Source organism: Flavobacterium sp. F52 (assembly GCF_000278705.1).
Lineage (GTDB): Bacteria > Bacteroidota > Bacteroidia > Flavobacteriales > Flavobacteriaceae > Flavobacterium > Flavobacterium anhuiense.
The window spans coordinates 230,300-287,970 of the sequence record NZ_AKZQ01000025.1; the positions used below are offsets into that span (position 1 = coordinate 230,300).

Genomic DNA, 57,671 nt, shown 5'->3' on the forward strand with positions numbered 1-57,671 from the left:
CTATATTAGAATTATAAATGTGATGCAACATTTTTCTGTTGAATTCTGGTGGCTGAAAAAGCATTTGACGATCAATTTTATAATATCCGTTATCGAAAAAATGAATCGTTTGCTCTTCAAGCGGATAATAACTCGTTTTATCATTCAACCCCAAAGGAACATATTCTGTGATGGTGAAAGTATCATCATTATAATCGATCGTAACAACGTCTTGTGCCGAATAAAAAAGTTTAATCTGTTCGTTTATCAATTCAATATCGACACGCGACAAATACGTTTTTTCACGAAGTTTTTTTGGAACTCCAGCCCAGCATATTACAAACAACTCTTTAAAAACATGATATTTTGGCGACATATCCTTATGCCTGAAATTCATAAAATCGATAACGCCGTCTAAAGTATATTGAATGCTGTTTCGAGAACTATTTTCAATCCCGATTACCGTTTCTGTATTTTGATTGCTTTTTTCGATTTCCTCGTGTTCTTCTAAAGGAATCGAATTACTGCCGCGTCTTATGAAAATACTGTTGGCCAAAATGGTATGGATTCCTTTTTTAAAGTAAGAGATTTTACTTTTGGGTTTTATGGTGACAAGACCAACTACCTTATCTTTTGGAAGATTGGGAAAAGGGACGTTTTCGTATTGAATTTTCGGCGGATTTTCTAAAAAAGCGTTAACTAGATTCTGAATTCGGCTGTCATCAAAGAAATCATCGCCTACAATTTCATTGTCTTGATCTTCTACTCCAACTACGATATAAGAATTATTGTTCGGATTGGAATTGGATAATGCGCAAATGTGCTTTAAAAACTTTCCTTTTCCTTCTCTGGAATGAAGATTCAATTGCCTTTTCTTATCATAAAAACTGCTTTCGTCATTATGAGCGAGGAGATTTTTAATTAAAAGGCGCTTATTAATCATTTTTCTCAGATTATTTAGACTGACTTAGATTTTTAGACTTCTTAGATTTCAATTATAACCAACTTCGAATCTAAGAAGTCTAAGATAGTCGAAAAATTTTAAGCCAATCTCTTTTTAACAATTGTCGAAGACGCCTGAGCCGTACTCATGACAACCAAATCTGCAATATTTACATGATAAGGTCTTGAAACCACAAAATGAATAATATCGGCAATATCTTCAGCCTGTAATGGATCAAATCCTTTATAAACATTGGCTGCTCTTTCAACGTCACCTTTAAAACGGACTTCGCTGAATTCTGTTGCAACCATTCCTGGATGAATGCCTCCAACTCTAATTCCAAACGGATTCAAATCGATTCGCATTCCTGCTGTAATAGCATCAACAGCATGTTTAGAACCGCAGTATACATTTCCGTTCGGATACACTTCTTTTGCCGCTGTTGAACCAATATTAATGATATGACCAGATTGTCTTTCAACCATCTGCGGAATAATTGCTTTAGAAACGTACAAAAGTCCTTTTACATTAATATCAATCATCGCATCCCAATCATCTAAATCTCCATTTTGAATCGGATCTAAACCATGTGCATTTCCCGCATTATTAATTAAAACGTCGATTGTCGAAAAATCGTTTGGCAAAGAGCCTATTTTTTCTAAAACTTCTTCTTTATTTCGAACGTCAAATGCTAAAGAATGCACTTCTGTAAAAGCAGAAAGTTCTTTTTGAAGTTCTTCTAAACGGTCTGTACGCCTTCCGCAAAGCACAACTTTATAATTATTTCTTGCTAAAATCTGAGCAGTTGCTTTTCCAATTCCGCTTGTAGCACCAGTAATTAAAACTGTTTTTTTCATTGTAAACTATTTATTTTTTTGATACACAATAAAGTAACGTATCAATTTTAGGATTCAATTTTCATGTTTAATACAAACCTAACTATCTTAAGATTTGATTAATTCAACACAAAAATACGGCATAAAAGCACTAAATGAATTTCGATCTGCGTTATTAATTTACTAATTTAAAAAAAAGAGACTTATGAAAACAGTAAACCTCAAATTTAGAATTTTCCTCTTGGCTTCATTATCTGCCCTATTTCTAGCAAGCTGCAGCAGTAGTGATGGTAATGATGGCACACAAACTTCAAAAGTTAGTGTACGAATGACAGATGCACCGGGTGATTATGACCAAGTAAACGTTGAAGTTTTAGACGTTAAAATTAAAAGCAATTCTGAAACTGGCGAAGATGGCTGGGTTAGTATAGGAAACATAAAACCTGGAGTATATAATTTACTAGATTTAACTGGCGGTGTAAATGTGCTTTTAGCAGATAATGAAGTGCCTTCAGGCTATCTAGGTCAAATTAGATTAATTCTTGGAGACAAGAACACTGTTGTTAAAGACGGTGTAACCTATCCTTTAAAAACACCAAGTGCGCAACAATCAGGTTTAAAATTAAAAGTTAACCAAACATTGACAGCTGGTGCAACTTATGACTTTTTATTAGATTTTGATGTAGAGCATTCTGTTGTTGTAGAAGCTGGCGGTTCTGGCAACTTCAATTTACATCCTGTAATCAGAGTATCTACAACTGCAACATCAGGAATAATTAAAGGACTAGTAACGCCTTTCTCTTTCCAATCTTTAGTATCTGTTCAAGTGGGAGACACAACTGTTTCAGCATATACAGATGAATCAGGAGCGTTTCAGCTAAATGGTATTCCAGCGGGAACTTATTCTGTAACCATTACGCCAGATGCTAGTTCTCAATTGCCTGCTTTAGTTGTTCCTAATGTGGTGGTGGTAAACGGACAAATCACAAACATGAACACTCTGGTTTTAAAATAAAAAACTCTAAACCATAAAAAAAACAGCTATTCTAAAACGCAGAATAGCTGTTTTTTTTTATGGTTATTCATTTAAGAATTAAAAATGACTTTTAAATCTGTGAATGTCTTTAATCTGTGAAAAAATATTTTAATTCTTATTTTTCCATTCTTCTAAATTCAACACCATATTGAGTGCTGTCCAAGTTTCTCCATCAACTTCCCTTAAATATTTTTTATCGGGATTTAAAGTAAAGCCAACTTTTTCATAACACTTTTGAGCTCCTATATTAAAATCGAAAACATTCAATTCAATGTTTCTTTCTTTCCTGTTTTCAAAAATATATTCTAACAATAAAGTCACCATTTGCTCGCCAATTCCTTTTCCTCTTTGGTTTTTATCCATAATCAAGATTCGTCCTAATTTTGCAAAACCATCGTAAAAATAAATCTCGCAATGTCCAATAGTGTTTCCATTAGAAACATCTGCAACTCTAAAAGCAATTCTATTTTTATCAGAAAGTGTTTTATCTATTTGGCTTTCCGTTAAGGGAAAAGTGAATTCTGGTCCGCCAAATTGCATTAAATCTTTTGCGTTTTTGACAGAATTAATCAATTCAGAATAATCTTTTTTCTCAAATTTTTCTAGGTTTATCATTTTTCAGAATAGTAAATTAAGGCACATCGTCGCCCATGCTTTCTGTCCAAATAGCAAACCAATCTTCTTTGTCCATTTCTAATTCAACCGCTTTTGATAAAGATTGAATTCGAGCAACGTTAACCGTTCCTGCAATAGGAATAACTTTTGCCGGATGTTTTAAAATCCATGCTAATAAAAGTGTATCTGCTCCTAAATGATATTTTTCTAATAAAGTTGAAAACAGTTTTTTCAAACGGCGTGTCTGTTTGGTATCTTCCCTAAAAACAGTTCCAAGCGGATTCCATGACAATGGACGAATTCCGTTAGTCTGCATATAGTCTAAACTGCCGTCAAGCATTGGCTCGTAATGCGTTGCCGAAAATTGCACTTGATTATAGCTAACTTCTGTTTTCTGGCGAATCAATTCTGTTTGCGAACTGGTAAAGTTTGAAAGACCAAAATCGATAATTTTCCCTTCTCCTTTTAACTTCTCAACTGCTTCTGCAATTTCATCAGCCTGCATTAACGGACTTGGTCTGTGGAGCAAGAAAACATCTACATAATCTGTTTTCAAATTCTTCAAAGAAGTTTCTACAGACTTAATGATATAATCTTTAGAATAATCATAATGTTTAATTTTGTTTTCAGGGCGTTTTTCAGCAATCATCTGAATGCCGCACTTGGTAATTAGTTGTAGTTTTTCACGATCAATTTTACTGGCGTGAAAGGCTTTTCCAAAATCGGCTTCGGTCGTATACGAACCGTAAATATCCGCGTGATCAAAAGTCGTAATTTTGTTTTCGATACTTACCTGTATCATGTTTTCCATTTCTTTGGTTGTAAGGTTTTTATCCCAAACTCCCCAATTCATAGTGCCCGAAATTATAGGCGATAAGACTGTTTTGCTCATAATAATTATGCGTTATTTTTGGTAATAATTATGCTTTAATAAAACATAATCATCAAAGTTCTTAAAAATATAAAAATAGATTCACAATTAGTCCTTAAAATTAGGTCATTGGTCGAAGTTTTAACCATTCTTTAACATCTTACTTCTCAAAAAATATTCAATTTGCACTCTCAAAAATTAGGCGTAAAAATCAAGGTTTTAAAAATATTTATATGGAAGAAAATACAACGACTTTAGACATTAGAGCGATAAATGAAAAAATTGAAAGAGAAAGTGCTTTTATAGACCTTCTTACAATGGAAATGAACAAAGTTATTGTGGGTCAGAAACATATGGTCGAGCGTCTATTGATCGGATTACTTGGACAAGGGCATATTTTATTGGAAGGAGTTCCAGGTCTGGCAAAAACTTTAGCCATCAATACGCTTTCTCAAGCGGTTCAGGGTTCTTTCAGCCGTATCCAGTTTACGCCAGATTTACTGCCTGCCGATGTTATCGGAACCATGATTTACAACATTAAAGCAAACGAATTTTCAATTAAAAAAGGACCGATTTTCGCCAATTTCGTACTTGCCGATGAGATTAACCGTGCTCCAGCAAAAGTTCAATCAGCACTTTTGGAGGCAATGCAAGAGAAACAAGTTACAATTGGAGATTCTACATTCAAATTAGATCGTCCTTTCTTGGTATTGGCAACGCAAAACCCAGTTGAGCAAGAAGGTACTTATGCACTTCCTGAAGCGCAAGTTGACCGTTTCATGCTAAAAACTGTTATTGATTACCCAAAAATTGATGAAGAGCGTTTTGTTATCCGTCAAAACTTAAAAGGATCTTTCGAAAAAGTAAATCCTGTAGTTTCTGTAGATCAGATTTTACGTGCGCAAGAAGCTGTTCGTGAAGTTTATATGGATGAAAAAATCGAAAAATATATCTTGGATATCATTTTTGCTACTCGTTATCCAGAAAAATACAAATTAGCCGATTTAAAACCGCTTATCAGTTTTGGGGCTTCTCCTCGTGGAAGTATCAATTTGGCTAATGCTGCTAAATGTTATGCTTTCATCAAACGTCGCGGTTATGTAATTCCAGAAGACGTTCGTGCAGTTGTTCACGATGTGTTACGCCACAGAGTTGGAATCACTTACGAAGCAGAAGCAGAAAACATTACTTCTGTAGACATTATCAACAAAATCGTTAACGAGATTGAAGTACCTTAAAAAGTTGATGGTTGATAGTTTTTTGTTGATGGTTTATGCGCCATCAACCAACAACCCTAAACCATAAACCAAACAAAAAATGGATACAAAAGAGCTTTTAAAAAAAGTACGGAAAATAGAAATCAAAACGAAAAGACTGAGCAATCACATCTTTTCGGGAGAATACCACTCTTCATTTAAAGGACGAGGAATGACGTTTAGCGAGGTGCGTCAATACCAATACGGAGATGATATTCGTAACATCGATTGGAATGTAACCGCACGCTACAACGAAGCTCACGTTAAAGTATTTGAAGAAGAACGCGAATTAACCATGGTTTTAATGGTCGATATTTCGGGTTCTGAGTCATTTGGTTCTAAAAATCAATTTAAGAAAGACATCGTAACCGAAATTGCGGCAACGATGGCTTTTTCGGCTACACAGAATAATGATAAAATTGGTTTAATACTATTTTCTGACACTGTCGAATTATATATTCCTCCCAAAAAAGGACGTTCGCACGTATTGCGTATCATTCGCGAATTGATTGAATTTGAACCCAAAAGCCATAAAACCGATATTGCTCAGGCATTAAAATTCTTATCTGGAACTCAGAAAAAGAAAGCCATCATTTTTATGATTTCTGATTTCATGTCTGATTCTTACGAACATACTTTAAAAATCGCTTCAAAAAAACATGACATTACAGGTGTTCGTGTGTATGACATTCGCGAAGAAAAAATTCCAAATTTAGGAATGGTAAACATGCTAGATGCTGAAACTGGAAAAATTCAATTGGTTGATACAAGTTCTAAGGCTGTTCGCATGAATTACGAGAAGCATTATCAAGAGAAACTAAATTACTTTAAAGACACTTTTCGTAAGTCTGGAGCAGGAATTGTAAATACCAGAGTAGACGAAAATTACGTTACTAAACTATTAGGCTATTTCAAATCACGATAAATATAATTTTAGATTGCAGATTTTAGATTTTAGATTTTTTAAAATTGAGAATTTAAATTCTGATAAATTAATGCCATTAAGCAATCATTTTAGACTAAAATCTGAAATCCAAATCAAATGAAATTTAAACTTTATATATTTTTATTTTTACTTACTTCTACTGTTTTTGCTCAAAAACAGGTAGAAACTAGTATTGATACCACCAAAAATAAGATTGGTGCTGAGTTCAAGCTTACACTTAAAACGGTTGTGACTTCAACAGCAAAAGTTGAATTTCCGAAACTTAAAAATATTGGTCCGTTAGAAGTTATTCAATCGTATCCGATAGATACGGTAAAGAAAGATGCTACTAATTACGAACTCATAAAAAAATATGGTTTAACACAATTTGATTCTGGACATTATACAATTCCAAGCGTTAAGATTTTAATCGATAAAAAACCTTTTTATAGCGACTCTATTAAAGTTGAAGTTGCCAACGTAAAAGTCGACACTTTACAGCAGAAAATGTATGATATCAAAGATATTACTTCGGCTGATGAAGGAACGGGAAATTGGTGGATGTATGTTTTAATTGCTTTAGCTATTATCGGAATTGGAGTTTTCGTTTATTGGTATGTTAAAAAACGCCAGCTGAAAAAAATCGAAGAGGAAGTTTATAAAACGCCTATCGAAAAAGCGACTAGTTTATTAAATAACCTAGAACAGAAAGAACTCGTTCAAAAAGGTGAAATTAAAGAATACTATAGCGAATTGACTGATATCGCCAGAAATTATATTGAAGAAGCCATTCATATTCCAGCAATGGAAAGCACCACTTCTGAATTGATTCAGGCTATCAGAATAGCATCGACTCAAAAGAAAATGACGCTTACACCAGAAACAGTTGAAAATCTGGAACGCGTTTTACGTCAGGCCGATTTGGTAAAATTTGCGAAATCAAAACCGCTTGATTTTGAAATTACTGAAGATAGAAATAAAATTCAAAAAGTAATTTTGACACTTGACAAAGCTATTCCGACAGAAGTTCCTGAGGATATAGAAGATCAATTATTAAACGAAGCGCAAAGACAAAAACAAATTCAGGCACAGCTTAAAAAACAGCGCAATGCAAGAATTGGTTATGCAGTTGGAGCTGTCATACTTTTATTGTTTGCTACAACAACTTTCTTTATTGTTACCAAAGGCTTCAATTATGTAAAAGACAACATAATTGGTCATCCTTCGAAAGAATTATTGGAAGGCGAATGGGTAAAAAGCGCTTACGGAAATCCAGCTGTTGTTATTGAAACTCCAAAAGTTTTAAAAAGAATGGACGCGCAAAAAGTACTTCCAAAAGAAGCGATGGCACTTATCAAGGAAATGCAGCTTTTTGCATACGGAAGTATGATTGACAATTTCTATGTAACTGTTTCTACATCTAAATTTAAACAGCCAACCGATATAGATTTAAGCAAAACCCTTGAAGGAACTCTTAAAATCATTGAAGCTCAAGGCGGACAAAATATTATTGTAAAACAAGAAGATTTTCAGACAAACGAAGGCATTCAGGGAATAAAAGGTTATGGAACAATGACTGTTTTGAATCCGGCAACCAAAACGAGTACAAAAGCATATTATGAATTGTTACTTTTCAAACAGGATCAAGGTTTACAGCAAATCATGATTTTACATGAAGAAGGCGATACTTATGCAAACGAGATTACAACTCGAATCTTAAATTCTGTTGAACTTCAAAGAGCAAACAACTAATGGGCAAGATCACTTTTTTAAATCCAGAATTTCTTTGGTTGTTTCTATTAATTCCTATTGCGATAATATGGTTTTTCTGGAAACGCAATCAGCAGTCGGCTACCTTAAAAATGAGCTCGACGGCAGGTTTCCAAAAGAGCGAATCGTTTTGGACAAAGTTCAAACCTGCTCTTTACGTTTTTAGAATTTTGGCTTTGAGTTCGCTAATTATAGCATTGGCTCGACCAAGAACAGTAGACATCAGCAACCAGACAAAAACCACAAAAGGAATTGATATTGTCATGGCAATTGACGTTTCTGGTTCTATGCTGGCAAAAGATTTAAAGCCAAACCGTATGGAAGCTTTAAAAAGAGTTGCTGCAGATTTCGTTGAAGAAAGACCAAATGATAGAATCGGATTGGTTTTGTATGCTTCTGAAGCATATACCAAAACTCCAGTTACAAGTGACAAGGCAATTGTTCTTGAGGCCATAAAAGGCATTAAATATGATAATGTTTTGCAAGACGGAACAGGAATTGGAATGGGATTGGCAACAGCTGTAAATCGTCTGAAAGACAGTAAAGCAAAAAGCCGCGTTATCATTTTGCTTACCGATGGTGTTAATAATGCTGGTTTTATTGAACCAGAAACAGCATCTGATATTGCAAAACAATACGGAATTAAAGTCTACACAATTGGTCTTGGAACAAACGGAATGGCAGAATCTCCATACGCATACGCTCCAAATGGCGGTTTCTTATTCAAAATGCAGAAAGTTGAAATCGATGAAAAGCTAATGAGAAGCATCGCCAGAAAAACTGATGGAACTTATTTTAGAGCAACAAGCAATGCTAAATTAGCAGAAATATATAACTCAATCAATAAACTGGAAACGACAGAAATTCAGGAATTGAAATTCTACGATTATGACGAAAAATACAGGTTTTTTGTTTTATTTGCAGGCTTTTTATTATTGCTAGAAGTTGGATTAAGAAATACGGTTTACAGAAGCTTTATTTAATATTTTAGTCGCAGTCACAGTTTACAGTTAATAGCTGAAAACTGCGACCGAAAACTGCGGCTGAGAACTAGAATTAAAAAATGGAATTAGACGAAAAAAAATATTTATATCTCTTAATACTAATCCCGATTGTGGTGTGTATTTTTCTTTTCAACATGTATTGGAAAAGAAGAACACAGCGCGAATTTGGTGATTTGGAAATGGTAAAAAGATTGAGTCCTGAAAAATCAGTTTTTAAACCTGTTTTAAAAATCGTAGTGATTCTTCTGGCACTTACTTGCTTGATTATCGGTTTGGTAAATCCGAAAATCGGAACCAAAATGGAAACCGTAAAACGAGAAGGTATTGATATTGTTTTCGCTGTCGACGTTTCTAAAAGTATGCTGGCAGAAGACGTTGTTCCTAGCCGTTTAGAAAAAAGTAAACAGCTGGTTTCTCAAATTATTAATAATTTAGGAAGTGACAGAATCGGAATCGTTGCTTACGCAGGAAGCGCATTCCCTGTTTTGCCAATTACATCAGATTACAGCGTTGCAAAAATGTTTTTACAAAGCATGAGTCCAGGAATGGTTTCATCTCAAGGAACATCTTTGGACGAAGCGATTAAATTGTCTTCGACTTATTTTGATGAAAAAAGCAAAACCAGCAAATTATTAATCCTAATCTCTGACGGTGAAGATCATTCTGAAGGTGCAGCAGCTGCGGCTGAAGAAGCCAATAAATTGGGAATGAAAATTATCACAATTGGTGTAGGGACAGAAAAAGGAGGAACCATTCCGTTAAAAGAAAATGGCGTTGTAAGAGGCTATCAGAAAGATCTAAACGGAGAAACTGTAATAACCAAATTAAATCAAGAAGGTTTAAAAACAATTGCAAAAGCAACAAAAGGCGGTTACGTTTATGGCGGAAGCACAAAAGAGGTTTTAGAATATGTAAAAAATGCTTTAAACAATATTCAAAAAACTGAATTTGAAGCTACACAAATGGCAGAATTTCAATCGCAGTTTCAATGGTTTATCGGATTTGCATTTTTATTGCTTTTCCTAGACATTTTCTTATTAGAAAGAAAAACAAGCTGGATCAAAGAATTGGATTTATTTAATGAAAAGAAATAAAAAAGTCAGCCACTAATTACTCGAATTTACACGAATAACAATTATTTAATTTGTGAAATTCAAAAATAATGATAAAAAAAATTAGTGCCAATTAGCGAAATTCGTGGCGAAAAAAAATAAAACTAGAATGAAAAATTTACTTCTTTATATTTTACTAACGGTTTCTTTTGCAGTTTCTGCTCAAGAAAAAGACAAAACATTGCCTACTGGGAATGAAGAATATAAACAGAATAAATTTACTGATGCTGAGGCAAACTATAGAATTTCGGAATCAAAATTTCCTAAAAAATCAGCAGCGGCCTATAATTTAGGAAATACCATTTACAGACAAAATCAGATTTCGGAAGCTAAATACGCTTACGCGAAAGCAATAAAAAATGCTAAAACAAGACCTGAAAAACACAAGGCATACCATAATCTTGGAAATACTTTCATGAAAGAGAAAGATTATACTCAGGCAGTTGAAGCATACAAACAAGCACTTCGTAATGACCCAACCGATGAAGAAACACGTTACAACTACGCTTACGCTAAACAAAAACTAAAAGAAAATCCTCCGAAAAACGATCAGAACAAGGATAAAAACAAGGACAAAGATAAGAATAAGGATAAAAATAAAGACAAGAACAAAGACAACAACAAAGACAAAGACAAGGATAAAGATAAGAAAGACGACAAAGGCGATCAGGACAAAGACAAAAAAGACGGTAAAAATGATCCTAAGCAAGATGATAAATCTGACAACCAAGGACAGCCAAAACCACAGCCTGGAGGAATATCAAAAGAGCGTGTTCAGAATTTATTAGATGCGGTAAATAATGAAGAAAAGAAAATTCAGGACAAAGTAAATGCTCAGAAAGTAAAAGCAAATCCTAAGAAAACAGAAAAAGACTGGTAGGATTTTGAGTTTAATCGTTTAATTGTTTATTTGTTTAATCAGATATACAGTTAAACGATTAACGGTTAAACAGTTTAACAGCTAAATAAACAACGACTAAAACAAGGAATGAAAAGATATTTAATTCTATTTCTACTCACTTTTCAAGGATTGATGGCTCAGGTGCAATTTGAAGCCAGAGTCAGCAAGAACACACTTGGACTAAACGAAAGACTTCGCATTGATTTCATTATGAATGTTGACGGAGATAATTTCGAACAGCCTTCTTTTGATGGATTTAAAATGGTTGCGGGACCAAGCCAGCAGATTAGCCAGTCTTGGATTAATGGCCGAAGCTCTTTTCAAAAAATATATTCTTATATCATACAGCCTGAGCGAAAAGGATCAATTACAATCAAACAGGCTGCAATAGAATTTAATGGTCAGATTTACAAAACAAATCCAATAAAAGTTACTGTAACCAATGCAGTTGCTCAGGAAAGAGATCCAAATGATAGACCACAAGGATCTGGAAATGAATTGCTCAATCTAGTTGCCGAAATCTCAAAAACAAATCCTTACCTAAACGAACCGATTACAGTCGTTTATAAATTGTATTTTAATAATATTGGCGTTACCGGTTTTAAAGAACTGGCAAAACCGAAATACAATGATTTCTGGAATCAGAACATTGATATCAAACAACTTTCTGTACAACAAGGATCTTATCAAGGGCAGCAAGCTTATTATGTAATCTTGAAAAAAGTGATTTTATATCCGCAGAAATCAGGAAGGCTTACTATCGAGCCTCTTTCTCTAGATATTGGTGTACAATTGCCAACAAATCGCCGTGATATGTTTGGTCAAATGATCATTACAGAAGACAATAAAGTAGTTTCTGCTGGAGCAAAAACAATTAATGTAAGGCCACTTCCTGAAAGCAGCAAACCAGAAGGATTTACTGGTGCTGTTGGAAAATTTAATTTTACTGTTACTCCATCAAAAACAACACTTAAAAATGGCGAAGGTTTAGACTTAATCGTAAGCGCTCAGGGAACTGGAAACATGAAGTTATTTACTCTTCCAAAACCAGTTGTTCCAAACGCATTAGAGATGTACGATCCTGTTCATGATGAGCAAGTAACTACTTCGTTGAATGGAATGTCTGGAAGAATTACAGACAAATACACGATTGTACCTCAATACAGGGGAAAATATGCAATAAAACCAATGCAGTTTTCGTATTTTGATTTGAGTACTGGCACTTATAAAACCATAACTTCAAAAGAAATTATGATTGATGTTTTGGACGGACCAACACCTGCAGAAGCAAATACAGGAGCGACAGCTAAAAATGTTGTGGCCAAAGCAGATGAATTCAAGAACATTAAATCTAAAACAGCATTAATTCCGATTGAGAAAAAAGATTTTTATGACTCAAATCTGTATTTAGGATTATTGTTTGCTCCATTTATCATTATTCCGATTATCATTTTAGCTAGAAAGAAAAAAGAAGCTATGGATAATGATGTTACTGGAAACAGAATTAGAATGAACAATAAGCTTGCTAAGAAATATTTATCACAAGCCAAGAAACATCTTAACAATAAAGAGCCTTTCTATATCGCATTAGAAAAAGCAATGCACAATTTCTTGAAGGCAAAATTGCATATCGAAACTTCAGAAATGAGCAAAGACAATATTAGAGAATTGCTATTGTCTAGAAATGCAAATGCAGAAACGGTTCAGAATTTTATTGCTTTGACTGAAAACTGCGAATTTGCACGTTATGCACCAGCATCGAGCGCTTCGATTCAGCAGGATTATGATAAGGCCGTTATGATTATTTCTGAATTAGAAAAACAGATTGTTTAAACGTAATAAAACAAACCTAACAGGTTTTAAAAACCTGTTAGGTTTAAACAAAATAAGATGAAAAACATACTATATCTCTTTTTATTCATCTCGCAGGTTTTCTTTGCGCAGGGTCACTTTGAATCGGCTAATGCTTTGTACCAAAAAGGGCAATATAAAGAAGCGGCACAGGTTTATGAGAACATTATAAAAGAAGATAAACTGCAATCTGCCGAATTGTATTTCAATTTAGGAAATTGTTATTACAAACTAAATCAGGTTGCGCCTTCGATTTATAATTATGAGAAAGCTTTGGTTCTTAAACCAAACGATCCAGAGACTTTAAACAATCTAAAATTTGCCAAAAAACTGACTATCGATGAAATCAAAGAAGTTCCTAAAGTAGGTTTTGCAAAACTGATCCAGAACTTTACTTCTATTTTTGATTATAATACTTGGGCTAAGATTTCTGTTGCGCTTGGCTTTGTATTTTTATTGAGTTTTATTGGGTATTACTTTTCAAATGCCACACTCGCAAAAAGAATTTATTTTGTTGGAATGTTTATTATTCTCGTTGCATTTGCGTTAAGCATTTTGGCTGGAATGTCTGAAAAAAGTCATTTTGAAAACGATCGTGTTGCTATTGTATTTTCTGAGTTAAGCCAAGTTCGACGCGAACCTCAAAAATCTTCAAATGGTATTATCCTATTGCATGAAGGAGCAAAAGTTTATGTGTTAGAAAGTATTGCAGGCTGGAAAAAAATCGAATTGACAGACGGAACTCAAGGCTGGATAGATTCTTCAACTATTAAAGAAGTAAAATAAAGTTTTAAAATATTTAAATATAAAAATCCCAAATTCCAATTTTAAGTTGGAGTTTGGAATTTTTCTTTTTTCGAATTTTAAATTAATTCACCGCATCGACCAATCGTACAAACTCAGATCTATAGCCATCTTCGTCATTTGATAAACCAGATTTTGCCAATCTTTTAATATCCGAACTTGAACTGCTGGCAATATATTTGGAATCTCTGAGTTTTAATCCGAACCAAGAAACGGCAGTTGTAAATTTGAAATCTGCAGAACTGTTTTCCAAGTCTGTTTTCTTATCTGCAATTATATTTACGATTTCAATGCTTTTGTTGCCATCAGGTTTTTTATATCTAAATTTTACTGTAGCCAATTCATCGTTATGGTTTTCAGCTACTTTTGGCGTTTTAGTATATTTTAAATCTGAAGGGACATAATCACTCTCTACACCAACTGGAACTATTTCATACAAAGCCGTAACCGAATGTCCGCTACCTAATTCGCCCGCATCAATTTTATCATTTTTAAAATCTTCTGCATTCAGTTTTCGGTTTTCATAACCAATCAATCGGTATGCTTGAACATGATTTGGATTAAACTCAATTTGGATTTTTACATCTTTTGCGATAGCAAACATAGAACCTTTAAATTCTTTTCCAAGAAAACGATTCGCTTCCTGAATGTTATCGATATAAGCATAATTTCCATTTCCTTTGTCGGCCAAGATTTCCATTTTACTGTCTTTGTAATTCCCCATCCCAAATCCTAAAACGGTTAAGAAAACTCCAGATTCTCTTTTCTGTTCAATCAATTTCAGCATATCATCATCAGAAGAAGCACCAACATTAAAATCTCCATCAGTGGCTATCACTACTCTATTATTACCTTCTTTAATAAAATTCTGTTGTGCGAGTTTATACGCCAATTCGATTCCTTCTCCTCCTGCCGTGCTTCCACCTGCGTGCAAATCGTCAAAAGCATCCATAATTTCATCTTTATTATCACCAGAAGTTGGCTCTAAAACTACTCCCGCAGATCCTGCATAAACGACAATTGAAACTTTATCGATACTTCGAAGTTCTTTCACCAAAATTTTCATAGATTCTTTCAGCAAAGGCAGTTTATTTGGTTCATCCATCGAACCCGAAACATCCACTAGAAAAACTAAATTAGTTGCTGGTAAATTTGCCATTGGAACATCTTTTCCCTGCAAACCAATCTTTAGCAGTCGACTGTTTTTATTCCACGGACAATCGCTGTATTCTGTATTTATAGAAAACGGATGCTGACCATCTGGCTGCGGATATTTGTATTTAAAAAAGTTGATCATTTCTTCAACACGAACAGCATCTTTTGGAACTTTCTGCCCTTCGTTAATAAATCTGCGGATATTAGTATACGATGCGTTATCAACATCGATAGAAAAAGTAGAAAGTGGTTCTTTCAGCGGAGATTCAAACGGATTTTCTTCTAATGCCGCATAACTTTCTGTATTGGTTTCAGGAATATAATTTTCCTCTTCAATTAAATCGGTCGTAGCTGCAACTGCAGTAGAATCTGCGGTTTCCACAGTCTCATAATCAGCTTTCTTACAGCCGAAAATAGTAAGTACAAGGAATGCCATCATAAAGAAATTAAGATTTCTCATAAAGTAAGTTTTAAAAAATTAATAAAAGGTTATAGGCTTCAAATAAGGACTAGCATTCCGGATTTACTAGAGGCGATTATTTGCAATTTTTCGAGTATCAAAATCGTGCCAAATTTTTTACAAATATTTTTCTTACGTGAAAATAAAATGAGAAACCCTTGTTTTTAAAGGGATTTCGTGTGGAATATTTTTTTGAATGTGAAGATTTTTTTGCCACAGATTAAAGGATTAAAAAGGATTAATCTTTTGGAATCATTTTAATCTGTGGCATTAAATTTTGAACGTCCCGTGGTGAAATTAAAATATATAAATTTTCTCTGGCGTAACGCAATAATCCAATTTAATATCCGATTCAAAAACGTCATCAATTTGGTTTACCGATTCAAAAAAAGAAAGTCCAATTTTTATGGTTTCGGTTTTGCATTCGGCAAGAAATTTATCGTAAAAACCCTTTCCATAACCAATTCGGTTTCCATAAACATCAAAAGCCAAAAGTGGCACAAAAACAACTTCAACTTTTGAAGATGGAACTTCAATTCCGTCAATGGGTTCAGGAATATTGTATTCGTTCTTTTTGATTTTAGTATTATCTGTTAAAAGAAAATGTGTCATTTTTCTGGTTTCAAAATCACTTTTCGAAATCAAGACTTCTTTGTCTTTTCCAGAAAGCAAGTGCAGAATATATTCGGTATTTACTTCTTTATGCTCTTCAATCGGAAGAAAAACATGATAATACGTTTTATTCCAGATCGGCATTTGAATTAATTGATTGGCAATTGCAAGGCTCTTCTCTTCTATTTCATCAAAAGAAAGTGCTTTACGAAGATTTTTATATTCTATGCGAAGTTCTTTTTTACTCGTCGGCATTATCGTCTGGGGTTTTAGATAAATGATAAATGGCATCGCCCTCATAAACAATTGGCGAATGATTGGCATTGATTACATAACCATCATGCGGTGCTTTTACTTTTTGCTCAAACTTCCCAAACGGATCTGTAATAATGGCTAAGATAGTTCCTTTGGTTACAAATTTTCCAACCAAATTAAAATCATGAAGTAGTCCAGAACATTTTGCACGTAACCAAACCGATTGTTTAATATAAATTGAAGGAGTTAATGCGGGCTCCATAATTTGTTTAGAATCCAACATTCCTAAATAGTGAAGCAAACGTTTGGTTCCTAATACGCCTTGGTTTGCAATTTCGTTATTGATGTCTAGTGATTTTCCGCCTTCAAAAAGCAGCATTTTTACATTGGCACTCTCAGAAGTTTTCCTAAAAGAGCCATTTATATTTTTAGAATACAGCGTAAATGGCGCATTAAAAATATCAGCTAGAACCTTCAGTTCAGGATTATTTTCGGTAATTCTAATCTGCGGCGCATTAAAACGGCTTGCTCCGCCCGCATGGAAATCGACCGCATAATCTAAAATCGGTAAAATCTCTTCGACAATATGATAGGCAAATCGGCTGGCAAGCGAACCTTTTTTACTTCCGGGAAAAACACGATTCAAGTCACGCCCGTCTGGAAATTCTCTTGATTTGTTGACAAAACCGTACATATTGATTACCGGAATACAGATTATTGTACCGCAAGCCGGTCTGTTTATTTTTTTACTAATGATCTGACGAACAATTTCGACACCGTTAATTTCGTCACCATGTATTCCTGCAGAAAACAATATTGTTGGGCCTTCATGTTTAGAACGGCGCACAATTACAGGAATATTCAACTTAGTTGTAGTATGAAGCCGAGCAATTTCGACATTTATGGTTCTATGTTCTCCTGGCAAAATCGATTCGCCAAAAATGACCAATGGAGCACTATTTTTCATGTGAATTATAAAATCTAAATATAGAAATTATTCTTTTGATTTTGTAAATTTGAAACTAATTCAATGTTAAGCTTGTTTCAGAAATCGGAATGGTTTTTGAAAAGCTTTTCGAACATCTTCAGAAACAGAATAGAATGCAAAAACCGTCCTTAGATCTTCAAATTTTAACCTTGCCTGATAATCCGGGCGTATATCAATATTATGATAAAGACGGGAAAATCTTGTATGTCGGAAAAGCTAAAAATTTAAAAAAAAGGGTTTCCTCCTATTTCAATAAAATTCACGATACTGCCAAAACGAACGTATTGGTAAAAAAAATCGTGACTATAAAACATATCGTAGTTCCAACGGAAACCGATGCGCTTTTATTAGAAAACAATTTAATTAAAACGCTTCAGCCGAGATACAACGTTTTATTACGAGATGATAAAACGTATCCGTGGATTTGCATCAAAAAAGAACCATTTTCTAGAATATTTTCTACTCGAAGAATGGTTAAAGACGGCTCTGAATATTTTGGCCCATACACTAATTTCAAAACTGTACATACGATTTTAGATTTAATCAAAGAATTGTATCCGCTTAGAACTTGCAACTACGATTTGAGCGAATCGAATATTAATTCTGGAAAATTTAAAGTTTGTTTAGAATATCACATTGGCAATTGCAAAGGCCCTTGCGAAGGTTTGGAACCTTTGGAAGAATACCAAAAACAAGTCAATGCGATTCGAGAAATCCTGAAAGGAAACTTCAAAGAAAGTTTAAAAGATTTCAAGAAACTGATGAACAACTATGCGCAGAACTTGCAGTTTGAAGAAGCGCAGAAAATTAAAGAAAAGATTGAAGTTTTGGAAAATTATCAATCCAGATCTACTATTATAAATCCGAAGATCACCAATATCGATGTTTTCTCGATTGTTTCTGACGAAAGTGCCGCTTATGTCAATTTCCTTCAGATTTCGCATGGTTCTATTATTCGTTCGCACACTTTAGAGATGAAGAAAAAACTCGATGAAAGCGATGAAGAATTACTGGAATTGGCAATTGTAGAACTTCGTGAGCGTTTTCAATTATTATCCAAAGAAATTATTGTTCCTTTTGAATTGGATTTAGGCGAAAATATCAAGACAACTGTTCCACAACTTGGGGATAAAAAACAGATTCTGGATTTGTCGATTCGAAATGCCAAATTCTATCGCATCGAACAATTAAAACAATTGCAGATTGTAGATCCAGATCGTCACGTAAACCGAATTATGGCGCAGATGCAGAAAGATTTGCGTCTTCCGTCTGAACCAAGACATATAGAATGTTTTGATAACTCGAATATTCAGGGAACAAATCCAGTTGCGGCTTGCGTCGTTTTTAAAGACGGAAAACCGAGCAAAAAAGATTATCGCCATTTTAATGTCAAAACCGTTGAAGGGCCAAACGACTTTGCTTCTATGACCGAAATAGTGTATCGCCGCTACAAAAGAGTATTAGAAGAAAACGAACCTTTGCCACAATTGATAATAATTGACGGTGGAAAAGGCCAGCTTTCAGCAGCATTAAAAAGTATTGACGATTTAGGCTTACGCGGAAAAGTAGCCATTATCGGAATCGCAAAACGTCTGGAAGAACTTTTCTATCCTGGCGATTCAATTCCGTTATATTTGGACAAAAAATCAGAAACATTAAAAGTTATTCAGCATTTAAGAAATGAGGCGCATAGATTCGGGATTACATTTCATAGAGACAAAAGAAGCAAATCGGCCCTTAATTCTTCTGTTGAAAGTATTCCAGGAATCGGTGAAAAAACCATGACTACATTAATACAACATTTCAAAAGTGTTAAAAGATTGAAATTAGCTACAGAAAAAGAAATTTCAGCCGTTGTAGGTGTTTCTAAAGCCAAAAAAATTGTCGACTTTTACAAAACCAACTAGAGTTTTTATGCGTTCATTCCAACTGTACATTTCAAAAAATTGGTTCAAAGGAGTTTCCTCGCGCGCATTCTCATTTGTTGTATTGCTGTTATTTTTGTTTTCGCAAGAAGCTTTTTCACAGGAAATTAAAAAAGACAGTGTTAAAAGACCCAAAATTGGCTTGGTTTTAAGCGGCGGCGGAGCCAAAGGTTTTGCTCATATCGGAGTTTTAAAAGTTTTGGAAGAAGCCGGAATCAAAATTGATTATATTGGCGGAACCAGTATGGGTTCTGTAATCGGCGGACTTTATGCTTCTGGTTACAACGCTTCACAGATTGATTCGATTTTTAAAAAAACCAATTTTGACGAATTAATTAACGATTACATTCCACGTTCATCCAAAAACTTTTATGGCAAAAAGAATGACGAATTATATGCCGTTGTTTTGCCATTTAGTAATTTCAGAATCGGCATTCCTGAAGCTCTTTCAAAAGGAATGTACAATTATAATTTATTGAGTAGTCTAACTAGAAACGTACGCCACGTTCGTGATTTCAACAAACTGCCTACTCCCTTTCTATGTATAGGAACTAATATTGAAACAGGCGAAGAAGTTTTATTAAACAAAGGAAATCTTGTTCAGGCTATGATGGCAAGCGCTGCTTTTCCTTCTTTATTTACTCCAGTAGAAATTGACGGAAATCTTCTTGTTGATGGCGGTGTTGTAAACAATTACCCTATACAAGAAGTTCGCAATCTTGGTGCAGATATTATTATTGGTGTCGACGTTCAGGACGATTTGCTGAAAAGAAAAAACCTGAAAAATGCCACGAGAATTTTGGTTCAGATTACCAATCTGCAATCCATCGAAAAAATGAAAAGTAAGGTAAAAGACACCGATGTTTACATCAAACCTGATATTCGCGATTTTGGTGTTATTTCATTTGACCGAGGAGAAGAAATTATCAGAAAAGGAGAAGAAGCGGCTTTTGCGGTTTATGAAAAACTCAAAACATTGACAGACGAAAACAACTTTTATAAAAAACCAAAATTAAAAGTTGCAACAGATACGCTTCATATTCAAGACATAAATACTGATAAATTAGAAAATTATACCAAAGAATATATTCGCGGCAAACTTCGTTTCAAGCCAGGAAGCACTATAACTTACGACGGTCTTAAAGCTGGAATTAACAACTTAAATGCTACACAAAACTTTAGCACAATCTCCTATTGCCTTCAGCCAAATGGCGACAAAGACAATTTGGATTTGGTTTTAAGAGAAAATCCAACTCAGACGTATCTAAAACTTGGACTTCATTATGATGGACTTTACAAAAGTGCTGTTTTATTAAATCTTACTCATAAAAAGACTTTCTTAAAAAATGATGTTACTTCTCTGGATATCATTCTTGGTGATAATTTCAGATATGATTTTAACTATTATGTCGAAAATGGCTTTAACATCAGTTTTGGTTTCCGTTCTAGATTGAATCAATTTAACCGAAATGTAACTACCAGTTTAAGTGGCGTTCTGAAAGAAACACCAAATGTCAATCTCATTAATGTTGACTTTATGGACATAAGCAATCAGGCTTATTTTCAGACTATTTTTGTGCAGAAATTTTTAATGGGCGGTGGTTTAGAATATAAATATCTAAAAATCAATTCGCCTACGCTTGCCAATGAAGATAACATAATTGAGAAAAGCAATTATTTTAGCGCTTTTGCTTATTTAAAATACGATTCGTTAGATGAAAAATATTACCCAAGCTCTGGATTATATTTTTCGACAGATGTGCAGACCTATATGGCATCATCGGATTATACCAAACAATTTAAACCTTTTTCCATTGCAAAAGCCGAGGTTTCAATTGTGAGACCGTTATTCAGAAAAGCAACCATAAAATTCGGAGCCGATGCTGGATTTAATATTGGTAGCGACAGTGTTCCGTTTTTTGATTTTATTTTGGGAGGGTATGGCTACAACAAAATAAATAACTTCAATTATTTCTACGGATATGATTTTCTAAGTATTGCCGGCAATAGTTACATTAAATCTGATATCAATATTGATTATGAAATCTTCAAAAAAAACCATATCAATGTATCAGCTAATTTTGCCAACTTAGGAGATGATATTTTCTCTTCTGTTGATTGGGTTTCTATGCCAAAATATACGGGATACGCAATTGGTTATGGTTTAGAAACCATAATTGGACCAATTGAAGTAAAACAATCTTGGTCTCCAGAAATGTCAAAAAGCTTTACGTGGTTTAGTATCGGTTTTCAATTTTAGTACTATAATCGAGAATACTTCAATAAATTCTGCCTATTTTTTTACATCATAAAATTTAAATCAAAAAAATTAAGTTATTTTATAGTTATAAATAATATAATTTTTATTTTTACTCCGAAAAAATTACGACATTTGTTATAATGAAAACAAATTGGACAGGTTTATTAGAGTATCTTCAATTCCTCATCAAGAGAAATCCTGAGTAATGGCTCTATCGAATTGAAATAATCAGTCAATATCAAAAATTGAACTGGTTGTTTATCTCTGCAATTCAAATTTTCGAATTATCTAATTTTACTAATTATCTAATTGAAAAAGCCATGCCACTATATCATAAACTTGGGGATTTTCCTCAAAAGCGACACACCCAATTCGAAAAGCCAAATGGAGGTTTTTATTACGAACAATTGTTTGGAACCGAAGGTTTTCATGGACATTCGTCGCTATCATATCACGTACACAGACCAACACAGGTTAAAGAAATTTTAAACTCTTATTCGGTTGAACCTAAAATTGCAATCGGAAAAAATATAAAATCACTTCTTTTTAAAGGTTTTGAATTGAAACCTGAGAATGATTTTCTAGACAGCCGAAAAGCTATGTTGGTCAATAAAGACTGCATCATAGGTTTGGCTGCGCCAAAAGAATCACTTCGAAATTATTTCTACAAAAATGCCGACGCTGATGAAATGCTTTTCATCCACAGAGGGAAAGGAAAATTAAGAACCATGTTAGGAAATATTCCGTTTGAATATGGTGATTATTTAATTATTCCACGCGGCATTATTTATCAAATCGAATTCGAAACAGAAGATAACCGATTATTTTACGTAGAATCTTATTCTCCTTTTTATACTCCCAAACGTTATAAAAACCAATCTGGCCAGCATTTAGAACATTCTCCATTTTGCGAGCGTGATTTTATTCTGCCAAGCGAATTGGAAACACATGACGAAAAAGGTGATTTTTTAATTAAAATCAAAAAAGAAGGAATGATTCACGAAGTGGTTTATGCCACACATCCGTTTGACGTTGTAGGCTGGGACGGCTACAATTTCCCATACGGATTTTCAATTCACAATTTCGAGCCTATAACGGGACGTGTTCACCAACCGCCACCAGTACATCAAACTTTTGAAACAGCAGCTTTCGTTGTTTGTTCATTCTGCCCTAGACTTTACGATTATCACCCAAAAGCGATTCCAGCACCATACAATCATAGCAATATAGATTCTGACGAAGTCCTATATTATGTTGATGGTGATTTTATGAGCCGTAATAATATTGAGCAAGGTCATATCACTTTACACCCAAAAGGAATTCCACACGGTCCAGCGCCTGGCGCAATGGAACGCAGTATTGGTCACAAAGAAACTCAAGAATTAGCCGTTATGGTGGATACTTTCCGTCCGTTAATGGTTACTGAAGAAGCTATGGGATTAGATGACGGGAAATATTACAAATCTTGGACGGAGTAACTAATCGAGTTTAACCGCAAAGTTCGCAAAGGATTTTTCGCAAAGTTCACAAAGATTCTAAGTAAGTTTTACCAAACCAAGTTCGCAAAGCTTTGCGTTCTTAGCGATTTTATAAAATCTAAATCAAAAAAATCTTTGCGCTCTTTGCGGTAAAAAAAATCAAACACAACAGTAACACTTCGGTTTTCGATCAATTAAACGATTAACCGATTAAACAAATAAACAAAATGAGCAAAGAAGTAAAATCAGTAGAATACGGATTAGAGAAAATATTTGAAGGAGCGCAAGATTTCCTTCCATTATTAGGAACAGATTATGTAGAGTTTTATGTAGGGAATGCAAAACAAGCGGCACATTATTATAAATCTGCATTTGGATACCAGTCATTGGCTTACGCCGGATTAGAAACTGGAGTAAGAGACAGAGCATCTTATGTTTTAAAACAAGACAAAATCAGAATTGTTTTAACAACGCCATTAACAGCGGATTCTCCAATTAACGAACATTTGAAAAAACATGGTGACGGAGTAAAAGTTGCTGCCCTTTGGGTTGAAGATGCAACAAAATCTTACGAAGAAACTATGAAACGTGGTGCTCGCTCTTTCATGGAACCAACAGTAGAAGAAGATGAATTTGGTCAAGTGGTACGTTCTGGAATTTACACTTACGGAGAAACCGTTCACATTTTCGTTGAAAGAAAAAATTACAACGGAGTTTTCCTTCCTGGTTATAGAGAATGGAAATCTGACTTTAATCCAGAACCAACAGGATTAAAATACATCGACCACATGGTGGGAAATGTAGGTTGGAATGAAATGAATACTTGGGTAAAATTCTACGAAGAAGTTATGGGATTTGTGAATTTCTTATCTTTTGACGACAAACAAATCACCACAGAATATTCTGCATTGATGAGTAAAGTTATGTCAAACGGAAATGGGAGAATTAAATTCCCAATCAACGAACCAGCAGAAGGAAAGAAAAAATCTCAAATTGAAGAGTATTTAGATTTCTACGGTGGACCTGGAATTCAGCACATTGCCATTGCTACAGACGATATCATCAAAACAGTATCACAACTGAGAGCACGCGGCGTTGAGTTTTTATCGGCCCCTCCTCATACTTATTATGAAGCAATCCCAGAAAGATTAGGTGTTCATATGGATATGATGAAAGAAGATTTAAATGAAATCGAAAAATTGGCGATCATGGTTGATGCCGATGAAGATGGTTACTTATTACAGATTTTTACCAAGCCAGTTCAAGACAGACCTACACTTTTCTTCGAAATTATCCAGAGAATGGGTGCAAAAGGATTTGGTGCAGGTAACTTTAAAGCTCTGTTTGAGTCAATTGAGAGAGAACAAGAATTGAGAGGAACTTTGTAAAAACGCATTTTTTTTGCATTTAAACGCGGATTTCTCTAAAAAACGATGCTTTTTTTGCAAATGTTATGTTAAACTTGACTTTGGCTATTTGAAATCTGAACTTTCTATCTATCTTTGCACTCGCAAATCAGGAAGGGGTGGTTTCCTTCCGAATTGATATAAATTTCATAATTTATAGTTTTTTGGTTAGTTAATAGCATAAAAACTCAGTCATCTTTGACTGAGTTTTTTTGTTTTGGTACATTTGGAATAGAATTTGCATTTGTCTACCTTTATAATAAAACGTAAAGAATGTACTATGAAAAAGCTCATCCTCACTATATTATCACTAACAATACTGTCTTTCGCGCCTCAAAAAGAAGACGCTTTCGATACTGGAGAATATTTTAAATTTAGAATACATTATGGAATTGTAAATGCTGGATACGCCACTCTTGAAGTTAAAGATGCCACAATCAATAATAAAAAGGTATACCACTCTGTTGGAAAAGGTTACACAACTGGAATGTCAAAATTTTTCTTCAAAGTAGAAGATTTGTATGAAAGTTATTTTGACAAAGAAACAGGAAAACCATACCGATATGTTAGAAAAATTGATGAAGGGGGTTACACCAAAAATCAAGAAGGTTTTTTCAATCAAAATGAAAATAGAGTTTTAGTAAAAGACTATAAGCGTAAATCTGAAAAAACAATCGTTGTTACAGAAAGCGTTCAAGATATTGTTTCTGCATTTTATTACCTGAGAAACCATCCCAACATTGACAAACTTAAATCAGGCGAATCCATTACAATCGACATGTTTTTTGATGATGAAATCACAAAATTTAAGTTAAAATATATAGGTCGTCAAGATATTACGACTAAATTTGGAACCGTTTCTACAATGGTCTTCAAACCGTCAGTACAGACTGGAAGAGTATTTAAAGAAAAAGAGAGCTTAACACTCTGGATAACAGACGACGTAAACAAAGTTCCGATTAGAATTAAAGCAGATTTGGCCGTAGGATCTCTTAAAGCCGATCTCGATGAATATAAAGGACTGAAAAGTCCACTTAAAGCAAAAAAATAATGAACCCTACAGATCATTCTGAAGCAATTTTAAAAGAAATTGACCTTAAATTTCAAGCCATAAATCAAAAAACTGATGTTCAGTTAGAAGGATTGCTTTGGGCCAAACCAATTACTTATTGGGATTACATTCAAACAGACGCTCTATTAAATTTACAAATACAACGCACCACACTTCCTGACGAAATGGTTTTTATCATGTACCATCAGGTAAATGAATTAATTTTTAAAATGATATTGTGGGAAATTGATCAGATTGCCGAAACGGAAAACATTCAGGTTGATTTTTTCAGCGAAAGATTATCAAGAATTACAAGATACTTTGATATGCTTACCAATTCGTTCAGCATTATGGAAAACGGAATGGAAGTAGATCAATACATGAAATTTAGAAACACGCTCACTCCTGCAAGCGGATTCCAAAGTGCACAATACAGAATGATCGAATTTGCTTCGACAGACGTTATCAATTTGACAGACCGCAGATACAAAGCAAACTTTGATGAAAATACCGATTTGGAAACCAGCTTTGAACACCTTTATTGGCAAGCAGCCGGAAAAGATTATCACACTGGCGAAAAATCATATTTGTTGAATGAATTTGAAAAGAAATACAAAGAACAGTTTTTGAGACAAATGGCTTCTTTCAAAACAAAAAACCTTTGGCAAAAATTCATCCAATTACCAATTGAAGATCAGCAAAATCCAGAACTAATTGCAGCGATGCGCCATTACGACAAAACGGTAAACATTACTTGGGTAATGCAGCATCTTAACACTGCAAGAAAATACATCTTAGAAAGCGGAAAAGGCAATGGAGAAGCTACAGGCGGAAGCGACTGGCAAAAATATATGCACCCAAAATACCAAAGACGCATCTTTTTTCCTAAATTGTGGACCGAAGAAGAATTGTCCAATTGGGGAAATGAAACCGAAGTTTAATTTCACCACAAAAAATTTATAAAGTTTGAAAAAAGCAGTCGTAATTTTAATTGTCTTGTTTTCTATTTTTTCATGTAAAAAAGAAGAAGAAAAAGTAGAAGCAAAAATTACTAAACCAGCAACCAAAAAAATAGAATTCGGTTTTAATTACGCAGACTTTAATGTTGTTAATGACACTATTTCAAAAGGAGATTCTTTTGGCTCAATTATGCAAAGCCAAAACATTGGAGACAAAAAAGTAAATGAAATTGTAGAACAGGTAAAAGATTCTTTCAATGTCAGAAACATTCGTTACGGAAAACCTTTCACTTTACTTCGTTCTAAAAACAAAACCAATAATCTTCAAGTTTTTATTTATCAGCCAGATGCCTTAAGTTATTATGTTGTCGATTTACGAGATAGCATTGCAAAAGCATATAAAAAAACAAAACCAGTTACTTTAAAACGAAAAATGATTGGTGGCGTTTTAAAAAGCTCTCTTTCTGAAACTTTAGGAAATGAAAGTGTTGAAACCGCTTTGGCTAGCAGAATTACAAAAGTATTTTCTTGGTCTATTGACTTCTTCAAACTAAAAAAAGGCGATCGCTACGGATTAATTTTCACAGAGCGATTCATTAACGGAAAAACCTATGATGGCGTTGAAGATCTTGAAGCTGCATTTTTTGAATATAAAGGAAAAATAATTTATGCTTTTCCTTTTGAAAGAGATACTACTTCTGGAAAGATTGAATATTATGACGATGAGGGAAAAACACTTAAAAACTTCTTCCTAAAAACGCCAATTAAATTCAGCCGGATCACTTCAAGATTCACCATGAACAGATACCATCCTGTACAGCATACTTGGAAAGCACATAAAGGAACCGATTATGCAGCTCCAACTGGAACGCCAATTTCAACCACCGCATCAGGAGTTGTAGAAGCTACCGGATATACTGCAGGAAACGGAAACTTTGTAAAAGTAAAACATAATGGAACCTACTCTACTCAATATTTACATATGTCTAAAATCCTAGTTCGTCGCGGACAACGCGTTACGCAAGGACAGACAATTGGTTTAGTTGGAAGTACAGGTTTAGCTTCTGGTCCACACGTTTGCTATCGTTTCTGGAAAAATGGCGTACAAGTAGATGCGCTTCGATTGAATCTTCCAACAGGAGAATCTTTGACTGGGAATGACAGAACTCGCTTTATGACACAGATTGAGCCTCTAAAAAGAGAATTGGACAGTATTGGTAATTTGTAAATAATCTTTTTGAATCGAAAATCATGAAAAATGAACGCCTCAAAACCATGTATCATGAAACTTTTTCTGGTTTAAAATTATTTTACAGAGATACAAATCTTCCTGAAAATTTAATTTTAAATTATAAAGTCGGGCAGATCATCCAAGAAAAAGGTTTTACTGATATGAGTTCGATTGGTGGAGGAATTTCAGGAAATCTGAGATATTTGATTGCCAGTGCGCATGCCAAAGATTTGTCAAAATTTAATCCTGATTCGGCAAAAATTGGACATTATCTTTTAGACTCGATTGCTTATTTCAAAGTGTTGGACATTCAGAAAATCGGTGATAAAACACAAATTTTTCTTCTGAATATTCCAGACAATTCGATTTCACTTTTCAAAAATTCATCTTCAAACTTAGAAGAAGAAATTATCGAAAAAGCTCAAAAACGCTTTCGCGAAAAAATTGATCTTGACTTAATTCCAGAATTACAAACTGAGAACTGGAAAGAAAGAATCAAATTTCCGCTTGGAATGGATGAAAACGGTCAATTATTTTTTGATGATTCTAAAATTAAAACAGAAACTCCAAAAAGAATTGATGTCGATGTAACAAAAAAAGTTATTGAAATCAATAAAAAACCTTGGTGGCGCTTTTGGTAAAAGTATTTCACCAAAGCATTTCTTAAACCTTATTCATGCAAAACTCCTCTCTAATACTTTTATCTCTATTCGCTATTGGGTGTTCCAATCCAAAGGTTTTTGTTTTAAATGAAAAAGAAGAAAGCAGATATTTTGTTCAGAGACTAGTTAGCACATCCTTCGAAAAAGATTTAATTGGAGAATCGCCTTTGGTTGTAATTAACGGAACTTCATTTAAATACAACAAAAAACAAAACACTATCTTATTGCCACTAAAAAAGCTCGATATTATCACTTTAGACTTCTTAAACAAAAACAGCAGTCGTATCATTTACAATGAAAAAGAAAATGATGGCACGATAATCATAACTTCAAATATTCAAAAGTAAACTCATAAAACGTTTTCGTAACTTATTGTTATATAATCGCAAACCGCTCCCCTTTTAAAAGTTATTTCAGTATTTTTGTGTTTCAGAAAACAAACTCAATTATAGATAAAAATGGCTTTAAACACAACAAACCCAACTGGGACTGAAGCGTGGAAAAATCTACAGAACCACTATAACGCAATTCACGAAACCACAATACAAGAATTGTTTCAACAAGATAGTGCACGTGCTGAAAAATTCAACTTGCAATGGAATGATTTTTTAGTAGATTACTCAAAAAATAATATTAGTCAGGAAACGGTTTCTCTTTTATTAGAATTAGCAAACTCAATCGGATTGAAAGATGCAATTGCACAATATTTTGGCGGAGAATTAATCAACCAAACCGAAAACCGTGCAGTTTTACACACAGCATTACGTGCTCCAGAATCGGCCGTTATTAAAGTTGACAGAGAAAATGTAATTCCTGAAGTATTTGAAGTAAAAAATAAAATCAAAAACTTTACACAAGAAGTAATTTCTGGACAAAGAAAAGGATATACTGGAAAAACTTTTACAGATGTTGTAAATATCGGAATTGGTGGTTCTGACCTTGGTCCTGTTATGGCTGTTGAAGCTTTACAGTTTTACAAAAATCACTTAAACACTCATTTCGTTTCGAATGTTGACGGTGACCACGTAAACGAAATCATCAAAAAACTAAATCCAGAAACAACACTTTTTGTAATTGTTTCTAAAACTTTTACTACTCAAGAAACACTTTCAAATTCTGAGACAATTAAAGAATGGTTTTTAAAATCGGCTTCTCAAGAAGATATCGCTAAACATTTCGTAGCAGTTTCTACAAACATTCAAAAAGTAACAGAATTCGGAATTAATCCAAGTAACGTTTTCCCAATGTGGGACTGGGTTGGAGGAAGATTTTCTCTTTGGAGCGCTGTTGGTTTGAGCATTGCATTGGCAGTTGGTTTTGACAATTACAATGACTTACTGAAAGGAGCTAATGAAATGGATGAGCATTTCAAATCAGCAGAATTTGATGAAAACATTCCAGTTATTTTAGCTTTGTTAAGTGTTTGGTACAATAATTTTTATGGTGCCGAAAGCGAAGCTTTGATTCCGTACACGCAATATTTATCAAAATTAGCTCCGTATTTACAGCAAGCTTTTATGGAAAGTAACGGAAAAAGTGTTGGCCGTGACGGAAAACCTGTTAATTACCAAACAGGAACGATTATCTGGGGAGAACCAGGAACAAATTCCCAACACGCTTTCTTCCAATTAATTCACCAAGGAACAAAAAGAATCCCAACAGACTTCATCGGATTCGTAAAACCACTTTACGAAAACGAAGATCATCATAATAAATTAATGTCTAACTTTTTTGCTCAGACCGAAGCTTTAATGAACGGAAAAACAGAAGCACAAGTTCAGGCAGAATTTGACAAGCAAGGATTAGAAGCTGAAAAAGCTTCTTATTTATTGCCTTTTAAAGTTTTCACCGGAAACAAACCAACGAATACTATTTTGATTCAAAAACTTACACCAAAAAGTTTAGGTTCTTTAATTGCATTATATGAACATAAAATTTTTGTTCAAGGAGTTCTTTGGAACATTTTCAGTTTTGACCAATGGGGAGTTGAGTTAGGTAAACAATTGGCAAATTCTATCTTAGACGAGATCAATTCTAAGACCGTTAAGAATCACGATAGTTCAACTTCATTTTTGTTAAATCATTTCTTAAAAAATAAATAGAATACTTTTTTTAATATTCTCTAACTTTTGAAACGTCCTAATTTTTAGTAAAATTAGGACGTTTTTTACATAAAAGACCGACAAAAAGCAGAATTATCCGCCAATTTGCCTATTCACACTTACAGCACTACTAGAATAATTACATTTTTAACAAAAAAGCTACACATAAATTCAAGAAAACAATATTTTTTTTAATGAAAAAAGAAAAATTCATTTTAATACGCAGCACAAAAGACAAAACTGTTTTTTCTTAACATTTCGATAACATTATCTGAGTTATTTGTTATAATTTTGCCAAAAACAATAAACTCAATAACAAAATGAAGAAAATGAAAAATTGGTTACTGACTGGACTATTTTTTATGATAGTTTCGACCGTATTTTCTCAAGGAAAAGTTACTGGTAAAATTACCGACGGAACAGGCGGGTTACCAGGAGCAAATGTAGTGATCAAAGGATCTACTATAGCAACTTCAACAGATTTTGATGGTAAATTTACACTTACATCACCATCAAGTACAGGAGAGATTGTAATCTCTTTTTTAGGTTATGACAACCAAACTGTAAAATTTACAGTAGCAAATGGTGCAACTACAAACTTAGGAACTATCACTTTAGCTTCAAATTCTAACGAATTGAGCGAGATCGTAGTTAAAAGTAGCACAGTAGATATTGCAAAAGACAGAAAAACTCCTGTTGCAGTATCAACAATTAAAGCTTCTGAAATACAGGCAAAATTAGGAAACCAAGAACTTCCTGAAATGTTAAAAAGCACTCCATCTGTTTACGTAACTAAATCTGGTGGTGGATTTGGAGATTCTAGAATCACAATTCGTGGATTTAGCCAAAACAACGTTGCGGTAATGGTTAACGGTATGCCAGTTAACGACATGGAAAATGGTGCTGTTTACTGGAGTAACTGGGCAGGTTTATCTGATGTTACTTCTTTCATTCAAGTACAAAGAGGTTTAGGTTCTTCTAAATTAGCTATTGCTTCTGTTGGAGGTACTATGAACTACGTAACTAAAGCTTCAGATTTAAAACAAGGTGGTACAGTTGGTACTTCTTTTGGTAACGATAATTTCTTCAAATCTAACGTTGCTTACAACACAGGAAAATTAGATAGCGGATTCTCTGCTTCTGTATTATACAGCCACACTCAAGGTGATGGATATGTAGATGGAACTCAATTTAACGGAGATAACTACTATGTGGCTCTTGGTTATACTACAAAAAATAACAAACACGATTTCCAATTTACAGTTACTGGTGCTCCACAATGGCACGATCAAAGATCTACATTCATCACTATAGCACAGTATCAACAATATGGTTCAGTATCTGATCCAAACATTAGATATAACTCTGATTGGGGATACAAAGATGGTCAGGCTTTCAACATGGTAAGAAACTACTACCACAAACCTGTTACTTCATTAAACTATGATTTCCAAATTAATGAAACATCTAAATTATCTGCTGTTGCTTACGCTTCTTTCGGACGTGGAGGAGGATCTAGAGGAACTGGATTTATTAAAGGATTAAATTATGCTAACGCTGCATTTAGAACAGCAGATGGTTTAGTTGATTATGACAAAATCGTAGCTTATAATTCAGGTGAAACGGTAATGATCAATGGAGCTGCTTCTACTCGTACAACAACAGGTACGACTGGTCAATACCAAAATACTTCACTTACTGGAAACAATACTACAAATGGTATTTCTCAAATTTCATCTGTTAACTCTCACAACTGGTATGGAGCAATTGTTAACTTCAACAAAAAATTCACAGAAAATTTAACTTGGGATTTAGGAGTTGATGTAAGAGGATACAAAGGTCTTCACTACCAAAACGTAAACAACCTTCTAGGAGCAGATGCATTCGCTGACAATTTTGATGTGAACAACCCAAATAGAGTTTTATACGGTACATATTCTACATACCCAGCTTGGAATGTATTCAAAAGCACTGACAAAGAAGAAAAAATCAACTTCAACAATGACGGTGACGTAAGATGGTACGGAGGATTTACTCAATTAGAGTATACTTCTGATAAATTTACTGCATTCGTTCAAGGTGCACTTTCTCAACAAGGATTCAAAAGAGTTGACTATTTCAAATATGCAGCTGGAACTCCATTAGCAAGTACAGATTACGAAAACATCTTAGGTGGTAACGTAAAAGGTGGTGTTAACTACAACATCAACGAGCACCATAATGTTTTTGTTAACTCAGGATACTACTCAAAACAACCATTCTTTAATGCAGTTTACCCAAACAACAGTTCAATTGTAGCTGGTAACTTAACAAACGAAAAAATCTTTGCTGTTGAAGCTGGATATGGTTTACGTACAAGTAAATTTACTGCAAATGTTAACTTATACAGAACTTCTTGGAAAGACAGATACCAAAGATCTAATGATGGTGCTGCTGATAATCCAGGTGGTTACTTTGATTTCGCTGGAATTACAGAAATCCACTCAGGTATTGAGATTGATGGTACTGCTAAAGTTCTTGACAAACTTACTATTACAGGTATGCTATCTCTTGGAGATTGGAAATATGAAGGAACAAGTACAAGTAACCGTTACGATTCAGCTAACAATCAAATTGGAACTGGTTCAACATTATTCCTTGACGGTGTAAGAGTTGGTGATGCTGCTCAAACAACTGCTGCTTTAGGAGCAACTTATGAAATCTTACCTCGTTTTACTGTAGATGCAAACTACAACTATGTTGACAAATTGTATGCTGCTATCTCTCCAGGAAACTTTACTAAAGAAGATAACAGAGGTGCATTACAATTACCATCTTACGGTACTGCTGATGCTGGTTTATCATACAAATTGTTAGTAGGTAGAAACAAAAGCAACTCTGTAGGTTTCAGATTAAACGTAAACAACGTTTTTGATTACACTTACATTGCTGAAGCAAAAACAAATATTTTTGCTGCTGATGTTCCTACGGTTCCAACATACAAAGGTATTGCTACTACAAACCAAGTATACTTTGGTTTTGGTAGAACTTGGAACTTCGCACTACGTTACGATTTCTAAAATTTAGAATCTAAATAAATAATGAAAACGGCATTGACTTTTAAGTTTAATGCCGTTTTTTTATAGCCTTTTTTGTTATATTTGTTTTGAACAAAAAACACAGTTTATGTATAATTTTCTACAAAAATTCCACTCTGGCTGGGCATACTTAGCATTACTTCTTTTAGTTGTTGCAGTGGTTAATGCCATCATTGGAGTAACTTCAAAAAAAGAGTTTACAGCTAAAGATCGTAAAATCGCTTTATTTGCTTTAATTGGAACACACACTCAATTATTGATTGGTTTAATCTTATATTTTGTCTCTCCTCTTGGAAAAGACGCTTTCGGACAAATGTCTAATGCAGAATTAAGATTAACTTCATTAGAGCACCCTCTAATTAACATTATTGCTATCATCCTAATTACTATCGGATGGTCTAAACATAAAAAATTAGTTAATAGCGAAGCTAAATTTAAAACCTTTGCTATTTTTTATACATTAGGATTATTGCTTATTTTAAGCAGAATTCCGTGGAACCTTTGGTTCTAAAAAATACCAAATAAAAGCCCTTTATCAGGGCTTTTTTTATCTCGGCATATTATTTGTACAAACTCCCCCCAAGTCTGAAAAAGAATAACCCATGAGAAATAAAAAGAACATTTTATTCGCCACAATCGCTTTAACCTTAATTAGCGGCTTTACGTATGTCATAAGCCAAACCAAACCTACAACAGAACCTAAAATCATTCAAGATACTGTTAAAAATGTAAAACCAGCTATTATTCCGTTGCCGGATTCTGTTTTTACTGACAAAGGTTTAAAACTGAGACCATACAAGAAAAACGCTCATGCCTCCTACTATGCAGATCGTTTTAACGGAAAAAGAACCGCTAATGGAAGTAGATTCAACAACAACAGTTATACTGCAGCTCACAAAAAACTTCCTTTTGGAACAAGAGTTAAAGTAACCAATGAAGCCAATGGCAAATTCGTTATTGTAAAAATTACAGATCGCGGACCTTTTGTAAAAACCCGCGAAATTGATCTGTCTAAAAGAGCTTTTATGGATATTACAAAAAATAAAGGTGCCGGAGCAATGAAGGTTACCATCGAAACCATAATCGAATAAAAAAAATATCCCGCTTAAAGCGGGATATTTTTTTTTAAACTAATTTTCTTAGCGCCATTACAACTCCAGTATGAAGTCCTTCATGATAATTATTAAAATCTAAAGCACCTTGAATATGACGAAGTGTAAATCCCATACTTGTAGTGTATTCATGATAATCAACAAATAAACCGCTTTCAAAATCATTCTTCGTTTTTTCTAATGTTGTTGAAAGCAAAATTCTGATCTCATCAACCTCAGCTTGAGAAACATCTCCTTCTGGTTTGGTTCCTTTTCTGTATTTATTAATGAACTCTTCAGAAACCATTGTTGGAAGACCAGATAATTTATAAACCAAAAGCTGCTGTGAAGAAACGCAATGGCCAATATTCCAAATAATATTATTGGTGAAACCATCTGGAATTTTATTTAATTGCTCCAATGAATGACTATCTAAGATTTTCAAAAGAACTTCTCTTATTGTTTTTTGTACATCAAAAACTGAACTCATAATTTTATTTTTTTTCTAAAATTAGTCATTTTTAAGTTTCAAATGGATTTTCTTTGCATTCTAACAAATCATAAAAAAATGAACAAAATATATTATTTATCGTCTTGTGATACCTGCAGAAAAATCATCAAAAGTTTACCTGAAAACAATTTAGTTTTTCAAGATATTAAACAAGATCCAATTACTGAAGAACAATTGGAAGAAATGCACAAACTTTCTGGAAGCTACGAAGCGTTATTTAGCAGAAAAGCACAGTTATACAAATCAATGGGACTTAAAGACCAAGCTTTAACTGAAGCCGATTTCAAAAAATACATTTTGGAACATTACACTTTCTTAAGCCGCCCCGTTTTTATTATTAATGGCAAAATATACATTGGCAACAGCCAAAAAAATGTAGCCGAAGTGATAAATGCTTTGAGCTAAAAAGCTATTTTCTTTTCTGTTAAACTGAAAACTGCGACTGAACACTAATTTCCAACCAAATAGAGCAAACTTTTATTTATCTTTGCGCCTTTATACTCAATTATATGATACAATCTATGACAGGGTTTGGCAAAGCTTCTTTGCAATTGCCTACAAAAAAAATTACCGTTGAAGTAAAATCCCTAAACAGTAAAGGTTTAGATTTGAATGTAAGAATGCCATCGGTTTACCGCGAATTGGAACTTGGTTTACGAACTCTCATTTCAACCAAACTGGAAAGAGGTAAAATTGATTTTGCAATTTATGTAGAAAGCACTGCTGAGCAGACTTCAACCAAAGTAAATGTACCTGTTGTAAAAAATTATATCGCACAATTAAAAGAAGTAAATCCCGATGCTGACGAAACTGAATTAATGAAAATGGCTGTTCGTATGCCAGATACATTAAAAACAGAACGCGAAGAAATTGATGAAAATGATTGGGAGCAAATTCAGGTAATTATTGACGAAGCACTTCAAAACATCTTAAATTTCAGAAAAGATGAAGGAGAAGCACTTGAAAAAGAATTCAATTTCCGAATTGGAAACATTCGCCAATATATGAATGATACATTGGCACTTGATCCAGAGCGTATACAAGCTATAAAAGATCGTTTGCAAACTGCAATTTCAGAATTGCAAGTTAATGTTGATGAAAATCGTTTTGAGCAGGAATTAATCTATTATTTAGAAAAATTAGATATTACAGAAGAGAAAGTACGTTTAGGAAATCATTTAGATTACTTTTTGGAAACTTTAAATGGTTCTGAAGCCAACGGAAGAAAACTTGGTTTTATCACTCAGGAAATGGGTCGTGAAATCAATACCATGGGTTCTAAATCGAATCATGCTCAAATGCAGAAATTGGTCGTGATGATGAAAGATGAATTAGAGAAAATCAAGGAGCAAGTATTGAATGTTCTGTAAAACCCATAAGCTTAAGCTATAAGCAATAAGCTAAAAACAAAATCAATTAAAGCCTAAGGCCTTCTGCCTAAAGCTTAAAGCATACACAATGAACAAAGGAAAATTAATTGTTTTTTCGGCACCCTCAGGCTCAGGAAAAACAACTATCGTAAAACATTTATTAGGACAAGAAGATTTAAATCTTGAATTTTCGATTTCGGCAGCATCGCGTGCACCACGCGGTGAAGAAGTACACGGAAAGGATTATTATTTCATTTCGCTAGAAGAATTCAAAAAGCACATTAAAGCTGAGGATTTCTTAGAATGGGAAGAAGTTTACCGCGACAACTTCTATGGCACTTTAAAATCGGAGATTGAAAGAATCTGGGCTTTGGGAAAAAATGTCATTTTTGACATTGACGTGGTTGGCGGTCTTCGCATTAAACATAAATTCCCAGAAGAAACTTTAGCTGTTTTTGTTAAACCTCCAAGTGTTGACGAATTAAAACGCCGATTAAAACAACGTTCTACAGAAAGTGAAGACAAAATTAATATGCGTATTGCAAAAGCTTCGGTTGAATTGGCAACTGCTCCTCAATTTGATACCATTATTAAAAACTACGATTTAGATACTGCTAAAGAAGAAGCATATCAATTAGTGAAAGAGTTCGTAAATAAGTAATTTTATTACGCAAAGATTCACAAGGACAAACACGGAGATTCGCAAAAGGTTTTTAAACTTTGCGAATCTTTGTGCTATCTTAGCGACTCTATGCGAAACTATACAAAATGAAAATAGGTCTTTACTTCGGAACATATAACCCTATACATGTTGGTCATTTGATCATTGCTAATCATATGGCTGAGTTTGCCGATTTAGATCAGATCTGGATGGTTGTTACGCCACATAATCCGTTAAAAAAGAAAGCGACTTTATTAGACGATCAGCAACGACTTCAAATGGTTTATCTGGCAACAGAAGATTATCCGAAAATAAAACCATCGGATATTGAATTTAAATTGCCTCAGCCAAGCTATACGGTGATTACACTCGCTCATTTACAAGAGAAATATCCAAATCATGAATTTTCTTTAATTATGGGCGAAGACAATTTGAAAACGCTTCACAAATGGAGAAATTATGAAGTGATTCTTGAAAATCATGATATCTATGTATATCCAAGAATTTCTGATGAACCTGAAAATGTCGAATTAAAATCGCATCCCAAAATTCATGTAATTGATGCCCCAATTGTAGAAATTTCTTCTACTTTTATCAGAAACAGCATTAAAGAAGGTAAAAATATTCAGCCGTTATTACCTCCAAAGGTTTGGGAATATATCGATCATAATAATTTTTATAAGAAGTAAAAAAAGCCTGAACTTATATTCAGGCTTTCATTTTATTCAGCGGTTAGAGTTATTTCACTTCAGTTCCCTCAAACTTTACTCTAGGATCATTTACATTTACCAATTCGTCTAGTTCATAAATATTCTTATAACCGTATCCGTAAAGATTGATATGCGTCGGAATGTTTAGCGCCAACATAACTGGTTTTCTATTGGATAATATTTGTGTTTCTAGAGAAGCGGCAGGTTTAGCCATTTTAGAAGCAAAATCTATCGGATCTCCATTAAAATTATTATTGCAGTAAATCAATATTTTTGTATTGGTATCAGGAATTAACTTTAAAAGATTCTCCTGTGTGAAATCGGTAAAATCTAGATGAATGGCTCCTTTAAGATGCTTTCTGTTAAAACGGAAATCAGAACGTGTGTCTAAGATAACCGTATTCTCGCCTTTTGCCATTTCCAAAAAAACATCTAAACTAACCAAACGTTCAGCACGGTTCTTTTCTAAATCTAGAACAAGATTTTTAAAATCATCATAATCGACCAATGCTTTAGGATAATTCTCTTTGTTTGCCATTTTTTTTGATTTATTTGATACCTGCGAAATAACATTATTGGTTATAAAACAGCATCCGACTAAAGCAATAAGTGTTGTGATTTTCATAGTTTATTCTTTTAAGATGTTTTGATCTGTTTTTATAACTCAATTTATGTTACGCATCAATCATTATATCCGCACTTACTCTTGCTCTAATTTCACTTAGCGATTGATCAACCAAAAGTTTTCCATCTCTAAAAACTTCTTTCAATTCACCCTGTTTTTCTTCTTCCCAAGAAACATTATCAGTTAAGTGATACTTTCCGTCGATTAAATCAATTTTCATCAATCCTTTGGCAGATTTTTTCGTTCCGTCATCTGTAATCGGATCTTTGAAGATTGCTCTTCCCTCTCCGTTTACTTCTCCGTAAGTTGCTTTCATCGCAAATCCGAAAGTATCTCTAGTGTTGTATTGATAAGTGAAAGATCCAATTCCAAGAACAACATTTGTAGAAGCAAATCCTTTTTCTTTCAATCTTTCGCAGATTTGAGTGGCTCTTGCTACGGTAATACTGTCTCCGTAAATCGCTCCGATTTGTGGAACCAATTCTTTGAATCCTTTAGCATTTGTTGTACCGCCAAAAACATCCCAAAGCAATTCGATAACTCCTTTTTTCTCCTGTTCTGTTTTTCCGTTTGGATTTCCGCAGATAATATCAACTGGATCACCGCTATCAGGACGAATTACAACTTTACCTTCTCTTGAAACAATATCTTCTCTCAATCTTGGCAAATAATCGGTTAAAACTTTCCATAAATCCCAAGTATCAGAAACAATAGAAACAATTCCTTTTGGATATACTTCTGTAATTAATCTTTTGAAAGTTTCATACTCGCCTTCTGTCGTTCCCATACACATTACAGAATGCTCTGTCGCAGCTACTGAACCCGCAACCAACTCCTGATCTGAATTGGCATTGTAATATTCTTCCAAGAAATCAATCGCTGGAATAGTATCAGAACCTGTGAAGCTCAACAAGTGTCCAGATGCAGAAGTTAAAGCCGCTTCAATTCCGCCCATTCCTCTCATTGAGAAATCGTGTGCCTGCCAGTCTACAAATTCTGGAACAGATGAAGTTTGGTCTGCATATTTATCTAAAACTTTTCTATACTCTTTTGCAATTGTAGCAGAGTTACAAGGAAGCCAGATCACTGCAGAAAGCAAAGTTTCGAAATAATTGGTCAGCCAGAAAAATTCTGGAATTGTATTATACATCGTAAACATTGGCACTCTCAACGGCACGCTTGCTCCTTCTGGCAAAGCTTTAAAGACCATCGGAATATATCCCAAATCGTGTAAATCTTCGATATGTTTAGTTCCAACTTGATTTTCACCTAAATAATTATTGATTCTACGAGCGTATTTAGCCACAACTTCTTCTTTTGATTTTTTAAAGAAATACTCTTCAAAATCATGAATAATATATTTTTTGATGAAATACTGCAATCCGAAAAATACAACCTCATCCAGTCCTTCAATTCTTGATTTACGAGGCGTCCAGTTAGAGTATACTAATGTTGTTCCGTCTGGGTATTGTCTTCTGTGGTCAACTTTGTAACCATCGGTTAATAATAGTGGGTTCATATATTTTCTATTTATATTTTTTGTGATAATCGTTCTGCTAAATCTTTAATATCATTGGATCGAACTAAATTGTCAATCCATTTTTGCGGCATATTTTCAATTTCGTAATAAATTCCTGCTAATCCGCCCGCAATCGCGCCTGTTGTATCAGTATCTTCGCCTAAATTAACGGCTTTCAAAACAGTTTCTTCATAAGAATCGGAATTTAAAAAACACCAAAAGCTCGCTTCTAAACTATGAAGAACATAACCCGAGGAATGAATTTCGTTTTCTGGATATGCAGCAATATCATTTTTCAAAATCCTTTCAAACAATCCAATTTCAATCGGATTAAATTCTTTGCTTTCTAGAAATTTTGCAACAACATTTTGCATTTCTTTATAAGCTTCGAATTTATCTTTATCTTTTAGAATCTCCAAACAATACACAACATAAATAAAACAGGCAAATACCGATCTGAAATGTGCGTGTGTTATTGATGAAACTTCTTTTACTTTTTTATAAATAACTTCAATATCTTTTTCTTTCTGAAGATAAAAAACTAATGGCAAAATACGCATTAAAGATCCGTTTCCGTTATCGCTTTCAGAAAATCCTCCGCATAATTCTGGCTGATGGCCTTTCACTATATTATGAATCGCATGAGTAGTCGCTATTCCAATATCAAAAACTCGTCCATGGGGTGTCCACAAATCTGCGGAATACCACTTCACAAAATTCTTAGCGATATCATTTAAATCATAATCTGCACACAAACTTTCTGCTAGACAAAAAGCAAGTGAGCTATCATCGCTCCAAGTTCCTATTGGCTGATGATGTGTTCCAAAACCAAACATTTCAGTAACTGGATTTTGTTTTAAATAAGATCTAGACTGAAATTCAACTGGAACTCCAACTGCATCTCCAACTGCCAATCCAAATAGACCTGATTCTATTACGTTTTTCATTTTTACTTATTTCTTCCTTTTTCATTAGGATAAAATGTCCGTACGACGTCACTTTGCCAAAAGATTTTTGTTGCAACATCCAGACAAGTTAATTTACCATAAAAACCTGCTCCAGTATCAATATTCCAGACATTGCAACCTTGCATCGGAATTTCGACATTATAATGAAGTGTTGGCGTGTGACCAATATAAATTTCATTAAAAAGCAGTAATCGTTTTGGGTATGAAAGTGAATCTTTCTGGATTCTTTTGTCCATTGTCAAAGCCATTTCCCACAACGTTCTATCCCACGAATAATTGGTTTTGTAATGTTCTTTTTCTGGACCATGCATAGATGAAAAACCAGCGTGAATGAAAAGATTGTTATGCTCATCTACGAAATAATCTTTCATTTGATTAAAAAATTCGAGATGTTTCTGTTTTTCTGAAAAATTAATATTCTGATAACTTTCTATTGTCGATTTTCCTCCATGCAAAAACCAAATATCATTTATGACATCATTTTCTAACCATTCTTGACACCAAGCATCATGATTTCCTTTTATAAAAATGCATTCCTGTTTTTGAGATAAATCAATAAGAAAATCAATCAATTGTTTCGATTCGCTCCAACCGTCAACATAATCTCCTAGAAAAATAAAACGATCATTTTCTGTATAATCAATTCTTTCCAATAACTGAATTAACGCTTTTAATCCGCCGTGAATATCTCCAAAAACTAGGGCTCTTTTCATTAATTGTTATTGTCTTTCAGTTTATACATAACATCACTCCTTAAAACATACTTTATTCCCGAAATCAAAGCTGCTCCTTCATGACGCTGACTGTGTTCAAAAATAAGCGCTGTTCCTGTTCTCGGCGTAATAACTTCTCCTGAAGCAAATTTGGTTTCTCCACCTTCATATCCCTCATTCAAATAAATCATGAAAGTATAATAGCTAGATTCTGAGTCATTTCGTTTAAAACTGCCGTCACGATGCATTTTAAATCGCTGACTAGGATTGTATTTATAAAATCGAAACATTTCATTTAAGCCCGAAGCTATACTGTTTTCCATTTCAGGTTTGATAAAAGGTTCTAATTTTTGCCACAGTAAAGAAGCATACGCATGATCCTCGTACATAATACGCTCGTTATTTCGAACCATTTTCATCATTTTTTGTGCGCCGTCAACATTAACTTCCGCTTCTTCAAAGCCCATTTGTTCACTTTGTTCTATCAGTTGATTACATTCCTCAACTGTGAGAAAATTATCAATTGTATAAATTTCCAATCCTTCATTAATAATATTTAGCATAACAAATACATTTATGATTACTAAAAAGTTCTTTTCCCGATTAACTAAACTTATTATTCAAAGCGACGTCCAATTTTATTAGAAAATCTTTTCCGAATTTATCATTCTCTAATTCTTCGTAAAGAAATGATGGCAACGTCTTCTCACAATTTTGCTTCTGACTTAAAATTGCCATAGACAATGCTGCAACTGTATCAGTATCTCCGCCATAACCTATTCCTATTTTTAGGCAATCCTTCATAGAAACAGCTTCGGAAACCATTTTAATTACAGCTTGTGTTGTTGGATATCCGTGCATATCGATTGGAGAAGTAATTCTATAGTTTTCACTTTCTTTTAAAGTCGCGTTCAGAAAATCTATTAGAGTAGATCCATCTCCCAGATTATACTTGAAATAATGAACAGCCAACGCTATACGTTTAGCACAAGTTATTCCTTCAACTGTATTATGGGAAGTTTTCGCCTGAATCTCGCAAAACTCAAGTATTTGTTTGATATCTTTTAAATGTCCAATTGAATATGCTCTCATTGCAGAGCCATTTCCGCTGCTACCATTATCAATTATTTTGATAAAATCTGAACCGCTTTTACTGGCATCCAAAGCATTGTAAACTCGATCCGAATAACCGCGTCTTTTATCTCTGTGAAATACTTCAACAAACTTATCTGCTACTTTAATCTCGTTCCAATTATCATCTTCAAGCAGCAATTCCGAAATCGCAATTGCCATTTGAGTATCATCAGTATATTTTTTATAAATCTCTGTGTACATTCCGTGTTTATCATACTGAGTCAGATTATTGTTTTTAGAAATAAAATCTAAATCTCTAAATTCAAATCCTGCACCGTATGCATCGCCTATTGCTGCTTCTAAAATCATAATTGTTGTGTTTGATTATTTAAGATTTAAACTCTATATACTTTGGCGGAACTTCATCTGTCAACCAAACATTGTTTTCAGACAAATAAAATTTAAATCCGTCTCTGTGCATAGCACCGCTTCTAACGGTTAAAATCTGCGGAACTCCTCTTCTACTTCCTACTTTGGTTGCCGTTTCTTTGTCTTTAGAAAGATGAACATGCTGACGGCTCATTTTCTTCAAACCTTCTTTCTGAATGTTTTCCATGAATTTTCCAACGGTTCCGTGATACAAATATTCCGAAGGTTCTGTTTCTGCTAAATTCAATTCAACTGAAATCGAATGTCCCTGACTTGCACGGATTTTGGTTTTATCGTCGTTATAAGCAAAACGCTTTTTATCGTTATTTTCTACTACATAATCTAAAAGTTCGTCGTCGAGACGATTCCCTTTTTTAGTACATTTTTCTATTAATTCATTGACATCTGCCCAACCGTTTTCATCTAATTTTAATCCGATTTTTTCTGGTGAATGTCTGAGTACCAAACTTAAAAACTTGCTGACGCTCTTTGCTATATTTTCATTCATTACCTATGAAATGTTCCAATGGAACATATTATTTTTTATAATTGCTAATTATCTCAATTCATCCCTAACCTCCATCAAAGCAAAACCTAAAAGATTCAAACCTTTCCACTTTTCCGGATTTAAAGCATCTATATGATCGCTTGCCATTCCGATTCCCCAAATTGGATCTACCGGACTCGCTTCTACAATAACTCTGTCATTTGTGTTTAAAAGAAAGGTTTTCAAATCTGGATTTTGACTAAACTTGTGAAAGTTCCCTTCTTTTACGATTTCAAATCGATTTTCTAACCAGATTTTATCATCGTAGTTTCTTACTTTACGGCCTAATTTTTTGGCTTCAGCGGGAGAATTGCATTTTATGATTTTTTCTAAAATTTCCTGATCCTTAAACAATTCGGCTTTTTTTGCCATCATCCAATGTTCGGCTGTTTTGTAAGTTACGCCCTCAACTTCAAAAGAACTTAACCACCATTGGCTGAAGCAAGTTTTGGTTATTGTTCCATCTTTACTTGGCTGATGTCCCCAGAAAAATAAAAACTTACTTTCTGGAGCTATGTTATCTATATTGTATTTCATTTTATTAGTGTTTTTGTTTCAAGTTTCAAGTTTCAGATTTACGCTACACGAAGAACTTGAAACTTGAAACATTTAAACCAATTGATCCAATCCAATCACCTTAACACTTTCACCTTCAAAATCTTTAAAAGAGTTTGTAGTGAAAATTACGTCGAAGCAATTTAAAACTTCAAAACCTTTATTGAAGATTCCGTGGCTTACGGCTAAGTATAATTTTCCAGCATTTTTCTTTTTTAATTCTTCTGCTAATCCTACGAAAGTTCCTCCTCCATCGCAGATATCGTCTACAATTAAACAATCCATTCCTTGTAAATCTTCTTCATACACTTTAAAACCAGATAGTTTTCCAGTTTTTACATCTCGGCTTTTACTGCATTCGACAACCTCAACACCTCCTAAAAACTCAGATACTTTGTAGATTTTCTTTAAAGCGCCACCGTCTGGAGAAATAAGTTTTACATCATTTCCTATATTTTCTAAAACTGCTTTTATAAAAGTGTAATTCGGAATTACAGTACTGTTATTCAATAAAGCAGGAGTTACTTCAGAGTGTGCATCAAAAACATAAACTTTGTTCAATTGCATCGCATTGATAATATCAGCATATACTTTTACAGACAAAGGTTCGCCTGGAATCATAACACGATCTTGTCTCGCAGCTGGAAAGTACGGAATAAAAAGATCGATAATCTTAACATCCATTCTGCGTAACGCATCAACAGTAACGCATAATAAACCTAAATCGTTGAATGAATTTAATCTATGTGTAATGGTTACTTTTCTATTGGCATCAAAATCTGGTGCAATTTTAATGTGTGGTTCTCCGCCAGAAAATGTAAAACTTTGAAATTTGATTTCTTCCTGATTTTGAAATGGAGCGAATTTTGGGTCGAGATTTAATATCATAGCTTTTTAGTTTGCGTTAATTATACGCAAATGTAGAATTTAATTTTGAATAAACAATTTATTTTGTGTAAAAATTACGCAAACTTTATTTCAAAGTGAAACCCTTTTAGAATTAACTCATTATATTTCAACTTATTGAACTTAAAAAGTTTTGCTGGACGACCTGTTTTAATGGGCGAAAATTTTTCAGTTTCCTCTAGAATACCATAACTAAGTATTTTTTTTCTGAAATTTCGACGGTCAATTTCCTTTTCTAAAATAGTGCAGTAAAGGTTTTCAAGATCTGAAAACAAAAATTCTTCTGAAAGTAAATCGAAACCAATTGGTTCATATGTCAATTTGGCTTTAAGCCTTTCTATTCCTTTTTTTAAGATTAAATTATGGTCAAAGGCCAAAGACGGAATCTCATCTATTTTAAACCATTGCACTCTTTCGGCATCAGTATCTGCTTTAATTTCTAAATTTGAAGCATCTACTAAAGCATAATACGCTACTGAAATAACACGGTTTCTGGAATCTCTATGAATGTCATCTCCAAAAGTGTACAATTGTTCCATGAAAGTGAGCTGTACATTTGTTTCTTCATGCAATTCTCGAATTACAGCATCGTTTAAAGATTCATCATTTTGCACTAGACCACCTGGTAATGCCCAATATTTTTCGGAGGAGCCAAATTGCTGTTCAATCAAAAGCACATATAAACCATTGTTTTTGTATCCAAAAACAATCGCATCAACAGCAATTCTAATATTTTGTAATTTTTCCATAATCTAAACTATCAAACAAATATAACGAATGAGAGCCAATTTTATAATCTAATGCAAAAGCTTAAATTATAAAATTGGCTCTCAAATATGATCGTTTATTATTTCTAGTTTATTGTCACAGTTCGTTTTGGACTAGATGTACATTCTGAACCGTCTTTTTTAATGGTCACCTCAGCTGTAGCCGTATATTCGCCAGCTGCGGCATAAGTATGAGTAACTGTTGCACCTGTACCCGAAGTTCCATCTCCAAAATTCCATTTTACACCACTTAGAGTTCCTGTACCACTATACTCAACAGAATAATTCATTAATTTCGGATTAGAAGGATCTGTAGAATTATGCAATTTGATATAAATTGCTTCGGCAAAACAATCTATAACATCATCTGCGTCACTTTTACTGCAGGAATTGGACATAAAAAATACAACGCCAAGTATTAAACACGATACAATCTTTCTCATAATTTGTCCTTTTAGAAATTTATTTTTCTCAAAGTTAGTCTTTTTCAGACTAAAAAAAGCATTAAAAAATCCGAATTTCCATCTATTTCTTAAGACTAATTCTATAACCTATTACCAAAAAACAGTTTCAATTCTTTCTCGATAATATCAAAAAACGACTTTACATTATTATTCTTTGGAGCTAATAAATACACAAACTCTTCTGGCACGTGAAAACTATTCCAAACTAGCTGCAGTTTATTCTCCTTAATATAATTTCTAGCATTGCAATTCCAAGTTGCAGCAACTCCTTCATTTTTGGCTAAAAGTCTTAGCATTTCAGATTCTGATGGTATAATGTAATTTGGAACCATCGAAGGTCTTTTTTTATTGAAAGCATGCAGCCAAAATAGTTTTATATGCGGAATGCGCGCATCGTGGCTGTACCATTTCTGTGCATTCAGCCATTGTTCTATTTCGGTGTAATTATCTCCTTTTAGTCTCTGACGGAATTCAGTAATATCCAAAGTTGTTGGGGCAACCAGAATCAGTTTAATTTTTCCGACGATTTCATAAGTGGTATCAAAAGTGTCAAATCTTTTCGTTGTGATGGCAAAGTCAAGTTTTTTAGCATCTACTAAAGCAAAAAGCTCATCGTTTTCTGCAAAAGTAAAATCGATTAAATCAAACTTTGAAATTAAGAGATTGCCAACACAGTCAAAAAGATGTTTTGAGATTCCGACAGAAATTAATCGATTAGCATCTTCTGCTTTAGCCCTGAAACTTGTTTCAACACTTTCGAGCCTATCAAGAGCATCTATAATCAAATTATTCAGTAACTTAGCGTATTCGGTTGGTTCTACGCCTTTTGATTTTCGGTTAAATAATTTATTGCCAACATGCGCCTCTAACATAGAGATCTGCTGACTAACCGCAGGCTGACTCATAAATAATTCCTTCGCAGCCACTGAAAAATTACCGTTTTTGTAAACTGCCTTAAAAGTTCTGTACCATTCTAGATTTACCATGACATAAATTTATTTATAACAAACATAGTTTATTTTATTTTTACTGATATCACATTCGCCGTAAATTTGTTCAAAATTTAATATTTATGAAAAAAATAGCACTATTCGCAATAACTGCATTCACAGCTGTAAGCATTTCAGCTGAAGCTCAAAAATCAAACAAAAAGAGTATGAAAAAAGTATTATTTGTTGTAACCAGCAATGACAAACTGGGCAATACAGGAGAAAAAACAGGATTCTGGTCAGAAGAATTTGCTGCACCGTATTACGAATTATTAGATCAAGGAGTAGAAATCACTATTGCATCTCCACTTGGAGGCCAACCGCCGATTGATCCAAAAAGTGCCGACCCCGCTTCGGCAACTGAAGACACAAAACGTTTTGATGCTGATAAAGTTTTACAAGAGAAATTAAAACACACTCTAAAGCTCTCTACCGTTAACCAAAAAGATTACGACGCTGTATTTTATCCAGGAGGACATGGTCCGCTTTGGGATTTAGTTGAAGATAAAAGTTCTATCGCTTTAATCGAATCTTTCTATACACACAAAAAGCCTGTAGCATTTGTTTGTCATGCTCCAGCCGTTTTGAAAAACGTAAAAGTAAACGGCGAATATTTAGTAAAAGGCAAAAAAGTAACTGGATTTACAAATGCCGAAGAAGAAGCAGTTGGTTTAACAAAAGTAGTTCCGTTTTTGCTGGAAGATGCAATATCATCAAATGGAGCGATCTTTTCTAAAGGAGAAAACTGGCAGCCTTATGCAGTTGCAGACGGACTTTTGATTACAGGCCAAAATCCTGCATCGTCTAAATTAGTAGCGGCAAAATTATTACAAGAGTTAAAATAAAAATACTAAGATTCTAAGTTGCTAATATCCTGAGTTTTTTCTTAGCAACTTAAAAATCAATTCCTTACCCATCAATAATAAAAAATTAAATAAACAACGAGCTAAATCTACTAAATAAGTCCAAAACTTAGGTTCTTAGTAGCTTAGCATCTTAGAAACTCTAAAAAAAATGCTAAACTTTGAATTATACAATCCGACAAATTTAGTTTTCGGAAAAGGGCAAATTGAAAAACTTTCTACTTTAGTGCCAAAAGATGCTAAAATCCTTTTGGCTTATGGAGGTGGAAGTATTTTTAAAAACGGAATTTACGACCAAGTAATCCATAATTTGAAAGGTTTTGAAATCGTAGAATTTGGCGGAATCGAACCAAATCCGAGATTTGAAACTCTGATGAAAGCGGTTGATGTTATAAAAGCAGAGAAAATCGATTTTATTTTGGCTGTTGGCGGCGGATCTGTGATCGATGGTGTGAAATTTATTTCAGGCGCTGTTCATTTTGAAGGGAATCCGATTGATATTCTTCAAAAAAGAATTTTAATCAAAGAAAATGCAATGCCGTTTGGAACTGTTTTAACGTTACCAGCAACAGGAAGCGAAATGAATTCAGGTTATGTGGTAACGATTGAAGCGACACAGGAAAAATTATCTTCTGGCGGAAGTGCTTTATTTCCTAAATTCTCTATTTGTGACCCGACTGTAATTTCTTCTTTACCAAAAAGACAAATCGAAAATGGTGTCGTAGATGCCTACACGCACGTTATGGAGCAATATTTAACGTATCCGACAGATGCATTTCTTCAGGATAGAATTGCCGAAGGAATTTTACAAACGTTAATTGAAGTTGGTCCTGGCGTCGTACAAAACCCAACCGATTATACTTTGGCTTCCAATTTTATGTGGAGCTGTACCATGGCTTTAAATGGATTAATCCAGAAAGGTGTTCCAAGCGACTGGGCAACGCACATGATTGGCCACGAATTGACAGCGCTTTACGAAATTGATCACGCCAGAACTTTAGCGGTTATTGGTCCGAATTTATATAAAGTTATGTTCGAAACTAAAAAAGCAAAACTGGCGCAATACGGAAGAAGGATTTTTAATCTAACAGGTTCTGATGAGGAAGTAGCAAAAGAAGCCATCAACAAAACGGTTGAGTTTTTCCATACAATGGGAATGGACACTAAACTTTCTCAATATACGGAAGACTATTCTAATACAGCAGATTTTATCGTGAAACGTTTTGACGAAAGAGGCTGGAAAGGTTTAGGAGAAAAACAATTAGTAACTTTAGATAAAGTAAGATCTATTGTAGAACTTTCTTATTAGTCGCAGTATTCAGTGTCAGTTTACAGTTTTGCATATAACTGAAAACTGGCACTGCGGCTGAAAACTAAAAATAAAAAAGGCGTTCTTAACAAGTTTAGGAACGCCTTTTTAAAATACTAAAACAAAACTAACTAACTCAATTTTTTTTAAATTCATTAAAATTCTAATTTATAAAATGTAATAACGCATGCCTGAATGGTTTTATTGTTTGACTATTAAAAAAAAAATATTTCGTGCTAAAACTTCTTGAAAGCCATTGCAATTAAAGAGCTCCTTCAAAATTTCTTAAAGCAGATTTTGCTTTATTAGCACATTATTAAGTACTTTTGTTTCAAATTAATAAAATAATGAGCGAAAAGTTAAAATTTGCAGTAATTGGAGGAGGAAGCTGGGCAACGGCAATTGCCAAAATGTTATGTGTGAATCTTTCAGAAATTGCGTGGTATATGCGTAATGAGTCTGCAATTGAACATCTTCAGAAATATAAACACAATCCTAACTATTTAAGTTCTGTTGAATTTGACACCAACAAACTTAAACTGACAAGCAATATAAACGAAGCGATAGAATATGCAGATTACATCATTTTTGCCATTCCATCAGCTTTCTTAGATGCCGAGTTAAAAAATATGACGGTTTCTTTAGCCGATAAAATCATTTTTTCTGCTATTAAAGGTATCGTTCCAGAAACGAGTTTAATCGTCGGCGAACATTTCCACATTCAATACGACATTCCATATTACAACATTGGAGTTATTACAGGACCTTGCCACGCTGAGGAAGTTGCTTTAGAAAGACTTTCTTACTTAACAATTGCATGTGGTGATCCAGAAAAAGCTTGTACTGTAGCAAAATCACTTTCTGGAAATTATATCAAAGCCAAAATTTCAGACGATATTATCGGAACTGAATATGCTGCAATGCTGAAAAACATTTACTCTATTGCTGCCGGAATTGCCCACGGTTTAGGTTATGGCGATAACTTCCAGTCGGTTTTAATGAGTAACGCTATTCGCGAAATGAAGAAATTCATTAGAAAAGTGCATAAAATGAAACGCAACATTAACGATTCGGCTTATTTGGGCGATTTGTTGGTTACAGGATATTCAGTTTTCTCGAGAAATAGAATGTTCGGAAATATGATTGGAAAAGGCTACACCGTAAAAAGTGCCATGATGGAAATGAGTATGGTTGCCGAAGGGTATTACGCAACAAAAAGTGCTTATAAACTAAATCAAGGCTACGGAGCAAAAACACCAATTATCGACGCTGTTTACGCTGTTTTATATGAAGGGAAAGATGCCAAAACGGTTTTCAAGAAATTGACGGAGTCTTTGGATTAGATTTTTATAGACGAGTGAAAAGAAGAAAGAAGCAAGAGTAAAGACTTTGTTTGAGATAAAAAAAGAGCCAAACTGAATCTCAGTCTTGGCTCTTTCTCTTTTATTCTATTTTCTATAAAATCTTTCTTCTTGCTTCTTTCCTCTTTAAAACTCTACTTCACCATCACCCCTTCAACAAACAAAATCGGCACTTCTTCCGTATTGTTTTCGTCAAGCGAATTGGCTTTAAAAATAAACTTCTTATCGTACAAAGTATTTCCGATGAAGAAAGTTACCATAAACTCATTATTTAGCGCTAAAAGGCTCTTTTCTACCAGTTCTATCTTTACCACAGAAACCGAAGGAACCTCAACAAATGCATGACGCAAGATCGAAGTTTTTTTCATTTCTCCATCAATAGTTCCAAATGCTTTTGAAACTACCATTACGCTGTCTAGATTAAAGTCACTGTCATTAACCAAATAAGCGTACCACACTTTTTCCATAAAATCGTCGCTCCATTCTTGCACTGCTGCAAGAAAGACGTTTTCAACCTCTGGAATTATTATATCTTTTTTCATTTTAGTCAAAAGTTTAAAGTCGAAAGTCATAAAGTCGAAAACCCCAAAGTAATAACTTTTAGACTTTCGACTTTATGACTTTTAGACTTAGAATTATATATTTGATTTAAACTGCTCTAAGAAACGTACATCATTTTCATAGAACATACGAATGTCTCCAATTTGGTATAAAAGCATTGCAATACGCTCTACTCCCATTCCGAAAGCAAAACCGTTGTATTCATCTGGATTGATATCGCAGTTTTTCAAAACGTTTGGATCAACCATTCCGCAACCTCCAATTTCCAGCCAGCCTGTTCCTTTTGTAATTCTATAATCCGTTTCTGTTTTCAGTCCCCAATAAATATCAATTTCGGCACTTGGCTCTGTAAATGGGAAATATGACGGACGAAGACGAATCTTAGATTTTCCGAACATTTCTTTCGTGAAATAAAGTAATGTTTGTTTCAAATCGGCGAAAGAAACATCTTTGTCAATGTACAATCCTTCCACTTGATGGAAAATACAGTGCGAACGTGATGAAATTGCTTCGTTACGGAAAACACGTCCCGGAGAAATGGTACGAATTGGCGGTTTATGATTTTCCATATAACGCACCTGAACAGATGATGTATGCGTACGTAACAACACATCAGGATTGGTCTGAATGAAAAACGTATCCTGCATATCACGCGCCGGATGATATTCTGGCAAGTTCAATGCTGTAAAATTATGCCAATCGTCTTCAATTTCTGGTCCTTCAGAAACGTTGAATCCAATATTAGCAAAAATATCTATAATCTGATTTTTAACGATAGAAATTGGGTGGCGCGAACCAATAATTACTGGTTCTGCAGCACGCGTTAAATCTCCAAAAACTCCTTTAGACTCTTCTTTGCTTTCCAGCTCTTCCTGAATCTGCTTTACTTTTTCTTCAGCAACCGCTTTTAAAGTGTTGATTACTTGTCCAAAATCTTTTTTCTGGTCGTTTGGAATATTTTTAAATTCAGTAAAAAGTTCTTTCAGCAAACCTTTACTTCCTAAATATTTAATACGGAATTGTTCTAACGATTCTTTATTTTTCTCATTAAAGGCTTTAGCTTCCTCTATGTGCTGTTTTATCTTATCTATCATTTTCCTTCGATAATTGAGAGTACAAATTTAGTGTTTTTAGTTGAAAATGTGCGGTCACAGTCGCAGTTTTAGGTTTTCCGTAAATTATTTTATCAGATTTAACTTTTCTTCAACTTGTTTAATCTTTAGATGCCAATAATCTAAACCTTCCTGATTGGTTACTGTTTCCTTTCTAAAATTCGAAGAAATGCGATTTAATTCATGCCAGTTTTTATTCGAATCCCTTTCTTTTTCCTGTTTTGTAGCAGGTTCAATTCTGGTGCGCCAAAAATCCATATTTTTAAAATAGGTCTTTTTTATGTCTTCAAAATACTCGACTAATTTTTCTTTTGAATTCGGAATATAGCCTGGGCAGCTGCAGCCGCAAGAATGAAAGGTAATGCCAACGGAAAATAAACTTTTAATATGTTCCCACTTTTTGACATCATCTTTTTTAGGCGATTCAAAATCCAGTCCCATGTTCGCCATTAATTCTCCACATTGCGGACATTTGGCTTCAAAAACCGATGCTTCTCCTTTTTTTATATCCACCATTAATCTTCTTTTAAATGTCTTCCGACAATTAAAACAAGCATAATGAGGTTTATAAGATGTCATTGCGTATCTGCACATTTTTTTAATTTTAGTCTCAGTTTTCAGTGACAGTTTATAGTCTCAAACACTGTAAACTGCGACTGTAAACCAAAAAAAACTACTCAATAAGTTTTCTTTCCAAAAAATAATTTACAATCGCTTCTTTCATTAAAACCGATTGCTCACCTGCTTTTAACGGCGGTAATTGTTCTTTTATTTTGTAGTGTGGCCAGCCTTCATTATCAAAAAAATCAAATTCGTAATAACCATAAGGTTCCAATAATCGGCAAATGGCAATATGCATTAGGTTTAATTTTTCGTCTTTCTTAAATTGACGATGCACCTTTCCGAGTTCCTGAACTCCAATTAGGTAAATTATAGCATCCAAATCAAGATCTTCGCCTTGTGAAAATTGATTGGAAAGTATATCAACGAGCTTTTCCCATCGCTCTTTTAACTGTATATCTCTAGACATTGTGTGATTTTAGATTGTTGATTTTAGATGTTGGATTACTGATTAAAATCTATTCTGAGGGGGCAGAATCGTAATCTGAACTCTAAATTTTGATTTGCAAAGATACAGAGTTCAAACTCAATGTGCCTAAAAATTTTAAACACATAAAATTACAACTGCTATAAAACCTCCGAACCTTTGCCACTATGAGCCTTTGGACCTAAAAAAGATATATCTTTGCGCCTCATTAAACACCAAACCCAAACATGAGTTTTTTTGATATTATTGTAGCCGCGCTTTTAGGATACAGTTTGTACAAAGGCATTAAAAATGGACTTTTTGTAGAAGTTGCTTCTTTTATTTCCCTGTTATTAGGAATTTATCTTGCCATTAAATTTTCTTCATTAATGACAGGAATGATTTCAAAGCACGTTTCTTGGAATCCGACTAATATTCAAATTACGGCTTTTATCCTGACCTTTATTTTGGTTGTAATTGGAGTTTACTTTTTAGCAAAAATTCTAACCGGAATTGCCGATTTTGCCATGTTAGGCTGGATGAATAAACTGGGAGGCGGATTTTTTAGGGTTTTAAAAACCATTCTAATTCTGAGTATTTTTATTGCTTTGTTTGAGAAAATAAACTTCAATAATACATTCGCTAAAAAAGAAACTTTAGACAATTCTATTTTTTATAATCCAGTAAAAAAAGTTGCAGCTTTTGTTTATCCGTCGATTGAAAAATGGTACGAAACGTTTAAAAAAGAGCACTCTAAGAAACCAGAAGAAAAAGAGCAGGCAAAAAAATAATTATAACGTTTAGAAATTAAATCCTGTCAATGCAAAAGAGCTCCAGCGGTGCGAAATTCACTTCGTTCCACTGGAGCTTTATTTTGCAAATTTTTATTATTCGCCTGTATACTTCTTAATAAGAACTTATCACTAATTATGAAGTACTTAGGACTTATTTACTCACTTTATATTTCTCATTCGCAGTTAGCATCTCCCAATTATCGGTTCTGAAAGGCGAAGCCGGAAATTTTTCTTTATTGAAAAGATTGATCGCCGTATCATCATCTGCCCAACCATAATGCACTGCTACAGGATTTTGCACCTGATCGCTCGAGACAATTACTTTGTTGTCCTTCATTATCGCTTTCGCGGAATGAAAAACTTTATCAGCACCAGCAATTTCGAAACCTTTTAACTCTACATTGTTTGGTGTTGATAATCCGCTGCCGATATTATCAAAAGTCAATACGATTTGGTTTCCTTTTATTTCTTGAGATTTGTAAGTTGGTCCGCTATGAACTTGTTTTTTGCCGTAAATATTATTCATGGCAATAGCTGCCAAACGTAGTCCAATATCTTGTTTGTTGGTTGGGTGAATGTCTTTGGCGTTTCCAATATCTGTGGTTACGGCCATTCCTGTGTTCGGCACTTTTAGTGTTTCAGACTGTGCTTCGCGAAGTTCTGCCCATCGGCTACCTTTCTGACTATTGCCCCCAAATTCGTCAAAAGTGGATAATTGAACGAAATAAAACGGGAAGTTTCCTTGTTTGAATTTTGTTCTCCAATCATTGATCATTAACGGAAATGATTTTTTGTATTCTGCTGCTCTCCAAACATTGGCTTCTCCCTGATACCATAAAACGCCTTGAATTCCGTAATGAACTAACGGATTTACCATCGCATTGTACAATAATGACGGATAACTGTTTGGTGATAAAGCTGTTTTTACAACAATAACTCTGAATTTCCATTTTCCGTCAAGCGGAATACTTTTACTGCCAATAGCCAGTTTTAGATCTTGTGCTTCACCATAAATCCCTCCACCTCCGCTGTTGTCAACAATTCGGACAGCAATTACATTTTTTCCTTCTTTTAAAACATTTCCAGGAACAGAATACACTCTTTTTAAATCGTATTGTGTGTTTCGGCCAATTTCGATTCCGTTTACATACGTAATATCCTCATCGTCAATTTTAGCTAAACTTAAAACGGCTTTGTTTTTAAGATCCTCGGCTGTGAGTGTAATTGTTTTTCGCATCCAAACTACGCCATCCAAATCTCCTAAAGGCTGATTTTCCCATAAACTTGGCGTATTGAGTTCGCCCCAAGAATTATCATTAAAAGAAAGTTCTTTAAATGAATCTTCGTTATCAGAGCTAACAGGATTTCCTTGAATTTTTTCAACTCTTTCTTTCATCTTTCTGGCATATAATTTTGAAATAGAGTCTACATTTAGAGTCGGAACATCGGCAATCATGGCTTTAAAATCAGGGCTGTTTTCAAAAGCCTCACGACTTGTCCAAGTTTCAACATTAGTTCCACCCCAAGAAGTATTAATAATTCCGATTGGAATTTTTAATTCAGCATATAATTTTCTCGCGAAATAATATCCAACTGCTGTAAAGTTGCCTACATTTTCTTTGTTGGATTCTTCCCATTTTCCTTGTTTTAAATCGTCTTTTGGAGTGCCGCTTAAATCTTGTACCACACCAAAATGACGGATCATTGGATAATTAGCATCTGCCATTTCTTTTTCGCCATTCATGGTTTTGAAAACCTGAAATTCCATATTCGATTGCCCGCTGCAAATCCAAACTTCTCCAACCAAAACATCTTTGATTGTGATTTTATTTTTCCCGATAATGGTCAATTCGAAAGGTCCGCCGGCTTTTTCAGCGCTTAAATTTACTGTCCATTTTCCGTTTTTATCGGCTGTTGTTTTCTTAACTTGTTTGTTGAAATGAATTTCTACGCTTTCATTTGCATCTGCAAAGCCCCAAATCGGAATTTGTTTGTCTCTTTGAAGCACCATTCCGTCAGAGAATATTAAAGGCATTCTGATATTAGCATTTGCTAAAACGCTAATTAACAAGAAAATAAATATTACGGTCTTTTTCATTTTTTAAATTTAAATATTTTTGAATCCTATAAGTTTATGTTAACTGATAAGTTTTTAAAACCAACGCCAGCTTTTTAATGGCTGGCGTTGATGGTTTAGTTATAACAATGACATTTTTATTTAACTGTTACTTGGATTTCTTTTTTAATATCTCTTGAAGAAGTTCCCAATTTGATAGTGTATTTTCCTGGTTCAACTGTCCATTTTTTAGAAGCAACATCATAATAAGCCAATTCTTTTACCGGTACTTTGATGGTTACTTTTGTTGAACTTCCGGCTTTTACCTCTGCTTTTTTGAAACCTTTTAATTCCTGAGCTGCACGAGTAATTTTAGAATCGGATTTTGATGTGTATAATTGAACGACCTCTTTTCCGTCTACTTTTCCTGTGTTTTTAACGTCGACTGTTACTTCTATTACATCGTTTTGAGCATAAGAAGTTTTGTCTGTTTTTGCATTATCAAGCGCAAAAGAGGTGTATGATAATCCGTAACCGAAAGGATAAAGTGGCGCTACATTTTTAGTATCAAACCAACGGTATCCAATCAAAAGTCCTTCAGCATAATTAACCGCTTTGTCTCCAGGAAAACTGTTGGTGGCATGCGCAGGAGAATCTTTTAAAGCAATTGGCATTGTCCAAGGCAGTTTTCCTGACGGATTTACTTTTCCTAAGATCACATCTGCCAAAGCATTTCCTCCCTCAGAACCATTAAACCAGCTCCAAACCAAAGCAGAAGATTTTTTGCTTACTTCATTAATATCAAATGGAGCACCCGCAATCATTACCACAATAGTTTTTGGATTTACAGCCAAAACTTTTTTGATTAATTCTTCTTGTCCGAAAGGTAAATGCAAATCTCTACGATCTGAAGCTTCTGTTTCGTAATCGCGGTTTGAACCTGCAAAAATGATTGCAACATCAGAGTTTTTAGCCGCATCAACAGCTTCCTGAACTTTTGCCGGATCTAGTTCGTCAATTGTCACTGGACCATTCGCAGTAATATTTCCTAAATTTCCTCTGTTTTTTTTATCGTAACGTTCTAAATATCCTTCCGCATAATTGATTTTAACTGAAGAAGGCAATCTGTTTTTAAGACCTTCTAAAGGCGTAACTTCTCTTTTCG

At 34.1% G+C, this 57,671-nt stretch carries 56 protein-coding genes (2 of these 56 running past the window's edge); 30 read left to right on the plus strand and 26 right to left on the minus strand.

What is annotated here, in order from left to right:
- A protein-coding gene (locus FF52_RS10635) for an ATP-binding protein (protein WP_008465317.1) crosses the window boundary here: on the minus strand, positions 1-922 show its 5' portion. 224 nt of this gene lie to the left of the window's left edge; only the first 922 of its 1,146 coding nucleotides appear in the window; its start codon is at positions 920-922; its stop codon lies off the left edge, out of view.
- A gap of 98 nt (positions 923-1,020) precedes the next feature.
- Positions 1,021-1,779: an SDR family NAD(P)-dependent oxidoreductase gene (locus FF52_RS10640; protein ID WP_008465318.1), complete on the minus strand. Its 759-nt coding sequence runs from the start codon at positions 1,777-1,779 to the stop codon at positions 1,021-1,023.
- 184 nt (positions 1,780-1,963) lie between these two features.
- Here FF52_RS10640 and FF52_RS10645 point away from each other — a divergent pair, with 184 nt between their 5' ends.
- Complete coding sequence (locus FF52_RS10645) at positions 1,964-2,773, plus strand: DUF4382 domain-containing protein (protein ID WP_035691367.1); 810 nt, start codon at positions 1,964-1,966, stop codon at positions 2,771-2,773.
- A 129-nt stretch (positions 2,774-2,902) separates the two neighbouring features.
- Here the strand turns inward: FF52_RS10645 and FF52_RS10650 are convergent, their stop codons facing one another.
- Positions 2,903-3,409, minus strand: a complete 507-nt coding sequence (locus FF52_RS10650; RefSeq protein WP_008465323.1) for a GNAT family N-acetyltransferase — start codon at positions 3,407-3,409, stop codon at positions 2,903-2,905.
- A gap of 16 nt (positions 3,410-3,425) precedes the next feature.
- Positions 3,426-4,301 carry an aldo/keto reductase gene (locus FF52_RS10655; RefSeq protein WP_008465325.1) on the minus strand — a complete coding sequence of 292 codons (876 nt, stop codon included), beginning with the start codon at positions 4,299-4,301 and terminating at the stop codon, positions 3,426-3,428.
- Between the two features lie 212 nt (positions 4,302-4,513).
- On the opposite strand from FF52_RS10655, the gene FF52_RS10660 reads away from it, so the two are divergent.
- The 8 genes from FF52_RS10660 to FF52_RS10695 all read left to right on the plus strand — a co-directional run bounded on the left by FF52_RS10660 (position 4,514) and on the right by FF52_RS10695 (position 13,885).
- Positions 4,514-5,518 carry an AAA family ATPase gene (locus FF52_RS10660; RefSeq protein ID WP_008465328.1) on the plus strand — a complete coding sequence of 335 codons (1,005 nt, stop codon included), beginning with the start codon at positions 4,514-4,516 and terminating at the stop codon, positions 5,516-5,518.
- 79 nt (positions 5,519-5,597) lie between these two features.
- A complete protein-coding gene (locus FF52_RS10665; protein ID WP_008465329.1) occupies positions 5,598-6,461 on the plus strand; it encodes a DUF58 domain-containing protein in 864 nt (287 codons plus the stop codon).
- A 117-nt stretch (positions 6,462-6,578) separates the two neighbouring features.
- A complete protein-coding gene (locus tag FF52_RS10670) occupies positions 6,579-8,213 on the plus strand; it encodes a hypothetical protein (RefSeq protein WP_008465332.1) in 1,635 nt (544 codons plus the stop codon).
- On the plus strand, positions 8,213-9,214 hold the full coding sequence (locus tag FF52_RS10675; RefSeq protein WP_008465333.1) for a vWA domain-containing protein: 1,002 nt from the start codon (positions 8,213-8,215) through the stop codon (positions 9,212-9,214). The genes FF52_RS10670 and FF52_RS10675 overlap by 1 nt, the downstream gene beginning before the upstream one ends.
- Positions 9,215-9,294: 80 nt before the next feature.
- Positions 9,295-10,329: a vWA domain-containing protein gene (locus FF52_RS10680; RefSeq protein WP_008465336.1), complete on the plus strand. Its 1,035-nt coding sequence runs from the start codon at positions 9,295-9,297 to the stop codon at positions 10,327-10,329.
- 127 nt (positions 10,330-10,456) lie between these two features.
- Complete coding sequence (locus tag FF52_RS10685) at positions 10,457-11,227, plus strand: tetratricopeptide repeat protein (RefSeq protein WP_008465338.1); 771 nt, start codon at positions 10,457-10,459, stop codon at positions 11,225-11,227.
- 108 nt (positions 11,228-11,335) lie between these two features.
- Positions 11,336-13,081 carry a BatD family protein gene (locus FF52_RS10690; protein ID WP_008465340.1) on the plus strand — a complete coding sequence of 582 codons (1,746 nt, stop codon included), beginning with the start codon at positions 11,336-11,338 and terminating at the stop codon, positions 13,079-13,081.
- A gap of 57 nt (positions 13,082-13,138) precedes the next feature.
- A complete protein-coding gene (locus FF52_RS10695; protein ID WP_008465342.1) occupies positions 13,139-13,885 on the plus strand; it encodes a tetratricopeptide repeat protein in 747 nt (248 codons plus the stop codon).
- An 82-nt stretch (positions 13,886-13,967) separates the two neighbouring features.
- Here FF52_RS10695 and FF52_RS10700 read toward each other — a convergent pair whose 3' ends face one another.
- From FF52_RS10700 to FF52_RS10710, 3 genes are all read right to left on the minus strand, one after another.
- A complete protein-coding gene (locus FF52_RS10700) occupies positions 13,968-15,518 on the minus strand; it encodes a vWA domain-containing protein (protein WP_008465344.1) in 1,551 nt (516 codons plus the stop codon).
- A gap of 297 nt (positions 15,519-15,815) precedes the next feature.
- Positions 15,816-16,385 (minus strand): 5-formyltetrahydrofolate cyclo-ligase, encoded by a 570-nt coding sequence (locus tag FF52_RS10705; protein WP_008465346.1) that lies wholly within the window; start codon positions 16,383-16,385, stop codon positions 15,816-15,818.
- The gene (locus tag FF52_RS10710; protein ID WP_008465348.1) at positions 16,372-17,352 is read right to left on the minus strand and encodes a succinylglutamate desuccinylase/aspartoacylase family protein; all 981 of its coding nucleotides are present in this window, start codon (positions 17,350-17,352) and stop codon (positions 16,372-16,374) included. Before FF52_RS10710 ends, FF52_RS10705 begins: the two co-directional genes overlap by 14 nt.
- Before the next feature lie 134 nt (positions 17,353-17,486).
- Between FF52_RS10710 and uvrC the strand changes: the two genes are divergently transcribed.
- From uvrC to FF52_RS10775, 13 genes are all read left to right on the plus strand, one after another.
- Positions 17,487-19,280, plus strand: coding sequence for an excinuclease ABC subunit UvrC (uvrC, locus tag FF52_RS10715; protein ID WP_008465350.1), 1,794 nt, complete (start codon positions 17,487-17,489; stop codon positions 19,278-19,280).
- Between the two features lie 7 nt (positions 19,281-19,287).
- Positions 19,288-21,558, plus strand: coding sequence for a patatin-like phospholipase family protein (locus FF52_RS10720; protein ID WP_008465351.1), 2,271 nt, complete (start codon positions 19,288-19,290; stop codon positions 21,556-21,558).
- A gap of 320 nt (positions 21,559-21,878) precedes the next feature.
- Entirely contained in the window at positions 21,879-23,036 is a 1,158-nt protein-coding gene (locus FF52_RS10725) for a homogentisate 1,2-dioxygenase (protein WP_008465352.1), read from the plus strand.
- A 227-nt stretch (positions 23,037-23,263) separates the two neighbouring features.
- A complete protein-coding gene (gene hppD, locus FF52_RS10730) occupies positions 23,264-24,424 on the plus strand; it encodes a 4-hydroxyphenylpyruvate dioxygenase (protein ID WP_008465353.1) in 1,161 nt (386 codons plus the stop codon).
- 298 nt (positions 24,425-24,722) lie between these two features.
- Positions 24,723-25,493, plus strand: a complete 771-nt coding sequence (locus FF52_RS10735) for a DUF3108 domain-containing protein (protein WP_008465354.1) — start codon at positions 24,723-24,725, stop codon at positions 25,491-25,493.
- Entirely contained in the window at positions 25,493-26,434 is a 942-nt protein-coding gene (locus tag FF52_RS10740; RefSeq protein ID WP_008465355.1) for a tryptophan 2,3-dioxygenase family protein, read from the plus strand. The genes FF52_RS10735 and FF52_RS10740 overlap by 1 nt, the downstream gene beginning before the upstream one ends.
- 25 nt (positions 26,435-26,459) lie before the next feature.
- A complete protein-coding gene (locus FF52_RS10745; RefSeq protein ID WP_008465356.1) occupies positions 26,460-27,680 on the plus strand; it encodes a peptidoglycan DD-metalloendopeptidase family protein in 1,221 nt (406 codons plus the stop codon).
- Between the two features lie 23 nt (positions 27,681-27,703).
- The gene (locus FF52_RS10750; RefSeq protein WP_008465357.1) at positions 27,704-28,324 is read left to right on the plus strand and encodes a hypothetical protein; all 621 of its coding nucleotides are present in this window, start codon (positions 27,704-27,706) and stop codon (positions 28,322-28,324) included.
- Between the two features lie 35 nt (positions 28,325-28,359).
- On the plus strand, positions 28,360-28,692 hold the full coding sequence (locus FF52_RS10755) for a hypothetical protein (RefSeq protein WP_008465358.1): 333 nt from the start codon (positions 28,360-28,362) through the stop codon (positions 28,690-28,692).
- Positions 28,693-28,803: 111 nt separating this feature from the next.
- Entirely contained in the window at positions 28,804-30,447 is a 1,644-nt protein-coding gene (gene pgi / locus FF52_RS10760) for a glucose-6-phosphate isomerase (protein ID WP_008465359.1), read from the plus strand.
- Positions 30,448-30,767: 320 nt separating this feature from the next.
- Positions 30,768-33,506 (plus strand): TonB-dependent receptor, encoded by a 2,739-nt coding sequence (locus tag FF52_RS10765; protein WP_008465361.1) that lies wholly within the window; start codon positions 30,768-30,770, stop codon positions 33,504-33,506.
- Between the two features lie 106 nt (positions 33,507-33,612).
- Positions 33,613-34,035 carry a hypothetical protein gene (locus FF52_RS10770; protein ID WP_008465362.1) on the plus strand — a complete coding sequence of 141 codons (423 nt, stop codon included), beginning with the start codon at positions 33,613-33,615 and terminating at the stop codon, positions 34,033-34,035.
- A 91-nt stretch (positions 34,036-34,126) separates the two neighbouring features.
- Entirely contained in the window at positions 34,127-34,615 is a 489-nt protein-coding gene (locus FF52_RS10775; RefSeq protein WP_008465365.1) for a septal ring lytic transglycosylase RlpA family protein, read from the plus strand.
- Positions 34,616-34,649: 34 nt separating this feature from the next.
- Here FF52_RS10775 and FF52_RS10780 read toward each other — a convergent pair whose 3' ends face one another.
- Positions 34,650-35,105 carry a DinB family protein gene (locus FF52_RS10780; RefSeq protein ID WP_008465366.1) on the minus strand — a complete coding sequence of 152 codons (456 nt, stop codon included), beginning with the start codon at positions 35,103-35,105 and terminating at the stop codon, positions 34,650-34,652.
- A 78-nt stretch (positions 35,106-35,183) separates the two neighbouring features.
- On the opposite strand from FF52_RS10780, the gene FF52_RS10785 reads away from it, so the two are divergent.
- The 4 genes from FF52_RS10785 (at position 35,184) to nadD (ending at position 37,846) form a co-directional block, all read left to right on the plus strand.
- On the plus strand, positions 35,184-35,531 hold the full coding sequence (locus FF52_RS10785; protein WP_008465367.1) for an arsenate reductase family protein: 348 nt from the start codon (positions 35,184-35,186) through the stop codon (positions 35,529-35,531).
- A 104-nt stretch (positions 35,532-35,635) separates the two neighbouring features.
- Positions 35,636-36,496, plus strand: coding sequence for a YicC/YloC family endoribonuclease (locus FF52_RS10790; protein ID WP_008465368.1), 861 nt, complete (start codon positions 35,636-35,638; stop codon positions 36,494-36,496).
- Between the two features lie 88 nt (positions 36,497-36,584).
- Entirely contained in the window at positions 36,585-37,157 is a 573-nt protein-coding gene (gmk, locus tag FF52_RS10795) for a guanylate kinase (RefSeq protein ID WP_008465369.1), read from the plus strand.
- Positions 37,158-37,264: 107 nt separating this feature from the next.
- On the plus strand, positions 37,265-37,846 hold the full coding sequence (nadD, locus tag FF52_RS10800; protein WP_008465371.1) for a nicotinate (nicotinamide) nucleotide adenylyltransferase: 582 nt from the start codon (positions 37,265-37,267) through the stop codon (positions 37,844-37,846).
- 49 nt (positions 37,847-37,895) lie between these two features.
- Here the strand turns inward: nadD and FF52_RS10805 are convergent, their stop codons facing one another.
- The 12 genes from FF52_RS10805 to FF52_RS10860 form a co-directional block, all read right to left on the minus strand.
- The gene (locus tag FF52_RS10805) at positions 37,896-38,492 is read right to left on the minus strand and encodes a rhodanese-like domain-containing protein (protein ID WP_008465373.1); all 597 of its coding nucleotides are present in this window, start codon (positions 38,490-38,492) and stop codon (positions 37,896-37,898) included.
- 49 nt (positions 38,493-38,541) lie between these two features.
- Positions 38,542-40,011 carry a nicotinate phosphoribosyltransferase gene (locus FF52_RS10810; RefSeq protein ID WP_008465376.1) on the minus strand — a complete coding sequence of 490 codons (1,470 nt, stop codon included), beginning with the start codon at positions 40,009-40,011 and terminating at the stop codon, positions 38,542-38,544.
- 11 nt (positions 40,012-40,022) lie between these two features.
- A complete protein-coding gene (locus tag FF52_RS10815) occupies positions 40,023-40,958 on the minus strand; it encodes an ADP-ribosylglycohydrolase family protein (protein ID WP_008465377.1) in 936 nt (311 codons plus the stop codon).
- Positions 40,959-40,960: 2 nt separating this feature from the next.
- Positions 40,961-41,692, minus strand: a complete 732-nt coding sequence (locus FF52_RS10820; RefSeq protein ID WP_008465378.1) for a metallophosphoesterase family protein — start codon at positions 41,690-41,692, stop codon at positions 40,961-40,963.
- A complete protein-coding gene (locus FF52_RS10825) occupies positions 41,692-42,255 on the minus strand; it encodes a 2OG-Fe(II) oxygenase (protein WP_008465379.1) in 564 nt (187 codons plus the stop codon). Before FF52_RS10825 ends, FF52_RS10820 begins: the two co-directional genes overlap by 1 nt.
- Before the next feature lie 40 nt (positions 42,256-42,295).
- Positions 42,296-43,135, minus strand: a complete 840-nt coding sequence (locus FF52_RS10830) for an ADP-ribosylglycohydrolase family protein (RefSeq protein ID WP_008465380.1) — start codon at positions 43,133-43,135, stop codon at positions 42,296-42,298.
- A 19-nt stretch (positions 43,136-43,154) separates the two neighbouring features.
- Entirely contained in the window at positions 43,155-43,703 is a 549-nt protein-coding gene (locus FF52_RS10835) for an RNA 2'-phosphotransferase (RefSeq protein WP_008465381.1), read from the minus strand.
- 48 nt (positions 43,704-43,751) lie between these two features.
- On the minus strand, positions 43,752-44,279 hold the full coding sequence (locus tag FF52_RS10840) for an NADAR family protein (protein WP_008465382.1): 528 nt from the start codon (positions 44,277-44,279) through the stop codon (positions 43,752-43,754).
- Between the two features lie 72 nt (positions 44,280-44,351).
- A complete protein-coding gene (gene prs, locus FF52_RS10845; protein ID WP_008465383.1) occupies positions 44,352-45,185 on the minus strand; it encodes a ribose-phosphate diphosphokinase in 834 nt (277 codons plus the stop codon).
- A 74-nt stretch (positions 45,186-45,259) separates the two neighbouring features.
- Positions 45,260-45,952: an NUDIX hydrolase gene (locus FF52_RS10850; protein ID WP_008465384.1), complete on the minus strand. Its 693-nt coding sequence runs from the start codon at positions 45,950-45,952 to the stop codon at positions 45,260-45,262.
- A 104-nt stretch (positions 45,953-46,056) separates the two neighbouring features.
- The gene (locus tag FF52_RS10855) at positions 46,057-46,413 is read right to left on the minus strand and encodes a PKD domain-containing protein (protein ID WP_008465386.1); all 357 of its coding nucleotides are present in this window, start codon (positions 46,411-46,413) and stop codon (positions 46,057-46,059) included.
- A gap of 101 nt (positions 46,414-46,514) precedes the next feature.
- Complete coding sequence (locus tag FF52_RS10860) at positions 46,515-47,420, minus strand: LysR family transcriptional regulator (RefSeq protein WP_008465387.1); 906 nt, start codon at positions 47,418-47,420, stop codon at positions 46,515-46,517.
- A gap of 86 nt (positions 47,421-47,506) precedes the next feature.
- Here FF52_RS10860 and FF52_RS10865 point away from each other — a divergent pair, with 86 nt between their 5' ends.
- The 3 genes from FF52_RS10865 to FF52_RS10875 all read left to right on the plus strand — a co-directional run bounded on the left by FF52_RS10865 (position 47,507) and on the right by FF52_RS10875 (position 50,938).
- Positions 47,507-48,268 carry a type 1 glutamine amidotransferase domain-containing protein gene (locus FF52_RS10865; protein WP_008465388.1) on the plus strand — a complete coding sequence of 254 codons (762 nt, stop codon included), beginning with the start codon at positions 47,507-47,509 and terminating at the stop codon, positions 48,266-48,268.
- Between the two features lie 169 nt (positions 48,269-48,437).
- Positions 48,438-49,595: an iron-containing alcohol dehydrogenase gene (locus FF52_RS10870; protein ID WP_008465390.1), complete on the plus strand. Its 1,158-nt coding sequence runs from the start codon at positions 48,438-48,440 to the stop codon at positions 49,593-49,595.
- Between the two features lie 347 nt (positions 49,596-49,942).
- Positions 49,943-50,938: an NAD(P)H-dependent glycerol-3-phosphate dehydrogenase gene (locus FF52_RS10875; protein WP_008465393.1), complete on the plus strand. Its 996-nt coding sequence runs from the start codon at positions 49,943-49,945 to the stop codon at positions 50,936-50,938.
- A gap of 152 nt (positions 50,939-51,090) precedes the next feature.
- Here the strand turns inward: FF52_RS10875 and FF52_RS10880 are convergent, their stop codons facing one another.
- From FF52_RS10880 to FF52_RS10895, 4 genes are all read right to left on the minus strand, one after another.
- Complete coding sequence (locus FF52_RS10880; RefSeq protein ID WP_008465394.1) at positions 51,091-51,498, minus strand: hypothetical protein; 408 nt, start codon at positions 51,496-51,498, stop codon at positions 51,091-51,093.
- 93 nt (positions 51,499-51,591) lie between these two features.
- Complete coding sequence (gene pheS / locus FF52_RS10885) at positions 51,592-52,611, minus strand: phenylalanine--tRNA ligase subunit alpha (RefSeq protein ID WP_008465397.1); 1,020 nt, start codon at positions 52,609-52,611, stop codon at positions 51,592-51,594.
- A gap of 84 nt (positions 52,612-52,695) precedes the next feature.
- Complete coding sequence (locus FF52_RS10890; protein WP_008465404.1) at positions 52,696-53,145, minus strand: hypothetical protein; 450 nt, start codon at positions 53,143-53,145, stop codon at positions 52,696-52,698.
- Between the two features lie 157 nt (positions 53,146-53,302).
- On the minus strand, positions 53,303-53,659 hold the full coding sequence (locus tag FF52_RS10895) for a hypothetical protein (RefSeq protein WP_008465406.1): 357 nt from the start codon (positions 53,657-53,659) through the stop codon (positions 53,303-53,305).
- Between the two features lie 245 nt (positions 53,660-53,904).
- Here FF52_RS10895 and FF52_RS10900 point away from each other — a divergent pair, with 245 nt between their 5' ends.
- Complete coding sequence (locus FF52_RS10900) at positions 53,905-54,447, plus strand: CvpA family protein (protein WP_008465408.1); 543 nt, start codon at positions 53,905-53,907, stop codon at positions 54,445-54,447.
- Between the two features lie 154 nt (positions 54,448-54,601).
- Here the strand turns inward: FF52_RS10900 and FF52_RS10905 are convergent, their stop codons facing one another.
- Both FF52_RS10905 and FF52_RS10910 read right to left on the minus strand, forming a co-directional pair.
- A complete protein-coding gene (locus FF52_RS10905; protein WP_008465410.1) occupies positions 54,602-56,548 on the minus strand; it encodes a sialate O-acetylesterase in 1,947 nt (648 codons plus the stop codon).
- A gap of 116 nt (positions 56,549-56,664) precedes the next feature.
- Positions 56,665-57,671: the 3' end of a glycoside hydrolase family 3 C-terminal domain-containing protein gene (locus FF52_RS10910; RefSeq protein WP_008465412.1), read on the minus strand. Its footprint extends 1,231 nt past the window's final position; 1,007 of the gene's 2,238 nt are visible here — the last part of the coding sequence; its start codon lies off the right edge, out of view; its stop codon occupies positions 56,665-56,667.

Excerpts from the sequence above, each read along its gene's own strand:
- FF52_RS10740 (WP_008465355.1), top strand. The coding sequence starts at position 25,493 with ATGAACCCTACAGATCATTCTGAAGCAATTTTAAAAGAAATTGACCTT.
- FF52_RS10840 (WP_008465382.1), bottom strand. The coding sequence starts at position 44,279 with ATGAAATACAATATAGATAACATAGCTCCAGAAAGTAAGTTTTTATTT.
- FF52_RS10755 (WP_008465358.1), top strand. The coding sequence starts at position 28,360 with ATGCAAAACTCCTCTCTAATACTTTTATCTCTATTCGCTATTGGGTGT.
- uvrC (WP_008465350.1), top strand. The coding sequence starts at position 17,487 with ATGCAAAAACCGTCCTTAGATCTTCAAATTTTAACCTTGCCTGATAAT.
- FF52_RS10870 (WP_008465390.1), top strand. The coding sequence starts at position 48,438 with ATGCTAAACTTTGAATTATACAATCCGACAAATTTAGTTTTCGGAAAA.
- FF52_RS10765 (WP_008465361.1), top strand. The coding sequence starts at position 30,768 with ATGAAGAAAATGAAAAATTGGTTACTGACTGGACTATTTTTTATGATA.
- FF52_RS10655 (WP_008465325.1), bottom strand. The coding sequence starts at position 4,301 with ATGAGCAAAACAGTCTTATCGCCTATAATTTCGGGCACTATGAATTGG.
- FF52_RS10770 (WP_008465362.1), top strand. The coding sequence starts at position 33,613 with ATGTATAATTTTCTACAAAAATTCCACTCTGGCTGGGCATACTTAGCA.
- FF52_RS10890 (WP_008465404.1), bottom strand. The coding sequence starts at position 53,145 with ATGGTGGATATAAAAAAAGGAGAAGCATCGGTTTTTGAAGCCAAATGT.
- FF52_RS10830 (WP_008465380.1), bottom strand. The coding sequence starts at position 43,135 with ATGATTTTAGAAGCAGCAATAGGCGATGCATACGGTGCAGGATTTGAA.
- pgi (WP_008465359.1), top strand. The coding sequence starts at position 28,804 with ATGGCTTTAAACACAACAAACCCAACTGGGACTGAAGCGTGGAAAAAT.
- FF52_RS10720 (WP_008465351.1), top strand. The coding sequence starts at position 19,288 with ATGCGTTCATTCCAACTGTACATTTCAAAAAATTGGTTCAAAGGAGTT.
- FF52_RS10695 (WP_008465342.1), top strand. The coding sequence starts at position 13,139 with ATGAAAAACATACTATATCTCTTTTTATTCATCTCGCAGGTTTTCTTT.
- FF52_RS10790 (WP_008465368.1), top strand. The coding sequence starts at position 35,636 with ATGATACAATCTATGACAGGGTTTGGCAAAGCTTCTTTGCAATTGCCT.
- FF52_RS10900 (WP_008465408.1), top strand. The coding sequence starts at position 53,905 with ATGAGTTTTTTTGATATTATTGTAGCCGCGCTTTTAGGATACAGTTTG.
- FF52_RS10780 (WP_008465366.1), bottom strand. The coding sequence starts at position 35,105 with ATGAGTTCAGTTTTTGATGTACAAAAAACAATAAGAGAAGTTCTTTTG.
- FF52_RS10640 (WP_008465318.1), bottom strand. The coding sequence starts at position 1,779 with ATGAAAAAAACAGTTTTAATTACTGGTGCTACAAGCGGAATTGGAAAA.
- FF52_RS10880 (WP_008465394.1), bottom strand. The coding sequence starts at position 51,498 with ATGAAAAAAGATATAATAATTCCAGAGGTTGAAAACGTCTTTCTTGCA.
- FF52_RS10685 (WP_008465338.1), top strand. The coding sequence starts at position 10,457 with ATGAAAAATTTACTTCTTTATATTTTACTAACGGTTTCTTTTGCAGTT.
- FF52_RS10825 (WP_008465379.1), bottom strand. The coding sequence starts at position 42,255 with ATGCTAAATATTATTAATGAAGGATTGGAAATTTATACAATTGATAAT.
- FF52_RS10875 (WP_008465393.1), top strand. The coding sequence starts at position 49,943 with ATGAGCGAAAAGTTAAAATTTGCAGTAATTGGAGGAGGAAGCTGGGCA.
- FF52_RS10810 (WP_008465376.1), bottom strand. The coding sequence starts at position 40,011 with ATGAACCCACTATTATTAACCGATGGTTACAAAGTTGACCACAGAAGA.
- FF52_RS10670 (WP_008465332.1), top strand. The coding sequence starts at position 6,579 with ATGAAATTTAAACTTTATATATTTTTATTTTTACTTACTTCTACTGTT.
- pheS (WP_008465397.1), bottom strand. The coding sequence starts at position 52,611 with ATGATAGATAAGATAAAACAGCACATAGAGGAAGCTAAAGCCTTTAAT.
- FF52_RS10725 (WP_008465352.1), top strand. The coding sequence starts at position 21,879 with ATGCCACTATATCATAAACTTGGGGATTTTCCTCAAAAGCGACACACC.
- FF52_RS10850 (WP_008465384.1), bottom strand. The coding sequence starts at position 45,952 with ATGGAAAAATTACAAAATATTAGAATTGCTGTTGATGCGATTGTTTTT.
- hppD (WP_008465353.1), top strand. The coding sequence starts at position 23,264 with ATGAGCAAAGAAGTAAAATCAGTAGAATACGGATTAGAGAAAATATTT.
- FF52_RS10750 (WP_008465357.1), top strand. The coding sequence starts at position 27,704 with ATGAAAAATGAACGCCTCAAAACCATGTATCATGAAACTTTTTCTGGT.
- FF52_RS10815 (WP_008465377.1), bottom strand. The coding sequence starts at position 40,958 with ATGAAAAACGTAATAGAATCAGGTCTATTTGGATTGGCAGTTGGAGAT.
- FF52_RS10710 (WP_008465348.1), bottom strand. The coding sequence starts at position 17,352 with ATGAAAAATAGTGCTCCATTGGTCATTTTTGGCGAATCGATTTTGCCA.
- FF52_RS10905 (WP_008465410.1), bottom strand. The coding sequence starts at position 56,548 with ATGAAAAAGACCGTAATATTTATTTTCTTGTTAATTAGCGTTTTAGCA.
- FF52_RS10650 (WP_008465323.1), bottom strand. The coding sequence starts at position 3,409 with ATGATAAACCTAGAAAAATTTGAGAAAAAAGATTATTCTGAATTGATT.
- FF52_RS10855 (WP_008465386.1), bottom strand. The coding sequence starts at position 46,413 with ATGAGAAAGATTGTATCGTGTTTAATACTTGGCGTTGTATTTTTTATG.
- FF52_RS10675 (WP_008465333.1), top strand. The coding sequence starts at position 8,213 with ATGGGCAAGATCACTTTTTTAAATCCAGAATTTCTTTGGTTGTTTCTA.
- FF52_RS10735 (WP_008465354.1), top strand. The coding sequence starts at position 24,723 with ATGAAAAAGCTCATCCTCACTATATTATCACTAACAATACTGTCTTTC.
- FF52_RS10700 (WP_008465344.1), bottom strand. The coding sequence starts at position 15,518 with ATGAGAAATCTTAATTTCTTTATGATGGCATTCCTTGTACTTACTATT.
- FF52_RS10680 (WP_008465336.1), top strand. The coding sequence starts at position 9,295 with ATGGAATTAGACGAAAAAAAATATTTATATCTCTTAATACTAATCCCG.
- FF52_RS10775 (WP_008465365.1), top strand. The coding sequence starts at position 34,127 with ATGAGAAATAAAAAGAACATTTTATTCGCCACAATCGCTTTAACCTTA.
- nadD (WP_008465371.1), top strand. The coding sequence starts at position 37,265 with ATGAAAATAGGTCTTTACTTCGGAACATATAACCCTATACATGTTGGT.
- FF52_RS10895 (WP_008465406.1), bottom strand. The coding sequence starts at position 53,659 with ATGTCTAGAGATATACAGTTAAAAGAGCGATGGGAAAAGCTCGTTGAT.
- FF52_RS10820 (WP_008465378.1), bottom strand. The coding sequence starts at position 41,692 with ATGAAAAGAGCCCTAGTTTTTGGAGATATTCACGGCGGATTAAAAGCG.
- FF52_RS10835 (WP_008465381.1), bottom strand. The coding sequence starts at position 43,703 with ATGAATGAAAATATAGCAAAGAGCGTCAGCAAGTTTTTAAGTTTGGTA.
- gmk (WP_008465369.1), top strand. The coding sequence starts at position 36,585 with ATGAACAAAGGAAAATTAATTGTTTTTTCGGCACCCTCAGGCTCAGGA.
- FF52_RS10785 (WP_008465367.1), top strand. The coding sequence starts at position 35,184 with ATGAACAAAATATATTATTTATCGTCTTGTGATACCTGCAGAAAAATC.
- FF52_RS10805 (WP_008465373.1), bottom strand. The coding sequence starts at position 38,492 with ATGAAAATCACAACACTTATTGCTTTAGTCGGATGCTGTTTTATAACC.
- FF52_RS10860 (WP_008465387.1), bottom strand. The coding sequence starts at position 47,420 with ATGGTAAATCTAGAATGGTACAGAACTTTTAAGGCAGTTTACAAAAAC.
- FF52_RS10705 (WP_008465346.1), bottom strand. The coding sequence starts at position 16,385 with ATGCCGACGAGTAAAAAAGAACTTCGCATAGAATATAAAAATCTTCGT.
- prs (WP_008465383.1), bottom strand. The coding sequence starts at position 45,185 with ATGATATTAAATCTCGACCCAAAATTCGCTCCATTTCAAAATCAGGAA.
- FF52_RS10690 (WP_008465340.1), top strand. The coding sequence starts at position 11,336 with ATGAAAAGATATTTAATTCTATTTCTACTCACTTTTCAAGGATTGATG.
- FF52_RS10865 (WP_008465388.1), top strand. The coding sequence starts at position 47,507 with ATGAAAAAAATAGCACTATTCGCAATAACTGCATTCACAGCTGTAAGC.
- FF52_RS10660 (WP_008465328.1), top strand. The coding sequence starts at position 4,514 with ATGGAAGAAAATACAACGACTTTAGACATTAGAGCGATAAATGAAAAA.
- FF52_RS10665 (WP_008465329.1), top strand. The coding sequence starts at position 5,598 with ATGGATACAAAAGAGCTTTTAAAAAAAGTACGGAAAATAGAAATCAAA.
- FF52_RS10645 (WP_035691367.1), top strand. The coding sequence starts at position 1,964 with ATGAAAACAGTAAACCTCAAATTTAGAATTTTCCTCTTGGCTTCATTA.